At 54.0% G+C, this 56,162-nt stretch carries 57 protein-coding genes (2 of these 57 only partly in view); 40 read left to right on the forward strand and 17 right to left on the reverse strand.

The annotated features are described in order from the left end of the window. The 14 genes from P0D43_RS03840 to P0D43_RS03905 all read left to right on the forward strand — a co-directional run. On the forward strand, positions 1-402 hold the 3' portion of the coding sequence (locus tag P0D43_RS03840; RefSeq protein WP_159567929.1) for an Asp/Glu racemase. Its footprint begins 351 nt before the window's first position; only the last 402 of its 753 coding nucleotides appear in the window; its start codon lies off the left edge, out of view; its stop codon occupies positions 400-402. Positions 403-500: 98 nt separating this feature from the next. Then, the gene (dctP, locus tag P0D43_RS03845) at positions 501-1,520 is read left to right on the forward strand and encodes a TRAP transporter substrate-binding protein DctP (RefSeq protein ID WP_159567930.1); all 1,020 of its coding nucleotides are present in this window, start codon (positions 501-503) and stop codon (positions 1,518-1,520) included. An 81-nt stretch (positions 1,521-1,601) separates the two neighbouring features. After that, positions 1,602-2,150: a TRAP transporter small permease gene (locus tag P0D43_RS03850; protein WP_159567931.1), complete on the forward strand. Its 549-nt coding sequence runs from the start codon at positions 1,602-1,604 to the stop codon at positions 2,148-2,150. 1 nt (position 2,151) lies between these two features. Beyond that, positions 2,152-3,495 carry a TRAP transporter large permease gene (locus P0D43_RS03855; RefSeq protein WP_159567932.1) on the forward strand — a complete coding sequence of 448 codons (1,344 nt, stop codon included), beginning with the start codon at positions 2,152-2,154 and terminating at the stop codon, positions 3,493-3,495. A gap of 14 nt (positions 3,496-3,509) precedes the next feature. Continuing rightward, the gene (mdcA, locus tag P0D43_RS03860; protein WP_394673279.1) at positions 3,510-5,174 is read left to right on the forward strand and encodes a malonate decarboxylase subunit alpha; all 1,665 of its coding nucleotides are present in this window, start codon (positions 3,510-3,512) and stop codon (positions 5,172-5,174) included. Between the two features lie 12 nt (positions 5,175-5,186). Beyond that, positions 5,187-5,510 (forward strand): malonate decarboxylase acyl carrier protein, encoded by a 324-nt coding sequence (gene mdcC / locus P0D43_RS03865; protein ID WP_394673280.1) that lies wholly within the window; start codon positions 5,187-5,189, stop codon positions 5,508-5,510. Then, positions 5,500-6,399: a biotin-independent malonate decarboxylase subunit beta gene (locus P0D43_RS03870; RefSeq protein WP_394673281.1), complete on the forward strand. Its 900-nt coding sequence runs from the start codon at positions 5,500-5,502 to the stop codon at positions 6,397-6,399. The genes mdcC and P0D43_RS03870 overlap by 11 nt, the downstream gene beginning before the upstream one ends. Next, positions 6,396-7,121 (forward strand): biotin-independent malonate decarboxylase subunit gamma, encoded by a 726-nt coding sequence (gene mdcE / locus P0D43_RS03875; protein ID WP_394673282.1) that lies wholly within the window; start codon positions 6,396-6,398, stop codon positions 7,119-7,121. The genes P0D43_RS03870 and mdcE overlap by 4 nt, the downstream gene beginning before the upstream one ends. 10 nt (positions 7,122-7,131) lie before the next feature. Further along, positions 7,132-7,830 carry a malonate decarboxylase holo-[acyl-carrier-protein] synthase gene (mdcG, locus tag P0D43_RS03880; protein ID WP_394673283.1) on the forward strand — a complete coding sequence of 233 codons (699 nt, stop codon included), beginning with the start codon at positions 7,132-7,134 and terminating at the stop codon, positions 7,828-7,830. Further along, on the forward strand, positions 7,827-8,705 hold the full coding sequence (locus P0D43_RS03885) for a triphosphoribosyl-dephospho-CoA synthase (RefSeq protein WP_159567937.1): 879 nt from the start codon (positions 7,827-7,829) through the stop codon (positions 8,703-8,705). The genes mdcG and P0D43_RS03885 overlap by 4 nt, the downstream gene beginning before the upstream one ends. After that, positions 8,702-9,619 (forward strand): acyltransferase domain-containing protein, encoded by a 918-nt coding sequence (locus tag P0D43_RS03890; RefSeq protein WP_341236955.1) that lies wholly within the window; start codon positions 8,702-8,704, stop codon positions 9,617-9,619. Before P0D43_RS03885 ends, P0D43_RS03890 begins: the two co-directional genes overlap by 4 nt. Before the next feature lie 15 nt (positions 9,620-9,634). Then, the gene (locus P0D43_RS03895) at positions 9,635-10,462 is read left to right on the forward strand and encodes a sulfite exporter TauE/SafE family protein (protein ID WP_236550764.1); all 828 of its coding nucleotides are present in this window, start codon (positions 9,635-9,637) and stop codon (positions 10,460-10,462) included. Positions 10,463-10,558: 96 nt separating this feature from the next. Next, on the forward strand, positions 10,559-11,092 hold the full coding sequence (locus tag P0D43_RS03900) for a DUF3455 domain-containing protein (RefSeq protein WP_341236956.1): 534 nt from the start codon (positions 10,559-10,561) through the stop codon (positions 11,090-11,092). Positions 11,093-11,283: 191 nt separating this feature from the next. Then, positions 11,284-12,240, forward strand: coding sequence for a sulfite exporter TauE/SafE family protein (locus tag P0D43_RS03905; RefSeq protein WP_394673284.1), 957 nt, complete (start codon positions 11,284-11,286; stop codon positions 12,238-12,240). Positions 12,241-12,314: 74 nt separating this feature from the next. Here the strand turns inward: P0D43_RS03905 and P0D43_RS03910 are convergent, their stop codons facing one another. Then, the gene (locus P0D43_RS03910) at positions 12,315-13,403 is read right to left on the reverse strand and encodes a Fic family protein (RefSeq protein ID WP_394673285.1); all 1,089 of its coding nucleotides are present in this window, start codon (positions 13,401-13,403) and stop codon (positions 12,315-12,317) included. Between the two features lie 206 nt (positions 13,404-13,609). On the opposite strand from P0D43_RS03910, the gene P0D43_RS03915 reads away from it, so the two are divergent. The 3 genes from P0D43_RS03915 (at position 13,610) to P0D43_RS03925 (ending at position 15,934) form a co-directional block, all read left to right on the forward strand. Beyond that, positions 13,610-14,140 carry a DUF6795 domain-containing protein gene (locus tag P0D43_RS03915; RefSeq protein WP_159567942.1) on the forward strand — a complete coding sequence of 177 codons (531 nt, stop codon included), beginning with the start codon at positions 13,610-13,612 and terminating at the stop codon, positions 14,138-14,140. Positions 14,141-14,274: 134 nt separating this feature from the next. Continuing rightward, the gene (locus tag P0D43_RS03920; RefSeq protein ID WP_159567943.1) at positions 14,275-14,712 is read left to right on the forward strand and encodes a DUF6795 domain-containing protein; all 438 of its coding nucleotides are present in this window, start codon (positions 14,275-14,277) and stop codon (positions 14,710-14,712) included. Beyond that, on the forward strand, positions 14,705-15,934 hold the full coding sequence (locus P0D43_RS03925) for a lipase family protein (protein ID WP_341236959.1): 1,230 nt from the start codon (positions 14,705-14,707) through the stop codon (positions 15,932-15,934). The genes P0D43_RS03920 and P0D43_RS03925 overlap by 8 nt, the downstream gene beginning before the upstream one ends. A gap of 19 nt (positions 15,935-15,953) precedes the next feature. Here the strand turns inward: P0D43_RS03925 and P0D43_RS03930 are convergent, their stop codons facing one another. Next, positions 15,954-16,976, reverse strand: a complete 1,023-nt coding sequence (locus P0D43_RS03930) for an acyltransferase family protein (protein WP_394673286.1) — start codon at positions 16,974-16,976, stop codon at positions 15,954-15,956. 162 nt (positions 16,977-17,138) lie between these two features. Between P0D43_RS03930 and P0D43_RS03935 the strand changes: the two genes are divergently transcribed. Then, complete coding sequence (locus P0D43_RS03935; RefSeq protein ID WP_394673287.1) at positions 17,139-18,122, forward strand: HPP family protein; 984 nt, start codon at positions 17,139-17,141, stop codon at positions 18,120-18,122. Here P0D43_RS03935 and P0D43_RS03940 read toward each other — a convergent pair. Together P0D43_RS03940 and P0D43_RS03945 are read right to left on the reverse strand one after the other, a co-directional pair. Next, a complete protein-coding gene (locus P0D43_RS03940) occupies positions 18,119-20,047 on the reverse strand; it encodes an esterase/lipase family protein (protein WP_394673288.1) in 1,929 nt (642 codons plus the stop codon). The genes P0D43_RS03935 and P0D43_RS03940 overlap by 4 nt on opposite strands. 63 nt (positions 20,048-20,110) lie before the next feature. Continuing rightward, positions 20,111-22,171 (reverse strand): TonB-dependent receptor family protein, encoded by a 2,061-nt coding sequence (locus P0D43_RS03945; RefSeq protein ID WP_394673289.1) that lies wholly within the window; start codon positions 22,169-22,171, stop codon positions 20,111-20,113. A 140-nt stretch (positions 22,172-22,311) separates the two neighbouring features. On the opposite strand from P0D43_RS03945, the gene P0D43_RS03950 reads away from it, so the two are divergent. The 3 genes from P0D43_RS03950 to P0D43_RS03960 all read left to right on the forward strand — a co-directional run bounded on the left by P0D43_RS03950 (position 22,312) and on the right by P0D43_RS03960 (position 25,608). Continuing rightward, complete coding sequence (locus tag P0D43_RS03950) at positions 22,312-23,631, forward strand: ATP-binding protein (RefSeq protein ID WP_394673290.1); 1,320 nt, start codon at positions 22,312-22,314, stop codon at positions 23,629-23,631. Beyond that, positions 23,628-24,170: a response regulator transcription factor gene (locus P0D43_RS03955; protein WP_394673291.1), complete on the forward strand. Its 543-nt coding sequence runs from the start codon at positions 23,628-23,630 to the stop codon at positions 24,168-24,170. Before P0D43_RS03950 ends, P0D43_RS03955 begins: the two co-directional genes overlap by 4 nt. Before the next feature lie 163 nt (positions 24,171-24,333). Further along, complete coding sequence (locus P0D43_RS03960; RefSeq protein WP_394673292.1) at positions 24,334-25,608, forward strand: putative Na+/H+ antiporter; 1,275 nt, start codon at positions 24,334-24,336, stop codon at positions 25,606-25,608. Positions 25,609-25,613: 5 nt separating this feature from the next. Here P0D43_RS03960 and P0D43_RS03965 read toward each other — a convergent pair whose 3' ends face one another. From P0D43_RS03965 to P0D43_RS03980, 4 genes are all read right to left on the reverse strand, one after another. Continuing rightward, a complete protein-coding gene (locus P0D43_RS03965) occupies positions 25,614-26,201 on the reverse strand; it encodes an NnrU family protein (protein ID WP_341236967.1) in 588 nt (195 codons plus the stop codon). 40 nt (positions 26,202-26,241) lie between these two features. Next, complete coding sequence (locus P0D43_RS03970) at positions 26,242-26,823, reverse strand: hypothetical protein (protein WP_159567954.1); 582 nt, start codon at positions 26,821-26,823, stop codon at positions 26,242-26,244. 15 nt (positions 26,824-26,838) lie between these two features. Then, entirely contained in the window at positions 26,839-27,546 is a 708-nt protein-coding gene (locus tag P0D43_RS03975; protein WP_394673293.1) for a FadR/GntR family transcriptional regulator, read from the reverse strand. A gap of 92 nt (positions 27,547-27,638) precedes the next feature. Further along, positions 27,639-28,574 carry a hydrogen peroxide-inducible genes activator gene (locus P0D43_RS03980; protein WP_394673294.1) on the reverse strand — a complete coding sequence of 312 codons (936 nt, stop codon included), beginning with the start codon at positions 28,572-28,574 and terminating at the stop codon, positions 27,639-27,641. An 84-nt stretch (positions 28,575-28,658) separates the two neighbouring features. Between P0D43_RS03980 and senA the strand changes: the two genes are divergently transcribed. The 3 genes from senA to P0D43_RS03995 all read left to right on the forward strand — a co-directional run bounded on the left by senA (position 28,659) and on the right by P0D43_RS03995 (position 31,516). Then, positions 28,659-29,849 (forward strand): selenoneine synthase SenA, encoded by a 1,191-nt coding sequence (gene senA / locus P0D43_RS03985; protein ID WP_394673295.1) that lies wholly within the window; start codon positions 28,659-28,661, stop codon positions 29,847-29,849. A 96-nt stretch (positions 29,850-29,945) separates the two neighbouring features. Then, entirely contained in the window at positions 29,946-30,869 is a 924-nt protein-coding gene (locus P0D43_RS03990; protein WP_159567957.1) for a ZIP family metal transporter, read from the forward strand. A 65-nt stretch (positions 30,870-30,934) separates the two neighbouring features. Next, positions 30,935-31,516, forward strand: a complete 582-nt coding sequence (locus P0D43_RS03995; RefSeq protein WP_394673296.1) for an NUDIX domain-containing protein — start codon at positions 30,935-30,937, stop codon at positions 31,514-31,516. A gap of 16 nt (positions 31,517-31,532) precedes the next feature. On the opposite strand, the gene P0D43_RS04000 is transcribed toward P0D43_RS03995, so the two are convergent. After that, positions 31,533-32,348 carry a DODA-type extradiol aromatic ring-opening family dioxygenase gene (locus P0D43_RS04000; RefSeq protein ID WP_394673297.1) on the reverse strand — a complete coding sequence of 272 codons (816 nt, stop codon included), beginning with the start codon at positions 32,346-32,348 and terminating at the stop codon, positions 31,533-31,535. 157 nt (positions 32,349-32,505) lie between these two features. Between P0D43_RS04000 and P0D43_RS04005 the strand changes: the two genes are divergently transcribed. From P0D43_RS04005 to P0D43_RS04075, 15 genes are all read left to right on the forward strand, one after another. Further along, positions 32,506-34,653 (forward strand): FAD-dependent oxidoreductase, encoded by a 2,148-nt coding sequence (locus tag P0D43_RS04005; protein WP_394673298.1) that lies wholly within the window; start codon positions 32,506-32,508, stop codon positions 34,651-34,653. Positions 34,654-34,806: 153 nt separating this feature from the next. After that, complete coding sequence (locus P0D43_RS04010) at positions 34,807-34,938, forward strand: hypothetical protein (protein ID WP_394673299.1); 132 nt, start codon at positions 34,807-34,809, stop codon at positions 34,936-34,938. Positions 34,939-35,284: 346 nt separating this feature from the next. Then, positions 35,285-36,646: a glutathione-disulfide reductase gene (gorA, locus tag P0D43_RS04015; protein WP_159567961.1), complete on the forward strand. Its 1,362-nt coding sequence runs from the start codon at positions 35,285-35,287 to the stop codon at positions 36,644-36,646. Positions 36,647-36,730: 84 nt separating this feature from the next. Further along, a complete protein-coding gene (locus P0D43_RS04020) occupies positions 36,731-37,822 on the forward strand; it encodes an ImpA family type VI secretion system protein (RefSeq protein ID WP_394673300.1) in 1,092 nt (363 codons plus the stop codon). Positions 37,823-37,867: 45 nt separating this feature from the next. Then, a complete protein-coding gene (tssB, locus tag P0D43_RS04025) occupies positions 37,868-38,356 on the forward strand; it encodes a type VI secretion system contractile sheath small subunit (RefSeq protein ID WP_159567963.1) in 489 nt (162 codons plus the stop codon). Positions 38,357-38,358: 2 nt separating this feature from the next. Further along, positions 38,359-39,849, forward strand: a complete 1,491-nt coding sequence (tssC, locus tag P0D43_RS04030; RefSeq protein ID WP_394673301.1) for a type VI secretion system contractile sheath large subunit — start codon at positions 38,359-38,361, stop codon at positions 39,847-39,849. Positions 39,850-39,889: 40 nt separating this feature from the next. Continuing rightward, on the forward strand, positions 39,890-40,372 hold the full coding sequence (locus P0D43_RS04035; RefSeq protein ID WP_394673302.1) for an Hcp family type VI secretion system effector: 483 nt from the start codon (positions 39,890-39,892) through the stop codon (positions 40,370-40,372). A 20-nt stretch (positions 40,373-40,392) separates the two neighbouring features. Further along, positions 40,393-40,875: an Hcp family type VI secretion system effector gene (locus tag P0D43_RS04040; protein WP_394673303.1), complete on the forward strand. Its 483-nt coding sequence runs from the start codon at positions 40,393-40,395 to the stop codon at positions 40,873-40,875. Further along, the gene (gene tssE / locus P0D43_RS04045; protein ID WP_201301380.1) at positions 40,868-41,371 is read left to right on the forward strand and encodes a type VI secretion system baseplate subunit TssE; all 504 of its coding nucleotides are present in this window, start codon (positions 40,868-40,870) and stop codon (positions 41,369-41,371) included. Before P0D43_RS04040 ends, tssE begins: the two co-directional genes overlap by 8 nt. A gap of 20 nt (positions 41,372-41,391) precedes the next feature. Next, positions 41,392-43,245: a type VI secretion system baseplate subunit TssF gene (tssF, locus tag P0D43_RS04050; RefSeq protein WP_394673304.1), complete on the forward strand. Its 1,854-nt coding sequence runs from the start codon at positions 41,392-41,394 to the stop codon at positions 43,243-43,245. Positions 43,246-43,259: 14 nt separating this feature from the next. Next, a complete protein-coding gene (tssG, locus tag P0D43_RS04055) occupies positions 43,260-44,264 on the forward strand; it encodes a type VI secretion system baseplate subunit TssG (protein ID WP_341237139.1) in 1,005 nt (334 codons plus the stop codon). Next, positions 44,261-46,921 (forward strand): type VI secretion system ATPase TssH, encoded by a 2,661-nt coding sequence (tssH, locus tag P0D43_RS04060; RefSeq protein WP_394673305.1) that lies wholly within the window; start codon positions 44,261-44,263, stop codon positions 46,919-46,921. Before tssG ends, tssH begins: the two co-directional genes overlap by 4 nt. Position 46,922: 1 nt before the next feature. Continuing rightward, positions 46,923-48,317, forward strand: coding sequence for a caspase domain-containing protein (locus P0D43_RS04065; protein ID WP_394673306.1), 1,395 nt, complete (start codon positions 46,923-46,925; stop codon positions 48,315-48,317). Between the two features lie 81 nt (positions 48,318-48,398). Next, entirely contained in the window at positions 48,399-49,043 is a 645-nt protein-coding gene (locus tag P0D43_RS04070; protein ID WP_394673307.1) for a hypothetical protein, read from the forward strand. A gap of 54 nt (positions 49,044-49,097) precedes the next feature. Further along, positions 49,098-49,553 (forward strand): RNA-binding S4 domain-containing protein, encoded by a 456-nt coding sequence (locus P0D43_RS04075; protein ID WP_159567972.1) that lies wholly within the window; start codon positions 49,098-49,100, stop codon positions 49,551-49,553. Positions 49,554-49,562: 9 nt separating this feature from the next. Here the strand turns inward: P0D43_RS04075 and P0D43_RS04080 are convergent, their stop codons facing one another. The 4 genes from P0D43_RS04080 to P0D43_RS04095 form a co-directional block, all read right to left on the reverse strand. Then, positions 49,563-50,054: a peroxiredoxin gene (locus P0D43_RS04080; RefSeq protein WP_159567973.1), complete on the reverse strand. Its 492-nt coding sequence runs from the start codon at positions 50,052-50,054 to the stop codon at positions 49,563-49,565. A gap of 24 nt (positions 50,055-50,078) precedes the next feature. After that, positions 50,079-50,753 carry a BON domain-containing protein gene (locus P0D43_RS04085; protein WP_341237136.1) on the reverse strand — a complete coding sequence of 225 codons (675 nt, stop codon included), beginning with the start codon at positions 50,751-50,753 and terminating at the stop codon, positions 50,079-50,081. Further along, complete coding sequence (locus tag P0D43_RS04090; RefSeq protein WP_394673308.1) at positions 50,743-51,345, reverse strand: phosphoheptose isomerase; 603 nt, start codon at positions 51,343-51,345, stop codon at positions 50,743-50,745. The genes P0D43_RS04085 and P0D43_RS04090 overlap by 11 nt, the downstream gene beginning before the upstream one ends. A 91-nt stretch (positions 51,346-51,436) precedes the next feature. Next, the gene (locus P0D43_RS04095; RefSeq protein ID WP_394673309.1) at positions 51,437-51,940 is read right to left on the reverse strand and encodes a YraN family protein; all 504 of its coding nucleotides are present in this window, start codon (positions 51,938-51,940) and stop codon (positions 51,437-51,439) included. Between P0D43_RS04095 and rsmI the strand changes: the two genes are divergently transcribed. Further along, the gene (gene rsmI, locus P0D43_RS04100) at positions 51,939-52,865 is read left to right on the forward strand and encodes a 16S rRNA (cytidine(1402)-2'-O)-methyltransferase (protein WP_394673701.1); all 927 of its coding nucleotides are present in this window, start codon (positions 51,939-51,941) and stop codon (positions 52,863-52,865) included. The two genes, P0D43_RS04095 and rsmI, sit on opposite strands and share 2 nt — an antisense overlap. Before the next feature lie 34 nt (positions 52,866-52,899). On the opposite strand, the gene P0D43_RS04105 is transcribed toward rsmI, so the two are convergent. The 4 genes from P0D43_RS04105 to P0D43_RS04120 form a co-directional block, all read right to left on the reverse strand. After that, positions 52,900-53,664, reverse strand: a complete 765-nt coding sequence (locus P0D43_RS04105) for a hypothetical protein (RefSeq protein ID WP_394673310.1) — start codon at positions 53,662-53,664, stop codon at positions 52,900-52,902. Positions 53,665-54,314: 650 nt separating this feature from the next. After that, a complete protein-coding gene (dksA, locus tag P0D43_RS04110) occupies positions 54,315-54,740 on the reverse strand; it encodes an RNA polymerase-binding protein DksA (RefSeq protein WP_341237132.1) in 426 nt (141 codons plus the stop codon). Between the two features lie 52 nt (positions 54,741-54,792). Beyond that, positions 54,793-55,782, reverse strand: coding sequence for a GTP-binding protein (locus P0D43_RS04115; protein WP_341237131.1), 990 nt, complete (start codon positions 55,780-55,782; stop codon positions 54,793-54,795). Between the two features lie 76 nt (positions 55,783-55,858). Then, positions 55,859-56,162: the end of an MBL fold metallo-hydrolase gene (locus tag P0D43_RS04120; protein ID WP_341237130.1), read on the reverse strand. Its footprint extends 719 nt past the window's final position; the window shows 304 of its 1,023 coding nt (coding positions 720-1,023); the start codon falls outside the window, past its right edge — the gene reads right to left on this strand; it ends in the stop codon at positions 55,859-55,861.

The following is a 56,162-nucleotide window of genomic DNA, read 5'->3' on the forward strand; positions in this document are numbered from 1 at the left end:
GCCCTGGTGGATGGTTTGAAAGCGATTGGTGCCAAGAAGGTGGCCATTCTGACGCCGTACATGAAACCACTGACCCAGTTGGTGGTGGACTACATTGAGCATGAGGGCATCGAGGTGCTCGACAGCATTTCACTGGAAGTATCCAATAATTTGGAAGTGGGTTTGTTGAACCCGCTGGCCCCGGTTGAGCACACCAAAAAACTGAACACAGCCAATGTAGACGCCATTGTGGCCTCGGCCTGTGTGCAAATGCCATCGCTGGCCTCCATTCAGCAAATCGAAGACCGTGCGGGTATGCCCGTATTGTCTTCTTCGGTTGCAACCACTTACATGATGTTAAAGAAATTGGGTCTGAAGACCTATGCCCCGGGCTTCGGCTCACTGTTGTCCGGGAATTATTGAACGAACCCAGAAATTTCGTTCGGATGTGGAAAGCGTTGGCGAATCACTCACCTGGTTCAATAGCGTCCAATTATTAGAAGCAGAGAGGAGACTTACTCATGAAGTTCATGATCAAACCCCTGGTGGCCGGTATGGCCGCAGCAGCAATCACATTTGGTTTCGTCAACACAGTGTCGGCACAAACCACCACCATCAAGGTATCGCACCAGTTCCCGGGCGGTACGGAAGAAAAAGGCGATTTCCGCGATCGCCTGGTGCGCAAGTTTGCACGTGAAGTATCCGAGAAAACCAATGGCAGTCTGAAGTTTGAAATTTTCCCCGGCAGCTCGCTGGTTAAAACCTTTGCGCAGTTTGGTGCCTTGCAGAATGGTTCTGTGGACATGACCCTGTACCCACTGGCCTACGAAGGCGGAAAAATTCCACAGGTGAACATCACCTTGATGCCCGGCATGATCACCAGCTACGAACAAGGCCACCGCTGGAAAGGCCAGCCTATCGGCAATGAGCTGGAAAAATTGCTGGAAAGCAAAGGCGTGAAAGTGGTCACCTGGATTTGGCAAGCCGGTGGTATTGCTTCCAAGAAAAAAGTATTGGCCCCCGATGATGTGAAGGGTGTGAAAATTCGCGGTGCTTCCAAGCACATGGATTTGATGTTGAAAGGTGCTGGTGGTTCAATCACCAACGTGCCTTCCAACGAAGTTTACAGCGCCATGCAAACCGGCGTGTTGGACGCAGCTGTCACATCCAGCACGTCCATCATTTCTTTCCGTCTGGAAGAAGTGGGCGACCACTTGACCGACGCCAGCCAGAATTCTTTCTGGTTCATGTTTGAACCCCTCTTGATGGCCAAGTCAACCTTTGACCGCCTGACACCTGCCCAACAGAAAGCGGTGATGGAAGTGGGTGCAAGCCTGGAAAAGTTCTCTATCGAAGAGTCCAAGAAAGACGACCAGATGGCTGCTGAAGTGTGGAAGAAAGCAGGCAAGAAAGCCTACGCCATGGACGATGCAACTTTCGCCAAGTGGCGTGCTGTTGCCGAGAAATCCGCCTGGAAAGATTTCGCTGAAGAAGTGAAAGATGGCCAGAAGTGGTTGGACATGGCCACTGCCGTTAAATAAAGCAGTTAAGCAAAGCAAAGCGCACCAAACCTATTTCGACAAGATTTGGGTTTGGTGTTCAAGTTCCACTCGGAGAAAACTATGAACAACCCATTGTGGCGACTGTTCAGCGGCACGGTGCGCGGCTTCAACCAAGCCATGGCCTACTTGTCCGCACTTCTGATTTTGATTTGTTCACTCGTACTGGTGTACGAAGTCGTAACACGATACATCCTGAATATTTCAAATGACTGGGTCATCGAACTCAGCATTTTCATGTTGATTGCTGCCACTTTCCTGGCCGCTGCGCACACACAGCGCGAGCGTGGGCACGTGGGCATTGAAATTCTTGACGAAATCATGTCAAAGCGAGCAAGTCGAATTCGCCTGTTGTTGGGCGATATTTTGTCGATGCTTTTTTGTGGCCTGGTGGCTTACTTGTCTGCAGTGTATTGCCATGAGGCCTGGGATCAGGGCTGGGCGACCAGCTCGACCTGGGGCCCCAAGTTGTGGATTCCCTACTTTTTTATGGCGTTTGGCATGCTGTTGCTGACACTGCAATTCATTGTGCAAATCGTGGAAGGCTTGATGGGCAAGGCCCCTGAATTGCCAAAGCACGGGCACGCAACCACAAGCGGACAAGGGGGCTAATATGGGCGTCGTCGAAATTGGCCTGATTTACACGGCCCTGACATTGGTGTTGCTGTTCTCGGGCATGCCCATTGCGTTTGCGCTGGGTTCATCGGCCGTGATCATCATGTATTTTTTCATGCCTGCGACCAATATTCATTTGATTGCAGAAACAATTTTCGGTGAACTTGAAAACTTCACCTTGTTGACCATTCCGCTGTTTATTCTCATGGGGGCTGCCATTGGCAAAACCCGTGCGGCGGTGGATTTGTATGAATCGGCCTACCGCTGGTTGTACCGCATGCCAGGCAGCCTGGGTGTGGCCAACGTAATGGGTTGTACCATTTTCGCAGCGCTGTGTGGTTCAAGTCCTGCAACCTGCGCAGCCATTGGCGGCATGGGAATTCCTGAAATGCGCAAGCGTGGTTACAGTGGTGCCTTGGCATCTGGCTTGATCGCTGCGGGCGGTACTTTGGGTATTTTGATTCCACCCAGCATTACCTTGATTATTTATGGGGTCATGGCCGAGCAGTCCATCGGCAAGTTGTTTGTCGCGGGTATTGTTCCCGGCTTCTTGCTGGCCGTGCTGTTTTCGCTGTGGGTGGTCATTAAATACATTCGCGACCGCCACGAATGGATGAGAACTGCAAGCCCCGAAGAAATTGCGAAAGTGGCCCAGAAAGAGCACTTCACCTGGAAAGAAAAGATGGAGTCGCTGCCGCGTCTGCTGCCTTTTCTGCTGTTGATTGCGCTGATCATGGGTGCCATGTACGGCGGTTTCGGTACACCTTCGGAAGTGGCCGGTGTGGGTGCAGTTGCCGCGCTTATCTTGGTGATTGCACTGTACAAGTGCTACCAGTGGACCGACCTTCGCGCCATTTTTACAGGCACAGCGAAAGAAAGCTGCATGGTCATGATGATCATCGCCATGTCCTTCCTGTTCACCTACGTGATGAGCTATCTGCGTATTAGCCAAAGTATGGCTGAATGGCTGGTGGCACTGGAAATGTCGAAGTGGGCTTTGCTGTTCTGGGTCAACATGTTGTTGCTGGTGTTGGGTTTCTTCCTGCCACCTGTGGCCATTATCCTGATGATCACGCCGGTGATTTTGCCGCCCATTCTGGCTGCTGGTTTTGATCCAATCTGGTTCGGCATTATTTTGACCATCAACATGGAACTGGGCTTGATTACTCCGCCTGTGGGCTTGAACCTGTTCGTGATCAACGGCATTGCGCCCGACATCAAGTTCGGTGAAATTTTCCAGGGCATTATTCCGTTCATCCTGATTATTGCGGGTTACATCGCCTTGCTGGCCGTGTTCCCCGACATCGTGATGTTCCTGCCCGACATGTTGTACGACTACTAAGCAGGACAAATACAATGAGCATAACCAACACTGCATGGCGCCAAGGGCAACAATCCAAGGCGGCCCGGTTGGGCCGCGCTGCCCACCTTGCCGGTGGAAGTTCAGGCAAGGTGGTGAAGGCCGATCAAACTGTGACCTTGCTTGAAAGTGTGATTGAGCCCGGCGACCGAGTTTGCCTGGAAGGCAACAACCAAAAGCAGGCCGACTTTTTGGCGCAATGTTTGGCCAAAGTGAACCCGCAACAAGTGCATGATTTGCACCTGTTGCAGTCGGTGGTGGCTTTGCCCGAACACACCGCGTTGTTCGACAAAGGCATCGCAAAGGAAATTGATTTTTCATTTTCCGGGCCACAAGGCGCACGCCTGGCCAACCTGGTCAGCGCCGGGAAAATCAAGATCAATGCCATTCACACCTACCTGGAATTGTTTGGTCGCTACTTTGTGGATTTAACGCCCAATGTGGCCTTGATTGCAGCCGAGGCTGCAGATGCCCAAGGCAATTTGTACACAGGGCCTAATACCGAGGACACACCTGCCATTGTGGAAGCCGCGGCTTTCAAAAACGGCATTGTGATTGTGCAGGTGAACGAAATACGCGACACACTGCCGCGTGTAGATGTACCCGGCGATTGGGTTGATTTTGTAATTCATGCACCGCGCCCGAATTACATTGAGCCTTTGTTTACACGCGACCCGGCACAAATTTCTGAAATACAAGTGTTGATGGCCATGATGGTGATCAAGGGCATTTACGCGGAGTATGGCGTAAAGCGTTTGAACCACGGAATTGGTTTTGACACCGCAGCCATTGAATTGCTGTTGCCCACTTACGGTGAGCAATTGGGTTTGAAGGGAAAAATTTGTACCAACTGGGCACTGAACCCGCACCCCGCATTGATCCCCGCGATTGAAGCAGGCTTTGTACAAAGTGTGCACAGTTTTGGCAGTGAATTGGGCATGGAAAAATACATTGCTGCAAGGCCCGATGTGTTCTTCACTGGCAACGACGGCAGCATGCGCAGCAACCGCGCGTTTTGTCAGGCGGCAGGGCATTACGCCTGCGACCTGTTCATTGGTTCAACCTTGCAAATTGACACCTACGGCAACAGCAGCACAGCCACCAAGGGCCGAATCGCCGGCTTTGGCGGTGCACCCAATATGGGTGCCGACGCGCGTGGCCGCAGGCATGAAAGCGAAGCCTGGGTAAAGGCTGGGCGTGAAGCGCAGGCCAACCCCAAACACATGCCACGTGGGCGCAAGCTGGTGGTGCAAATGGTAGAAACTTTCCGCGAACACATGGCCCCTGCGTTTGTTGAGCGGCTAGACGCCTGGGACCTGGCCGACAGCATGGGTTTGAACAACCCGCCGGTGATGATTTTTGGTGACGATGTAACCCACATTGTGACCGAAGAAGGCATTGCCAATTTGCTGCTGTGTCGTGGTGAAGAAGAGCGCGAGCAAGCCATTCGTGGCGTGGCCGGCTACACCGAAGTGGGCATGGCCCGCGACAAGAAAAAGGTGGAAGAATTGCGCGCACGTGGTGTGATCAAGCGTGCAGAAGACTTGGGCATTGCCCGGCGCGATGCCACCCGCGATTTGCTGGCTGCAAAAACCGTTAAAGATTTGGTGCGTGCTTCAGGTGGTTTGTACAACCCGCCCAGCCGTTTCCGCAACTGGTAAGGGGTTTTCATCATGAGTATGGAACAACTGAAATACAACTTGCCCAGCAAGGTTCAACAAGCACAACGTGATGCAGTGCTGGTGGGTGTTACCGCAAGCGGCAACTGTGAAGTGTTGCTGGAGAAAGGCAGCGATGGCGCACATTGTTCAGTGGACATTCAAACCTCGGCACGCGGCTTCGGCCAAATTTGGCAAGCTGTGTTGACCGATTTTGTTGAACGCAAAAACGCAGGTGGTTTGAAAATTGAAATTCACGATGTGGGCGCAACACCGGCTGTGGTCAGCCTGCGCCTGGACCAAGCCATCGAGGCATGGGAGAACAAACATGGCCAATAGTTTTCTGGAAGCCAGCGCACGCGACCGTGTGCAGGCTGTGTGCGACGCGGGCAGTTTTCAGGAAATCCTGAAGCCGTCTGATCGCATCAGCAGTCCCCACATGGCGTTGCTTGAACAACCTGTTGCATTCGATGATGGCGTGGTCATTGGACGCGCCACTTTGGGTGGCGTACCTGTGTTGGTGGCAGCCCAGGAAGGTGAGTTTTTGGGCGGTGCCATTGGCGAAGTGCATGGTGCAAAAATTACTGCGCTGATCGCCAAGGCCGTGCAAGAAAAACCACGTGCCGTGTTGCTGATTTTCGAAAGCGGTGGCGTGCGCCTGCACGAGGCCAATGCCGGTTTGATCGCGGTGTCCGAAATTATGCGGGCTGTGTGTTCGGCGCGTGCACAGGGCGTGCAATTCATTGGCCTGATTGGTGGTTCGGCGGGTTGCTTCGGCGGTACGGGTTTGATTGCACGTTGCTGCGATGTGCTGATCATGTCGGAAGAAGGGCGCTTGGCCATGTCGGGCCCGGAGGTCATTGAAACCGTGTATGGCGTGGAAGAATTCGACTCACGCGACCGTGCCTTGGTGTGGCGGGTCAGCGGTGGCAAACACCGTTACGTGATGGGCGACATTCAAGCCTTGGTGGCCGATGACACCGACGCTTTTCGCAACGCGGCTTTGACCGCGCTCGATTCTGACAAAGTGAATTTTGATCTGGAAAACCTGGAGGCTGAACACGCCATGTTGACCCAGCGCTTGCAGCAGTTTGGCGATTGCAGGGATGCCAAAGAAATTTGGCAACGTTTGGGCTTGCCCACAGCAGAGGAATTGGCCCTGATGCCTGCAGATGAATTTGTAAACGCCACGGCCAATGCCCGCAATGTGGCAAGGGGTGCGCGATGAATCAAGACCAGGTTTTGAATGCCTTGTTCGGTGAAGGCTGGAAAGCAGCGTGCCTTGAGGCCGATCATTTTTATGGCCGTGCAACGGCCGGTAACCAGGAAGTGACGGTGATTGGCACTGCCGAGAAAGCCGAGGTGGGTGCAGACATGGCCCTGACCATGGCGCGCGTGGTGATTGAAACCATCAAACAGCGCCCTGGCGAACCCATTGTGTTTTTGCTTGATACGCAAGGCCAACGCCTTCGCCGTCGCGATGAATTGATGGGCCTGAATGGTTACATGGCGCACCTGGCCAAGGCCGTTGAACTGGCACGCCAGCGTGGCCATGTGATCGTCAGCGTGGTGTACGGCGAGGCGGTCAGCGGCGGCTACATCAGCACCGGCATGATGGCCGATGCCTGCTATGCCCTGGCCGATGCAGAAATCAAAGTCATGAACCTGCCAGCCATGTCGCGCATCACGAAAATTCCTTTGGATCATTTGCAAGAACTGGCCAAGCAGTCGCCTGTGTTTTCGCCAGGTGTGGAAAATTATTTCCGCATGGGGCACCTGGATGCAGTGTGGCAAGGTGACTATGCAGCAAAACTGGTCGAATCGATTGCGCATTTGCAGGGCAAGTCGCGTAGCGAGATCGCGAAAGACTCCCGCATTGCACGTGGTGTAGAACGGGGTGGCCGACAGGCGGCGGGTGTTGTGATAAAACGTGTGCTGGGCTCGCAATGAGGGGTCAGCAATGAGTCTGTTCAATCGCCACGATTTTGTGTGGTTGAACCTGAATGCCGTGAAGCAGGCCGACTATATCGGACCTGCTCCCATGGAGCCCGTCAGTGCATTGTCTTTGTTGCACCGTTGGGTGCTGGGCGGTTATCCGTTGATCGTGGCCCGCCAGGAAGAAATTCAGTCAACTGGCCTTCGGGTGGGTTTGGCTGAACCTGCCTCTTGGGGCAAGCGGCGATTGTCATTTGTCGTGAACCGGGCCGACATTCAAAAACACCAGCAGGGCCCTGGCCTAAGCAATGTGGTGCCGCAATTGCCACTGCACTGGCAGGCGGGTGCCCTTGCCCTGAATTCCTTTTTAGGTGAACAGGGTATTTCTGCCCATGTGTACGGCTCAAGTGCTGTGCAACACCTCACCGGTTTGCCCTGTGTCACAGAGAATTCAGATCTGGATGTGTTGTTCAAACCGTTGACCTGGTCGCATGCTGAAAATTTGTGCGTGTACTTGAATTCTTTGCAAACCCGGCACCCCGCATTTCACGTTGACGGTGAAGTGCTCAGCCCCAGTGGGCATGCAGTGCCGTGGCGCGAATTGTGTCGGGCCTTGCCTGAACACAATGCGCAGCTGTTGAGCAAAACCAGTCGTGAAGTCAAGCTGGTGTCACTGACTGATTATCGGTCGGGATTCACCTGCCCGGTTGGGAGTGCGGTATGAAAGAACTCGTAGCGCGAATTGATGCTGCGGCATGTGATGCCCTTTTGCAGGAAGTGGCGCTGGAATACAAGCCTGGCCTGGTTTGCCCCAGCCGAAACGGCAGCCATGCCGACATGAATTGCAGCACCTTCAAGCGCAGCATTCAGGCTTTGCAGGGCTACTTTGGCGAGTGCTTCGCCGCGGGTGTTCAAGGCGCCGAGTTTCGAACACTTCAACGCCTGGGCTTGTCTGCGGAGCAGGCCATGCTGAAGGCGACAGCGGGTGTCAACACCCACAAAGGCGCCATATTCCTGATGGGTTTGCTGGCGGGTGCTGCCGGGGTGCAGTTCCGTGAATACGGTTGCTTCGAGCCGATTGGCTTGGGCCGTTTGGTGGCCGCCAAGTGGGGTGTGAATATTCTACTGGCAGGTGTACAGGATCAGGTTCTGTGTGCTGACACACCCACCCACGGGCGGCGCGTTAGGGACGCTTTCGGTTTGCCGGGTGCCCGCGAGCAGGCAGCTGAAGGTTTTCCGGTGCTGTTTTGGACCACGGTGCCGCAACTGCGTTGGGCCTTGTCCGAGGGGCTTTCGCAAGAGCAGGCGCAGTTGCATGCCCTGGTGTGCACCATTGGCAAATTGCCCGACACCAACCTGGCGCATCGGGGCGGCCTGAAAGGCCTGCAGTGGGCACAAGGCAAAGTGGATCAGTTCCTGGCTGAAGGCGGTGTGTTTGCACCCGGCTGGCGCCTGCGCGCTGAACACTTGTGCGAACAATTCGAGGCCCAGTGGTTAAGCCCCGGCGGCAGTGCCGATCTGCTCTCGGCGGCCCTGTTTGTGCAGGCCTTGGTTCAGGTGAATTCAGAGTTGCCACGTTTCATGACCGCCCGGCAATGAGTCTTTGTATCCTGTGCCCCGGGCAGGGCAGCCAAACACTGGACATGCTGCCGCGTTTGTTGGCAGAGCCCCTGATCGAGCCGCAGCTTGCACCGTTGCTTCATGCCATGCCTTTCGATGCAATGGCCGTGTCGCAAAATCCAGCGGAATGTTTTGCCAATGCCCATGCGCAACCTTTGATCGTGGCGGTGGGTGCCGCCGTGTCGCAAGCGTTAAAAGCACAGGGCATTCGTGTGAATTTAAGTGCGGGCTACAGCATTGGTGAACTGACTGCACATGCGGTGGCTGGCAGTGTGCAGGCATTGGAAAGTGTTGGTTTGGCCGTGAAGCGTGCGCGCTGTATGGACCAGGCCGCACCACCCGCCCACGGCATGATGGCGGTGAAAGGAATTCGCCTTGAGAAATTACATGCCATTGCACAAGAACATGGCCTGGCGGTTGCCATTGTGAACGATGAACAGCATGGCGTGTTGGCGGGCCCCACTGCGGTGATGAAAGCCATTTGCAAGGGCATGGAACGCGAGCTTGGTGCGCATGTGGTGCACTTGAATGTGCAAGTGCCTTCACACACGCCTTGGTTAATTGATGCCACCGTGGCTTATCGCCGCACACTGGAATCTGCAGGTTGGGCGCCGTTCGATTGTCCTGTGCTTAGTGCACTGGATGGCAGCCCGGTCGAGTCGAGTGCAGGCGCAATTGATTGCCTGGCACGCCAGATTTCCGAGCCCTTGCAGTGGGCACGCACCCTGGACCTTGCTCAGGAAATGGGGGCCACGGTGTACTTTGAAACTGGGCCTGGTAACAGCTTGACTCGCATGGTGCGCGAGCGATTCTCCAATGTTCAAGCACGTTCATTGTCCGAATTTCAAAGTTTTGATGGCGCTTTGAGCTGGTTGCGCTCACAGACTTCCTAACCTCACGAGGCCGAATTGGGCGCAGAACTGTTTGCTGAAATTTTTACTGTGCAGGCCGTTCTGGCTTACATTGCAATTGGAATTATTGCCGGCTTTCTGGCGGGTTTGCTGGGTGTGGGGGGCGGCAGCGTGCTGGTGCCTGCACTGGTGTGGGCCTTCAAGCTGGCGGCACTGCCTGGGCAATGGAATTTTCGTTTGGCGCTGGGTACTTCCATGGCGACCATTTTGTTCACATCGGTTTCAAGTGTGCGCTCGCATCACCAACACCGCGCGGTGCGTTGGGATGTCGTTAAAAACTTCATTCCCGGTATATTGTTGGGCACCCTGTTTGGCACATTCCTGGCGCGCCATGTGTCCACCACTTTCCTGATTGTATTTTTCGCCCTGTTCATGGGGTTGGCCTCCTTTCAAATGTTTTTTGAATACAAGCCAAAACCGGGTCGCGTGTTGCCGGGGCGCAATGGGCAAATGGGCGTGGCCACATTCATTGGCACTGCGTCTTCGTTGGTGGCGGTGGGCGGTGGTGCACTCACCGTACCGTTTTTGGTGTGGTGCAACGTCTCGATTAAAAATGCAATTGGCACTGCATCGGCCATGGGTTTTCCCATTGCCCTGGGTGGAACCATTGGTTTCATTTTCAATGGTTGGACCGCACCCGGCCTGCCCACGGGCAGCCTTGGTTTTGTGTACACACCTGCTTTGCTGTTCACGGTCGTAGCCAGCGTGTTGTTGGCACCTTCAGGCGCCAGGGCCGCCCATGTTTTGCCAGCGCCATTGCTGCGAAAAGTGTTTGCTGTGGTGGTGTTTGGTATCGCGGTGAACATGATGCGTGGTGTGTTTTAGGAAACTTTGTCTGCCTTGTCATTCGCTCATTCGTTAGAACTTTCATGAACTGGTGGAGTCCCTTTAAGCCATGAATGAAAAAGCGGAGTGAATTACATGATCCCCCAAAAATGGTTGAGTATCGTCGTGGCTTTTGCGCCCGGCTTGCTGTTTGCGCAAACCGGCGCATCACAAAAAGATTTGCCAGCACTGATCCAGGTGGCCACCGGCAACAGCCTTGTGCTGGAAACCAAAGCCAGCGGGACCATTGAATACCGATGCAGCAAGGCACAAGACCCCCTCACCACTTACAAGTGGGTCATGGTTGGTCCACGGGCCGACCTGAGCGACCAAGGCGGTGAAAAGATTGGCGATTACTCTGGCCCGCCTGCGCGATGGACCCACAAAGACGGATCGTTTGTAACAGGCTCGCAAGTGGCCGTGTCACCCAACAGCAGCAAAAACATTCCCTTGCAACTGGTGAAGACCGATGTGTCTGGCGGGCTTGGCGCGCTGACCGCGATCAGCTACGTTCAGCGTGTGAACACCAAGGGCGGTGTTGCACCTTCCAAAAAATGCTCAGTCGACAATGTGGGTGAAAAAGCGGAAGTGAAATACAGTGCGGAGTATCGGTTCTGGAAGACGAATTAAGTTGGGAGTTATCTAGTTCATGTCTCCCCTTGGGGCGACGAGTGCAGCAGTCATGTTGTGGATACATTCGTTAAATTGTTTTACATGACTAACAGTAATAAGCAACGAACTAATTAATACTTTTTTATTTTTAGCTTCTTCGATACTGTTTGACACCGGCAGCACCTCACGCTGTGTCAAATGGAAAAAACATGAAGCTTTATCGCAACCTGCCCGCCAAAGGCACACCCGTTGTGCCCCCGCTCTCGGCACAGCCTGCCGGCATTGCACAACCGATGGCCATTCGCCTGGCCGTCGGCTTCACCTCCTTGGTACTGCTAACATTAACTGTCTTTGTGATAAGCCGGTTTGCGCTGACCAACGATTACGCCAGCGGACTTTCCCTGATTGAAGAAACCTTGTCAGACAAAATGTTCTGGAGTGCAGTTGCAGTCGGCTTTCTGGCGCAGGCCATCGACGGTGCACTGGGCATGGCCTACGGCATTACCTCAACCACCTTCTTGTTAAGTGCCGGGGCAACGCCCGCCATGGCCAGCGCCAGTGTTCATATCGCAGAAATTTTCACCACGGGCGTATCAGGTGTTTCGCATGCCAAGTTGGGCAACGTCAACAAGAAGCTGTTTTTACGCTTGCTGGTAACCGGCATGATCGGCGCAGTGTTGGGTGCGGTACTGGTTACTCAAATCGACGCAACGGTCATGAAACCCTTTATTTCAGCCTATCTGTTGATCATGGGTATTTACATTCTGAGCAAGGCATGGCGAACCATCAAATCGAATCAGGGCGAACCCAGGCACGTGGGAAAACTGGCCTTGTTCGGTGGTTTCGTTGATTCCGCCGGTGGCGGAGGCTGGGGGCCTGTGGTGACCACATCGCTGGTTGGTTCGGGCAACGATCCCCGAACGACGATTGGTTCTGTCAACTTTGCCGAGTTTTTCCTCGCGCTTGCTGGCGCAGCTTCTTTCACGTTGCTGGCAGGAACGGGTGTTTGGGTACTGGTGTTGGGTTTGGTGATTGGTGGCTTGTTTGCCGCACCTTTCGCTGCGATGGTAACCAAACGATTGAACACGCGCACCTTGCTGATTCTGGTGGGCGTGTTGATCAGCGTCGTGAGTTTTTTCAACCTGTATAAGGCCTTGCTGGTTTAGGGTCGAGAAAACTCATTGATTCGATACGATCGCGGGCATTCTTGGCGATCGTATTTGCTTGTTCTCAGTGCTTTCTAAAGAATTTCATCCTGGCTTAGTAAATTCACAAGCGGCTGATTAATGAAGTAAATATGTTTGCCTTGCGCATGTTCCAGCACAATGCCTTTGCCGACAAGTTCTCGCAAATACTTTGCTGCTGTCTGACGTGAAACTCCCAAGTCGTTTTGAACAAATTCGATTCGGGTGTATGGGTGTCTGAAAAGGTTGTTGAGCAAGTCTTGGGAATAAAGTTTTGGAAGCTCTCTTCTTATTCTTTGTTTGGTACTGGCCATCAATACGCGCATACCTTCTACAAGGTCTACTGTACTTCTTGCTGTAACTGCTACAGCTTGCAGCATGAACAAGACCCATTCATGCCATTGACCGTGGTCCCTTACAATTTGAAGAAGTCGGTAGTAATCGGATTTGTTCTGGTTGATGTATCTGGAAAGGTAAAGAATCGGAATATCCAGCAAGCTGGTTTGCGTCAGATACAGCACGCACAATATTCTGCCGATGCGTCCGTTGCCATCGCTAAAAGGATGAATGCTCTCGAATTGATGGTGAATAAGCGCCATTTTAACCAGTGGATCAAGATCGTCTGGTGTATTAATAAAATGCCCCAGGTTGTCCATGTGTTGCTGAATTTCACTGGCGCTTTGCGGGGGAACAAAAACCGTGGCACCGGTTCGGTCATTTTTCAAAACGGTGCCTGGCATGTGACGAAACCCGTCGGTACTGTTTTTCAATAATTGAAACAGTGCAATCAATGTGCTGTTGGTGAGAAGCCCTTGGTCGAATTGCATTTTCGAAAAACCGTATTTCAAGGCCTCTCTGTAGCGTGAAACCTCTTTGCTGGCCGGCGATACCCAATCCGCAAGCTGTAAATCAGCCTGAAAAAGCTCATCTTGCGTGGTCACGTAACTTTCAATTTCCGAGCTTGCCTTGGCTTCCTGAAGAGTTAACGTGTCGATCAATATGGCTTGATTGGGAATACTTTTGGCGCACCCCTTTAGCTCTGCCAAGTGTCTGTGTGCAACAGCCAAGGCCTTCAAAATAGCGGGATCTTCCCCATTAAAACCGGTGGGAGGCAGTGATGGAATTTGGTAGCTTGCTTTTAACATGACACCCATTACGTATTAAGAATATTGGATTTTTTTAACATGATAGTTGTTTCATGTTGAAAAAACATGGTTTCTTAGGCATAAGAAGTGAATTTCGGATTGAAACATTGGCTCTACCCCCTGTGAGTGACTTGAGTCAGCGGCTTTTTTGAGCCTCAATTTGGCTCTGCTACTGTGTTGCCTTTCCCTTTGAAGGCAACTCATCCATGCGTTTACGTTACTTTTTACTTTTGGGATTTCTCTCTGTTCCCTACTTAATTCTGACAACTTGGGATTTGAGCCTGTTTCAAACTGTTCGACAGGACAACCTGATTTTGTCCCCGGCGGTTAGTGGTCAATTGTTTGATCAAGGGAAGCCCGTAGTCGGGGCAAAAGTGGTTCGGGTGCTCTCTTGGAATATGGACGCCGAACCACGCACTGAAATTACCTTTACGAGTGAGCGCGGTCATTTTCAGTTTCCCGAAGTAAGGGGCGCTGCTGAATTTGGATTTTTGGCCAAATTGTTTCACGTTCCAGTTGTGCTGATTGATGTCAACCTGATTGAGGGGCAGTCTTCAACCTCGCTGTTCTCGAGTGGAAGACATTCATATGACCAAGCAGTTGAGGCGGGTTCTCAGAAAACTAATTTGAGTTGCGATCTGAAAGATCGCCTACTGTTTGAGGGCGTTTTGCCGATCATCGACTGCAAGGTTGAATGGTCTAATCAATTAGAGCTATCCGAATTAGTGATTTTTTGAGCGCTCATGCAGGTCTGATAGTGTGTTTGCTTTCCGTCACAACGCATCACAACCCTATGCGACCAAACCTCGGTAGATGGCTGTTCCCTGCCTGCGCCACTTTTCTTCTCTCTTTCCCCCAAGGATCTCATGCCATGTGGCAAGACAACCTCGTTCTGTCCTCTACGGTAGAGGGTCAATTACTAGATCACGGTAAACCTTTGGCAGGAGTGAAAGTGAAAAGAATTCTTCATTGGAATATGGAGTCTGAGCCACGTACAGCAATTACCTCTACGGATAAGGATGGTCGTTTTCAATTTCCCGAAGTACGCGGTGCGGCAGAGTTCGGTTTTTTAGCAAAGCTGTTTCACGTACCCAATATAAGTCTTCGAATCTATATTCCAATCGACGGTAAAGACTACATGGCCTACGCCACATCGAAAAACTCGTATCAGGACAACGTTGAGACGGGACTTCCCTACATACGTATGAAATGCGATCTGAAAAACAAGGAGTTATTCAACGGTAGGTTGCCAATTATTAACTGTGAAGTAGAAGAATCCGAAGAAAGGAAAAGCCTTAAATATGACTAATCTACTTTTACAACCAAACTACGTTCATGCACTTTCGGGTTTTGCATACGAAGCCGATTCCGTTTTTCGCAATCTAAAAGGGGCGAATCCCGGCAAGTCAGTAGCGCATGTATCTACCCTAAGTTCAGACGAACTAATTCAAGTGGCCAAGTCTCGACAACTTCCAATTCAATCAGATGGATTTGGTACACTCGCCGGCCGATCCGGCCTTTTCAACATCGACCTGCTTAGCGGTTTCGGTTTCGTCGCACACGGCACGGGCAGTCGCAGTAACGAGCTGGTGCTGGTCACGCGCGGCACGAATTTCCAGCACAACAAATTCGATCTCGCAACCAACGCAAACATCGGTTATGGCATCGGCCCACGGGGCAATGTGTTTCACCGGGGGTTTTTGAAAACCTTCAAAAGCTATCAAAACCAGTTGGTGAACTTTGTATCGCAAAGTGGTGCAACGCGACCAAATACTATTCACTGCATGGGCCACAGCCTGGGCGGTGCTTTGGCCAACCTCAATGCGTGCATGTTGCGCGATGCCGGTTTCAATGTGTGCCTGTACACCATTGGTGCGCCGCGCGTGGGTATCGTCAGCTATGCGCAAGACATGACCAAGCAAATTGCACCCAATCAAATTCGGCGCATCGCCAACTCCTGTGATCCGGTTCCCATGGTGCCTTTGTTTCCCTACATGCATGCCTCTCGGGGGTCTTCTGAACTTTTAATACAGCATGGCGAGAAGGTGAGTGTTGATGCGCACCTGCTGCACAGTGGTTATTCCAAAATGGCTCATAGCAGCAGTTGGAGCGACTTTTTACCGATGCCGCATGGCTTGTCGCAGTATGCAAATTTATCGAGAGAATTTGCAAAACTGGGTGGCGGTGGCATGTTCAATGCCAAGCTACTCGACCTTGTTGGCAAACTGACTGAACAGGTGTTGCGTTCAATGGGGTATGCCTACCTGGTCACAGTGCAGGGCGGCTTAAGTCTTGCCGTTACTGCGGCAGATCTGCTTTCAGAAGTGCTGGTAAAGGCCGCCAATGCCAGCAAGCTGCTGGCTGACGATGTGTTCACCATCGTGAATTCAATGCTTGATTTTCTGGGGCGTGCGCCGATCAGCGGTAGTGCTGTCACTGTTCAGACCCTTCACTGGATTCTGGGGCAGTTCAGCACGGAAATGGCTGGGCGGGCGGGGCAGGCCATGTTGAAGGCGCAGAAACCAAGTTAATTCGAAGGGGGTCGGTGTCTTAAATCTTTTGCTCAACCCCCCGATACAACACCCACCCCGCAGCCACACTCACCACCCAAGTCATCACAAACGCCGCCAACATTTCCGCAAAGCTACTCAAGCCCAAGGCAATCACCACCGAACTTGCAAACACGGCGATGCCGTAGTGAATCAGGAAAACGGAATAGGAAATATCGCCCAGCCAGCGAACAGGACCTTGAATAAGCACAGCCACAAAGCGCTCAATACGCGTACTGTTGATCAACAGCAAGGCAGTTAAACCCGTCAGCAACAATCGCTCGCGCCACTCAACCCACAGGGCAATACCCAGCAGGCTGATGATCAGCAAGCTGACCAAACCTACTTTGTTCTCGCGCTGCGCCCAATGGGCAGCAATCCCCAAGCCATAAGCGCCAAAAAAGTACCAGGCCCATTCGTCGTACTCGGCATTTCTGTTCCACACCAACAGCGAAGCAATCGTTACCGCGACCGCCAGCAGCAAAAGGGCACTTGTTGGTTGAAGCACTTTGAAGCCGCCGGTTTTCTGGCTGATCCACGCAATCAACGCCAACAGCAAATACAGTTGTAGGTCGATGGCCACGTACCAAACACCAGCCGACAAGGCTTCTACTTCCACAATGTCGTGCAACAAAAACGCATGGGCCAGCAGTTGTGTAAAACTGGGCAGATCAGACACCTCTGCGTGCATTGCAATTCGACCGCCCAACCAGCTCAGCAACACAGCCACCGCAATGGCCACCCAGAATGGTTTGGCCAGGCGCAGAAAGCGCTTTTTAAACAGCGGCCACACAGCCACATCGCGTGCCTTGCTCAGCAAACCGAACATCGACTGCGCAGCCAAAAACCCGCCAATCACCAGAAAAATTTGAACGACATAGTGACCCTCGTCGGCGATGAATCCGAGTAATTCGGGCCATTTGGCTTGCAACACGGGCGACATGGGCGTGTACAGCAACAAGTGGTGAATCACAATAATTTGTGATGCCAGCGCTTTCAGCAGATCAATGGTGGAGTTGCGCACAAGGAAGGCCGCAGAAGTAAGTCAGTGCGCAGTATAAAGCGAGTTCCCACAGCAAATGCTGCTTGAATTGGATCGGCTTGAATTGCACCAACTTGGTGCTCATTTCCGGCTGGCCGGCGTATCATCATGGGCTTGTTTCATACAAACCTGTTGATTCCAAACATGAAACTCTCCATCCGGGCCCTGCGTGCCCTGTCGGTGTCGAGGTCTATCCTTGGCTTTGAGTCCAATTCAACCAGCCCTCGCGAAAAAGCCATTTCCGGCTTGGGTGCCTTTTTGGGCATTTTGTTGGTGTGTTGGGTGTCCAGTTTCGTGGTGCAGGGCACCGATGCCATTCTGGTGGTGGCGTCGATGGGCGCCACAGCGGTGTTGTTGTTCGCCGTGCCACATGGCACCTTGTCGCAGCCTTGGGCCTTGATGGGTGGGCATTTTGTATCCGCACTGATCGGCGTTACCTGCGCACGTTATATTCCCCACACTTATTTGGCGGCGGCTTTGGCGGTGGGTGTGGCTGTGGGGGTCATGTATTGGGCCAATTGTATTCACCCACCTGGCGGGGCCACTGCGCTTACCGCCGTGCTGGGCGGCGAGTCCATTTCAAACCTGGGTTACTGGTACATGATCAACCCGGTGCTGCTGAACACCTTGGCTATTTTGGTGGTGGCGGTCAGTTTCAATGCGCTGTTTTCTTGGCGACGATACCCCAACCACTTCGCGCGCAAGCAGAAAAAACCTGTTGAGTCGCTTTCAGAAACGGGGGCCAGCCTGACGCACGAGGATTTCGCTGCTGCTATTGCCCGCATGGATTCCTATGTGGATGTGAGTGCAGACGTGTTGGCTGAACTGTTTGAATACGCCACCAAGCACGCCGACGAGCAAAGCACCCACCCTCAAACACTGACCGTGGGTGCGTTTTACAGCAATGGGCAAGTGGGTTACCGCTGGTGTGTGCGGGAATTGTTGGACATGTCGCTGACCACACCTTACAAAAGCGAATCAGGGCAGCAAGTGATTTTCAAGAACGTGGCTGGCGCTGATTTGTACGAAACAGGCTTGAGCAATGTAGAGGCCTTCAAGCGCTGGGCGCGCTATGAAGTGGTGCTGCAAGACGGGCGCTGGTTGCCTGTCAAGGCAGCCACCCACTAACGTTGGTCTGTTCTCAATTGGTTCAAGTGTTCGTGCAGAATTCGGCGAATCTCGACAATGGCTTCGGGGGTTTCCTGCACGCTGTGCCAGGAATTCACAACCAGTTCCGAGGCAGATCCCTCAAGTTTTGCGCTGGCGTAGGGCACCACCCCGTCACTGCTGGCTTCCAGAATAACTTCAGGAGTCACGTTGCCCATGATCGAGTGGTAAGTCACTTTGCTCGAGATCGGTAACTTGGACGACTCCCGTACAAAGGGGTCTTGGTCACTCAGGTTCTTGATGCTGTTAATCGATCCGACCAAGGGCTCATTCGAGGCCTCATCCGGATTAACCAACAACTGGCCTATTTCGGTCACACGGCTCAATACCGTTGCGGGCAAGCGGATCAGCCCTGATACAAAACGGGCAAACCGGTTTTCTGCATAGGGTGTGCCACGGTGCGGCGCGGCAATGAAAATGGCACGCGTGGGTTGTGGCATGGCATCGAAGATCACATAGGGCTCAATTTTCTGCCGAAGTTTTGTTTCGCGTTTTTGCGAAATGTTGTAACGCTCCAGCACCGCTTCCCACAACGTGTCACCTGAATTCGACACCATCAATCGCGCAAGAACACCGCCCATGCTGTGACCAATCAAGACCATGTCGTTGGATGCCCTGCGCTTGCCTTGCGGGTCGAAGTTTTTTAGCGTGGCATTCACTGCCTCGCGAATTTCACGGTTGTTGAAAGGCAGTGGCAAATTGGTGGGGTAATACACCTGCCAAATTTGATAATTCTGTCGAAGTTCCTCGTCACCCAACAACTCGTTGGCCACATTCACCCAGGCTTCCGGGCTGCTGGCCAAGCCATGCAACATGAGAATGACGCGGCGGTTCGGGTCGAAAGGCTGCATCAAATAAATGCGGGGTTTGTCCAGGGTCTCGCTTCGGCCAATCAGCGACAATAAACTTTCTTGCGCAAAGCCCGAGCGGGCGAGCCACAAGCCATAGCCCGATGTGAAGTTGGCCGCGAGAGGAACACGAATGCCGCGCACATCAACACTCACATTGCGATGGGGGTCGAAACCCTGAAGTTCAACCCGGTTGCCAGCCAGCACCGTGTCGATGCTGTTGCCGGGAAAACGCAGCATCACAGTGATGGACGGAAATGGTGTTTCACTCCAGGGTTTGTTCTCATCTTCCTGCTTCACCACGCTATCTGCAAAAACCGCCACCAGTTCGGCACCCAGTCCGTCGCGGCGATACTGGTTGCGAAGACCCTTGAAAGTCAGTGAAGAAGCGGCAACCAGTTCTTTGGGTAGTTGACCTTTGTGGCTCAGGCTAATGCCGGCCGTGCTGCCACTGACTTGCCATGGATCAAAATCGAGCAGGTAGGTTTTGTCTTGCGAAACCGATCGCTCCAGCTGATCGCGGTAGCGATTGAACAAACCCACCACAGCTTGCTGGGTTGAAAAATTGTAGTAGTCGCGCACTTGGGCCTGTCGATCTTCCATGGCGCGAAGGTCGGGTGTGCGGCTGGTAAAAAACAGATAGGCATACGCATGTTTGGCACTTTCCAGAAAGGCCGACAAGGTGGCTGCTTTCAGGGCATCGTTGGCGGGCTCAAGTATCTGCGCCTCTTCATGCCGCAAGGCTTCTTGCAGCCACAATTCCGACAGTGTTGAAAGTCGCTGCTCATCGCTCAAACCAATGTTGGCGATCAGCGTTTTGCGACAATTGGCAAGGTCACGGTTGCAGCCTTCCTCATCTGTACCAACCACTTGCAGCGCTGTGCGTGAAGAAGCGCTAAGTTTGCCCGTGGTCAACACATCGCCGCGGCGGGCAGACAAGTAATCTTCCGAGCTGACCGAACCCACGCTCACAATGGCGCAGCCCGATACCGTGAGTGCAATCAGTGTGGCGGTGGCCAGGCGGGTAATGTTGAACATGTGCTGCGGTGCGTTTGATTGAAGACACTGATTCTACGCATGTTTTGGCGCAACGCTCAAACCTCACCACTTCACTTCCACGCCTGCGTAAACGCCTCGCCCTTCACCCGGTGCAAATTGGGCAGAATCAGCCCCGTTCGCATTCACAATCACCCCAGTGGTGGCGGCATACACTTTGTCGGTCAAGTTGCGGGCGTCTACAAACACACGCAAGGTTTCACTGAACCTGTAACTGGCATTCACGCCGAGTAACAGGTAGGGGTCTGTGGAAAGTGTGTTCGCCAAATCCACAAAGTAGCCTTGTGGCACATACTCAATATTGGGCGTTACGGTCCAACCCGCCGGGTGTGAGTAATCCAGTTTTGCCCGCACATACTGTTCGGGAATGCCGGGAATTGCAGCGTTGCCATACACTGGGTCTTGGTTAAAACGGAAACGCCCGAAGGTGTAGGCAAGTTGCCAATGCAAGGTATCTGCTGTCGCCACCACACTGCGCGCCAAAGGTCCGGCCAAGCCAATTTCAACACCTTGGTGTACCGTGTCGTCTGCATTCAATATTGCACTCAAACCAGGCACCAACGGGTCCAGTTGATAACTTACAAATTCATTGTTCAAACGGCTTGTGTAGGCGCTGATGTCCCACTTGATTTGATTGATCTCACCGCGAGTACCCAACTCAAGCGTGGTCGATTCCTGCGCTTGCAGTGAGCGTGTCGGGCTTGTTTCTGAAAAGGTGGGTGGCTCGAACGCGCGGCTCAAATTGCCGTACACCTGAACGACATGGGTGGCTTGCCACAACAAGCCGGTTTTCGGGCTGAACTGCGCATAGCGGCGTTGGTAACTGCCATCGCCATCGCTTAAAAACTGATCGTCAGCCGTGCGTTTGGCGTGGGTCCATTGCAAACCATTGATCCACTGCAAGCGGTCGGTTACATGCAAACGACTCTCGCCGTACAGCTCCATGTTGTGGGCTTTTTGGTCCTCGTAGCTTCGCAGGCTGGTTCGATCACCGCGCACATGGTTGAATATTCTTGCTTCAGTGACGCCGTGCACCAGGTTGTAACCCAGCGTGGTGTCATGTCGCAGACCCCACAATTCACCTTGTGCATTGCGGTTTCCGAATGTGCCCACATCGCGTGTTTGTTGATCGATCAAGCCAAAGCTCAAGGGGTGGTACAGGTTCTTGTCCACGGCATACACCCCCGCGTTGTACTCCACCCCGCCCGGTGAAATCCAGGTGGTTTTGTTGGCCACACGGGTAATCAAAAAATCGCGCTGTGAATTGCTGCCAGCTGAAGCAGCGTTGGCCTGCGTGGTGTCAGTTTGTAACTGCGCCTTGCTCAAGTTGCCGGGCAGTTCCTGATTCATGTCGCCATGAATCACATAAAACCGGGTTTCAAGTTGTGGCGAAATTTTTAATCCTGCGTTGGCATTCAGGCGGGTGTTTTTCTGCCCGCTGAACTCTCGAAAGCCGTCGGATCGCAATTGCGACATCGATGCAAAATAATCCCAGTTGCCCACCACATGGCCCGTTTTGAATTGCGCGCGTGCAAATGCATGGCTGCCCGCGTCCAGGCGCACCACACTGTTGGGCGTGGTGTAGCCAGTGGGTGTTACAAAGTTGATTGCGCCGCCCAGGCTGGCTGCGCCGTACTGCAGGGCATTGGCGCCTTTGTACACTTCAACGTGTTGCAAGGCCAAGGGGTCGATGTCTTGAAAGTCTGATCCACCATCGGCGAGATTAATCGGTATGCCGTCCTGCAACAAACGAATGCCGCGCATGTGAAAAGTGCGCGACAAGCCCGAGCCTCGAATACTCAGCCGGGCTTCCTCGTTCACGCGGCTTTGCGCAAACACACCCGGGGTGAAGTCCAGCATGTCCTTGATGGTCACCGCTTTGCCAGCCTCAAAACTTTCAGCGCGTACCACTGCGGTGCCGCCTGCCGTTTGGCCTAGTTTTTCTTCAGCCACCCGAACGCTGGCTGCGCTCAGTGCTTCGCGTTGGGCCTGCACCTCTACATTACTCAGTGCCGGGTTTGCAAAAGCAGGTTCTGGAAGCAGGCCAAAGGCCAGCAGCACACCCAATGAAAGGGCTTGCAGCGTAAAGGGGGTGTGCATGTGCATGGTGGGTATTCCGGGCAAGGTAGGCCAGTCCGGTTTATACGCCAAGCCCAAGCCGGCGAGAATGCGTCATATTGTCGCAGCCGCCTGGCAACCCTCACAATTTCACGGCAGCAAATCCAGAAGCCACTTAGAATGTGAGCATGAAAACAAGCACCTTATCTGAACCTCAACTGCTGATGCGCCTTTGGACCGAAGGCCTGGTGGATCAAAGCGATCTCTCGGTGCGCCGTCAGCAGATGGTCACTGTCATGTGGATGCGAACATTGGCACTTGGCGCTCAAGTGCTGCTGCTTGCCGTGGTTGGTTTGTTGTTAAAGGTCAGCCTGCCTTGGTCTGTGTTGATCATTATTTTGAGCGCGCTGGTTTTACTCAATGTCATTACCTTTGTCCGATTGCGGCAGGGGCAAGCCGTGGGCAGTTTTGAAGTGGCCGCCCAGCTGTTTGCCGACGTGGCTGCTTTCAGTTTCGTGCTTTATTTCACAGGCGGGGTCACCAATCCTTTTGTGTCGCTTTACTTGCCCCTGCTGGGCTTGGCGGCCGCCTTGCTGCCTTGGGCGCAAGTTGCAGTGTTGGCCTTGTTCAGCGTGGTGGCTTACACGGTGTTGATGGGCAATTACATACCTTTGGTGTTGGCCAATCCTGATGATGGTGTGCACTTTCACCTGGTGGGCATGTGGCTGAATTTTCTGGTCAGCGTGTTGATTCTGGTGGGTTTTGTGGCGCGTTTGAGTTCGTCCATTCGTAACCGGGACCTGGCACTGGGGCGAGCCCAACAAAGGTTAGCCAGTGAATCCCGATTGGCGGCGCTGGGCAATCAGGCCGCATCCATCGCGCACCAGCTGGGTACGCCCGTGTCCACCATTGCCACCATTGTTTCGGACTGGAAAAATGACCCCGTCATGCAGGCGCACGCACGGGAAATGACAATCCTCAGTGCGCAGGTTCAGTCCATTACTGAAACATTGAGCCAGCTTCGAGCCCAAATCGAAGTGAGCCCGCGCCACAACGCCGATGCACAAACCATACGGCCAAGCGATTGGTTGCAATCCGCGCTGACCATTTGGCGAACCCGCAATCCGCAACACGAGGTGCGGTTGATGCCAAGCATCGCCTCCATTGCGGGCGAATTCAAAGTACGCAAAGAATTACTCGAATTGGGTTTGATCACCTTGCTGGACAATGCCGCCCAAAGTCAGCAGCGCGTGTCTGTGGCCGAGCCACTTCAAGTGGGCATGCAATGTGATCAAGAAAGTTTGACCCTTTTTGTCAATGATGCCGGGGGCGGAGTCGATGCCGAACTGTTGCCAAAAATCGGGCAGCAATTGTTTCAGGCCAACGGACAGGGCATGGGCCTGTTTTTGCTGGCCAACCTGCTTGAGCGCGAGGGCGGAAAACTCAGCTTGCGAAATCTGAACCCAGGGGTGTGTGCCAGTTTAAGTTTGCCGGTGTTGCCCGAATGACGCGCTCGATCCTGATTGTCGATGACGATGCCGTGTTTGCCAGCACGCTGGCTTTGTCATTTCAACGCAAGGGGATTCAAGCCTGTGTGGCCTTGAACACAGAGCAAGCGTTGGCTGCGGTTGGCCAGCAACAGTTCACCGACATTACGCTCGATTTGAATCTGGGTGAACAGTCGGGCTTGCAACTGATCACACAGCTTCGCAGTTTTCAAGCCCAAGCCAACTTGTTGGTGCTCACAGGCTACGCCAGCATTGCGACCACAGTTCAAGCCATTAAACTGGGGGCTGACAATTATCTGGCCAAGCCTGCAGACAGCGCAGCGGTGTTGCGGGCCTTGGATGACGATGCAACTGCTGTTACGTCGAATGAAGAAGAACCTTCCGACTTCCAGCCGATGTCGGTTTCGCGCCTGGAGTGGGAGCACATTCAACGCGTGTTGAATGAACACGATGGCAACGTGTCGGCCACTGCGCGTGCCTTGAACATGCACCGGCGTACCTTGCAGCGCAAGCTGGCGAAAAAGCCTGTTGGGCGGTAAGCGCCGTGCCTGGCTCTGGGGTAGGGGTTCCCAGCCCAAGCCTTTTTTATGGTGTAGCGGGGGAACTTTAAAGCTGTGATAGGCTCTCTCTATGAGCTTTGCGATTGGCCCACCTCTTGATTGGCTCAATCGGCAACCTTTCAACTTCAAATAAGACACCGACATGACAGCAACAACCATTCAATGGATTGCCGCCTTTCTTTTTGCCGGCGCACTCATTCACACATTTTCGGCCAGCTACTTTGAACGCCTGGCTCACCACAGCAAACACCACAGCGGTTTGTTTCACCTGCTGGGTGAAGTCGAGGCTGTATTCGGTATCTGGGCTTTGTTCCTGGTGATCGCCATGGCGTTTTCCGTCAATCTGGATTCGGCGGTTGAATACGTCGACACCCGCCATTACACCGAACCCCTGTTTGTGTTCGTGATCATGGTGGTCGCGGCCAGCCGACCTGTGCTCGATGCATCCCGACTGCTGGTGGAAGGTTTGGCGAAACTCATGCCTGTGAACAAAGGCGTTGCTTTCACTTGGCTGGGCCTGTTCATGGTGCCGCTGCTTGGCAGCTTCATCACCGACCCCGCCGCCATGACTTTGGCCGCATTGTTGCTTCGCGACGTGCTGTTCTCAAAGGCCGTGCCCAATTTCGTTCGTTATTGGGGCTTGGGCGTGTTGTTCGTGAACATCTCGATCGGTGGCGTGCTTACCTCGTTTGCTGCACCACCTGTGTTGATGGTGGCAGGCACATGGGGTTGGGATACCCCCTTCATGATGGTTAATTTTGGCTGGAAAGCGGCAATTGGCGTGTTTATCAACGCAACCATATTTATCTTCTTTGCAGCCAAACATTTGGGTGCTGAAGTCAAAACACCCGAGGCCTTGGGTGAAGACGGCAAACCACTGGCCCCGGTGCCTTGGTGGGCCATGGTTGTTCACCTTGCCTTTCTGGGTGGAGTCGTGTTTTTTGCGCACCATCCAGCCGTGTTTATGGGTATTTTCCTGTTTTTCCTGGGTTTTACAGCGGCTTACAGCACCTTCCAGTCGCGACTTCTCCTGAAAGAGGGGCTGCTGGTTGCATTCTTCCTCGCCGGTTTGGTGGTGTTGGGTGGCATGCAACAATGGTGGTTGCAGCCTGCAGTAAGCGACCTCGACGATGGCGTATTATTCGTGGCCGCCATGGCGCTGACCGCCATTACCGACAATGCGGCGCTGACTTATCTGGGCTCATTGATTGAGGGCACTTCAGAAAGTTTCCGTTACGCCTTGGTGGCGGGTGCGGTTGCAGGTGGTGGCCTCACCGTGATTGCCAATGCACCGAACCCGGCCGGTTTGTCGCTGCTCAAGCGCCAGTTTCCTGGCGAAGCGGTGTCAGCAGGTGGTTTGCTCGCCGGGGCTTTGGGGCCCACGGCGGTGGCCGCCTTGTGTTTCTGGTACCTGTAACCAAGTTACCGGCTAAACGGGCTAATGCCGATCAAATGAACGTGCAGCCAGGCTGCGAAAACCAGCCAGGCCAGCACACCCACCACCACAGTCATCAGCGTCCCCACCTTGGTGGGGCCGTCGCCTGCAAAACCCATGGGAATGGCACGTCGGCGCGCTGTTTTAAACAGCAACACCGCCCACACCAAAAATGAACCGAACAAAATGATGTCGGCCAGTGTGCCGTTGGCCAGCAAATGGGCCAGTGCCCACACTTTGACCGCCAAGGTCATGGGGTGTTGAAGCTTTGCCTTGATGTGATTGCTGGGCACGTAGCAGGCCGCCAACATCACAAATGAAACCAGCATCAGCAGTGCCGCAATGTGGCGCATGGCCGCAGGCGGGTTCCATACAAAAATTGGGTCCAGGCGCGCTTGCCCGTAACCCACCACAATCAGCACCAACCCAACAATAGACACCGCGGTGTAAATGCCCCGGTATTTGCCTTTGCCAAGCCGCGCGATCATCCCTGATCTGCGTTGGTCATCTGGAATTCGAGTCGCATGCATGGCCAGAAAAAGCACCAACCCAGCGACCAATATCAACAAGCCCATTCAGTTCTCCTTTTTGTAGTGAACCGATTATGTCACAGGCTTAAGCCGCGCGCCGTGCTGCCTGTTTTGGTGCGAAAGTGCCCAGTGATTCGGGTTTGGGCAGCAGTCGGTTAATCCTGGCAGGAATCCGTTTCAGCCCAAGCACGTTGTCCTCGCGCATGCCATCTTCTGTAAACACACGGGTGCCCATAATGTAATCAAACCAGGGCCGGGTTACACACCAGTTTGCGCTTGGGTTGTTGCCCATGTGGTGGTCATAATGCCAAGGCACGCGTTGTTCACCCCAGGCCGGGTTCATGTGGCTTTTTTTGTGAACCCGGTAATAATTCAGGCTGCTGTACCACAAGGTGCCTACAAAAAATGGCGCCACCGGAAACAGCGGGGCCACTGCCACGGCGCTGGCAATCAAGGCCCAGGCTTCCTTGCCCTGTGCATGCATGCCCAGCGGAAAGCGCTCGTAGTTCGGATCGTAATAACCGTGCTCACGCACTTCCTTGTGGTGCTCATGAAAATGAAAGGCCCAGAACGTGCCACGCTTTTTGCCCATGCCATGCAGCACATATTTGTGCATGCCCCATTCCACAGCATTGGCGGTCAACAGGCCCAAGGGAATTCCCAACATGTTTGTCTCCGTTTGTCAGTGTTGACCCAGTGCGGCATTCAGGGCGCGGCTGCCCAGTTCCACGTGTTGGCGCGCCAGTACTTCACAACGCCTGTGCTCCCCGGTTTCAATGGCCTGCGCAAGCTGGGCAAGGGTCTCTACATCACGAAATTCGTCCTGCATCACCAGCGTTAGCGTATTCCAGGCCGCCAAGTAGGTTTGATTCATTGAGTTAAAGGCCAGTTTGAACACCACATTGCTGCTGCCTTGCACCACCCGTGCCCAAAAATCAAAGGCGAGCTGCTGAAGTTTTGGCAGTTCTTGGGTGTTCTGCATTTCGGCAATCAACGGTTTCAGTTGTTCAGCCAGTATTTTTCCGCCCTGCAAGGCAGCCTGCCCAGCCACAACCGGTGCCAGTGCCTTGCGCAAGGCCACAATGCCGCGGGCCACCTCCAGGTTCACCTGGCCGTGGGTATTTACCATCAGGCTGGGTAGCAGTTCCAGGCCACCTTCAGCCTCGAAGTTTTCAACTTGGGTGGCACCACCATGGCGTACCCGAACCAAGCGTGCCTGTTGCAGTCGTTTAATCGCCTCCCGAACAGCGCCCCGATTCACGCCCAGGGTTTCAGACAGCTCTCGCTCTGAGGGAAGCTCTGCACCAACTGGTAATACCTTTTTAAGAATTCGATCGCGAAGTTGTGTGTAAACCTGTTCAGATATCGAGATATTCTGAATATTTTCCATGACTTGCCTGTTCAAAAAGCAACAAATTATTTAACTGGTCAACTGATCATACCAGTTAAAAAGAAGCATGGAAATGGTTGAATCTCCTTCGTTTAGTTGGCGTGGTCGCCTTTGAAAATTGGGCACAGAACCCTGTCGATGAAATTCAGTTTGGGGTGGCTGCGGCGCGTGACCAACGCAATTTGCCGGCTGGGTACAGGCGAGCGCAGCTCGACTATCTGAACCCCCGTGTTGTTTAACAGCCCAGCCTTAATTGCCATGTCGGGTAACAGTGCGCAGCCCAAGCCCGAATTCACCAATTGCACCATGGTGTTCAGGCTGCTCGCTTCCACCAGGCTGTTTTCACCGCTTTCAGTGTTCCGTTGGCTGGTACTACAGGCCGACACGGTGTGGTCACGCAGGCAGTGTCCTTTTTCCAGAAGCAGCATTCGGCGTGTGTCTACCTCGCGCAGTGCCACAGGTCCGCCCTTGCACATTGGGTCATTTTTGTGAGCCACCAGCCGCAGTTTTTCCTCATACAAGGTGAAGGCTTGCAGTTTGCCCAGCTCAACGGGCAGGGCGATGATTGCCGCATCCAGTGCCCCTTGTTCCAGTTCCTGCAACAAAGCAGCGGTCTGGCTTTCTCGCACTCGCAGTACAAGGTCAGGCAGCTGGTTTTTAACGCAGCCCAACAGGTCGCCCAAGATGAATGGCGCAATGGTCGGAATGACACCCAGGCGAAACTCGCCACTGGCGGGGTCAGCAGCCATTTGCGCGCGGGTCACCAGGTCGCGGCCGGCAGACAAAATACTCTGCGCGCGCTGTGCCACTTCAACACCCACTGGTGTAAGCGCCACGCGCTGGCGGTCCCGTTCCACCAATTGCACACCCAGCGTGCGTTCCCGTTCGGCAATGCCGCCCGACAAGGTTGATTGCGTGACAAAACACAACTCGGCCGCCCGGGTAAAGTTCAGGGTTTCAGCAACAGCCAGCAAATAGCCAAGCTGCTTCAATGAAAGGGCGGTGGCTTGAGTGTTCAGAGTGTTCATTCCTTACTGATCGACATTTCCGATTGCTTTCATTGTATCCATTTGTCGTACACTTATCGTATCCCAATCAACGCAGTGTCCCTTGTGAACAGCCGCACCAATCCAGCCCAGTTGGCCCGAACAGCAAATGCCGCGTTTCTTCGCGATGCCTTGTTGCGCACGCGCGAACGCACCCTGGGTTTGCTTGAAGACTACGTGGCAGCACTGGGTTCTGACTGCAAAGTGCCCCGCCGCCCAGAATTGAACCCACCGCTATGGGAGTTGTGCCACGTGGCCTGGTTTCAGGACTGGTGGCTGGCTCGCAACCCCGATTGGGCCTTGGGGGTGCAGTGCAATCCCGATGCACCCAAGCTTGATTCGCGCCTGTTCAATGCCGATGCGCGTCTGAATTCAAGCACCATCGCGCACGATACCCGCTGGGAAATTGGTTTGCCCGATTTGCAAGGCACGCGCAACTACCTGGCGGCGTGTTTGAAAGACACCTTGGAATTGCTTGAGCAAGCCGACGCTTTGTGTGCGGCTAACCCCAGCAAAGCCGATCGGTACCTGTATTTTTTCCGCCTGTGTGTGTTGCATGAACAAATGCACAACGAAGCAGCAGTTTTCATGGCCAAGTTGCTGAATATCCCGCTGCGCCAGAACAACGCGTGCCGCCCCGGTGTGCAGCAATGCGGCGAATCGGGTCAACTGCATGTGCCTGCAAGCCAGTGGACCCTTGGCTGGCAAGGTGGGGGTTTTGCATTCGACAATGAGGTGCCAGCCTGTGTCGTTCAGTTGCAAGCATTCACCATCGATTCCCGCCCGGTCAGCTGGGCGCAGTACCTGGCATTTGTTGAAGCAGAAAACTACCCGGTGCCAGCCTTTGTTGCACTTGAAAAAGGTGGCTGGATCGACCTTGGCTATGGTCGGCAAACGCCGTTAAACCTGAATGCGTCAGCCGAGAACATCAGTTGGCTGGATGCCCAGGCCTACTGCCAGTGGGCAGGCCGCAGGTTGCCCACGGAAGCTGAATGGGAATACGCGGCGCACACCCAACCCAATTTGCAATGGGGGCAGGTGTGGGAATGGACTTCCTGCACGTTTTTGCCATTCGACGGGTTTGAAATGCATCCCTATGTTGACTACTCCAAGCCCTGGTTTCACGACCGAAAGGTCTTGAAAGGTGCCAGCTGGGCCACTTCGGCTGAAATGGTTCACCCCAAATACCGCAATTACTTTCAACCCGATCGCCAAGACGTGCTGTCTGGCTTTCGCACCTGCGCCACTAATCGGTAAATCCGATCAACTTCAAAGAAATTATCCGTTAGACGAATAAAACCCTGTCGGGCAAACTCAATGTGTATTCAAGCCTTTGAAGCACAGGAGCCCGCCATGAGTTTTCATCAAATGACCAAAATTGTGGGTCTGAACATCGCCGATCAACAGCAACTCGACGTTTTTCGCGCAGTGCGCGGTGCGGTCGGCCTTTTGATCGCAGCTTTGGGCTTGTACATCACGCTTACCCAGGGTGCCCCGGCTGTGTGGGCGGCCATCCAATACATTGCGGCCAGCCCCGCCAAGTTGCAGGCAGTTGAATTGTCGACCATTGCTGGTGCAGCCACTGGCTTGGGCGGTATGGCCTTGTTGGTCATGAAAAAAATTGATGACAAAGGCCTGGGTCTGTTTATTGCGATCGCAGGTGGCATGATGGCCGCCGCCGCAGTGATGTCTTTGTTTATCCCTGCCATTCAAACCGAAGGTGCCCTGATGGTTGTGCTGGTGGCCACTGCCGCAGGCTACGGGGTCATGACGGTGCTGGATCAAACCTTGCCACATGAACACCCCGTGGCGGGGCCTGAAATGGCGGGCCGTGAACGCCTGCGCATGGCCATGTTGATGACCATTGCCATTGCTTTGCACAATGTGCCTGAAGGGTTCGCCGTGGGCGCCAGTGCGGGCAACTTGAATGGTGCCTCGGGCACCGCATTCTCAATTGGTTTACAGAACATTCCTGAAGGTTTGATTGTGGCCACTGCCTTGTGGAGCATCGGTGTGCACAAAGCGCTTGCCGCCCTTGCCGCACTGGCCACTGGTTTGGTCGAGCCAATCGGCGCTGGTTTGGGTGTAATTACCGCCGATTCCTGGGCATTGGGAACCCCCGCTTCCATGGCTTTTGCAGCGGGTGCTATGGCCTTTGTGGTGTGCAATGAAATGATTCCGGAGAGCATCAAAATGACTGGAAAACTTAAAACCATTTATGCGGCAGGTGTATCAACTGTGCTGACTGCAATCGCATTGGGCTGGATGGGTGCCTGACCGCGCAAGGTGTCATCCAGGCAAGCGATAATGAGGCCTTAATATTCATCAAGACCACCTCAACAATGCGTTTGCCTTTCGTTTTGCCTGCACTGTTTGTAATTGCTGCGTGTTCCCCTGCCAATGCGCCGCCAGCCGGCTTGATCGCCTACAGTTGTGTGGCAGGCGAGGCGCTGCATTTGATGGCGTTTGATCCGCACCCGGCGCGCCGCAGTTGGGCCACATTGGGTGGCAGCGCCCAGCAGGGAGAAACGCCTGCGCAAACGGCCCTGCGTGAATTCACCGAAGAATCCAATTGCGCATATACGGGTACCGAGATAGACATCAGCCAGCTCAAAGGCCCTTCAATTTCACCCGGCGTGCCGTTTCACCTATATGCCGCGCAAGTGCAGTTCAAATCAGTCGACGAAATTGCCCAAACCCGCCAGTGCGTCGACATTGAACGCAGCCAGTGGGTGTGGGTGCGGCACTTTGATTTGATGCGCACACTGAACCAGGCCGCAGAAGGCACATTGACTGTGCCCACCGTGCAGGGTGAGCCTGCACAGGTGCCGCTGTGGGATCGCGGTGTGGAGTCACTGAAAAAAGCGCTTCAAGATGGCGTGCTGCCTGAAACCATCAATTGCAGTGTCACGCAGCTTTCCTAAAAACAAGCCAAGTTAATTATCCGGTGAACGCAAAGCTTTGCATCGACAAGGCTTTGTAACGCACGTCCTCGGGCAACACATCCACCTTGAAGTTCTTGGGTGCGGCACCCATGGCAAATGGCAGCGGCAGGTAATGGTCATCGTCTGGGTGGGCACGTGCAAAATGCGGGGCATCAAATTCTGCGCGCGCAATCGCCTTGCCGTCGCCTGCTTGAAGGCGTTCCTGAATCCAGGCATTGAACTCGCTCACATAGGCCAGGCTTAGCGACTGCATAGCATCGCCCACTTTGGCGGCGTGTATGTCCATGTCGTCAAAGTTGTGGGTCAGGCTGCCACTGCCCACCACCACGGCATTGTGTTCGCGCGCAAACTCGCCCACCACAGCACCCACATTCAAGGCAGTTTCGCCGGTCCAGTCCACTGGCATGCTCAGTTGAGTCATGGGTGGGCCACCGTTTGGAAACAAGTGCATGTAAGGCACCCAGGCACCGTGATCAAAACCCTGTTGGGGGCGTAGTTCTGTCACCAGATTTTTTTCAGTCAACGTGGTGGCCAACATCGCGGCCACTTCAGGTGCGCCACAAATTTCAGGTTTCAGTTCATACAACGCTTTGGGAAAACCGTAAAAGTCGTGAACAATCACCGGTGCCTCGTGGCTGGTCACCGCCAGTTTGGCACTTCGCCAATGTGGGCTAAGCACAATCAGCGCACGAGTACCCTGGGCAATCAGTTGCTGGCCCAATGCTTCAAGTGCTTGCCCAGGCAAGCCCGGTTCCAGTGCGTAATTGGGGGCACCGTGACTAATAAAAATTGAATGTATGGTTTGGCTCATGGTCAAAACGCGTTTGTCATGCAATTGCCCTAGATTAACGCGACTATCTTTCAATATCGAGGTAACTTTTTTGTACGACTCGCCGAAACTATCTGTACAAGTTGCCCAGACCATGCATGATTGGCAGCACACTGCATAGAAAAACCAAGGAATTGAAATGAAAAAAATTGTTCTGCTGCTAATCGTTGCAGCTGTCGTGGCCGTGTTTGCTTTCGACTTGCACAGCCTCTTAACCCTCGACAGCCTGAAAGGTCGCCTGGAACAGTTCCGCGAATTTCAGACCGAATCGCCCTGGCTGGTTGCAGGCGTGTTTTTCGCAGCGTATGTCATTGTTACTGCCTTTTCAATTCCGGGTGCTGCGGTCATGACATTGGCGGCAGGCGCTTTGTTTGGTTTGCTGCAGGGTTTGATACTGGTTTCTTTCGCCTCCACCATTGGTGCAACGCTGGCCTTCGTCGGTGCGCGTTACCTGCTGCGTGATTCAGTGCAGGCCAAGTTTGGCAACCGCCTGAAAGCGATTAATCAGGGCGTTGAGCGAGAAGGCGCGTTTTATCTTTTCACCTTGCGCCTGGTGCCCGTGTTCCCGTTTTTCCTGATCAATTTGCTCATGGGGCTGACCAGCATGAAGGCCTTCACCTTCTTCTGGGTCAGCCAGCTTGGCATGTTGGCTGGTACCGTGGTGTACGTAAATGCAGGCACTGAGCTTGCAAAAATTGACAGCCTCGCAGGCATTCTTTCGCCGGGCCTCATTCTTTCATTCGTGTTGTTGGGCATATTCCCGCTAATCGCGAAAAAGATCACCGACAAAATCAAGGCCCGCAAGGTGTACGCCAAGTGGACAAAGCCTGCCAGGTTCGACCGCAACATGGTGGTGATTGGTGCAGGTGCTGCTGGCTTGGTCAGCTCGTATATTGCCGCCGCAGTGAAGGCCAAAGTCACGCTGGTAGAGGCCCACAAAATGGGCGGCGACTGCCTGAACTTTGGTTGCGTGCCTTCCAAAGCCATTATTAAAAGCGCCAAACTGGCTCACCAAATGCGCCATGCCGACAAATACGGTTTGCATGCAGCAACGCCCAGCTTCAGCTTCAAGGCGGTTATGGCTCGCGTGCACGACATTATCAAAGCCATTGAACCGCACGACAGCGTTGAACGCTACACCGGCTTGGGCGTGGATGTGGTGCAAGGCTATGCAACCCTGGTTGATCCCTGGACCGTAGAAATCAAACACAACAGCGGTGAGACCAGCCGTTTGACCGCCCGCAGCATTGTGATTGCCGCAGGCGCCCAACCCGTGGTGCCACCTTTGCCCGGAATTGAAACCAGCGGTTACCTGACCAGCGACACCTTGTGGGACGAATTCGCCAAACGCGATGAACTACCCAAGCGCTTGGTGGTACTGGGCGGTGGCCCAATCGGCAGCGAACTGGCCCAGGCCTTTGCCCGCTTGGGCTCGCAGGTTACCCAGGTTGAACTGGCTGATCGAATCATGATGCGCGAAGACCCTGAAATTTCTGAAATGGCCGCAAACAGCATGCGTGCCGACGGTGTAAACATTCTGACCCAACACAAAGCGGTTCGATTCGAGCGTCGTGGCGAGCAAAAAGTATTGGTGACTGAACACAACGGCAACACCGTTGAAATCGAGTTCGATGATGTGATTTGTGCCGTGGGCCGCAAAGCGCGCCTGACTGGTTATGGCCTTGAAAAACTGGGTATTGAAACCAACCGAACCGTGGTCACCAACGAATACCTTGAAACCCTGTACCCCAATATTTTCGCAGCAGGCGATGTGGCAGGTCCTTACCAGTTCACGCATGTGGCTGCGCACCAAGCCTGGTACGCATCAGTGAATGCCTTGTTTGGTCACCTTAAAAAATTCAAGGCCGATTACTCTGTGATTCCATGGAGCACTTTTACTGATCCTGAAGTAGCCCGTGTGGGTTTGAATGAACAGGATGCCAAAGAGCAGGGCGTTGCTTTTGAGGTGACACGTTATGGCATTGATGATCTCGACCGCGCCATTGCCGACAGCGAAGCGCACGGCGTGGTGAAGGTTCTGACCGTGCCCGGCAAAGACAAAATTCTGGGCGTGACCATTGCAGGTGTACATGCTGGCGATTTGCTCGCCGAGTTTGTGCTGGCCATGAAACATGGTTTGGGCTTGAACAAAATTCTGGGCACCATACACACCTACCCCACACTGGCGGAAGCCAACAAGTACGCGGCCGGCGAGTGGAAGCGTGCGCATGCACCGGAGAAAGTGCTGCTGTGGCTGGGTAAGTACCATGCGTGGCGGTTGGGCTAATTTAAGCTTACTCAGCGGCTGGTTTTTTAGCCCAACCAGCTTGGGTTCCGATCTCTCGCCTGAAAACCTGTATATCCCTTTTTGAGATTCACCCTGACTCACCTCGCTCGGCAAAAGGGCGGGCCGAGTCTCGGTGCCGGCCGATGGCCGACCGTGGCGGGTGAATTCAAACGGGCAGGTTTTCTTGAAGGCGAGGCGATCGAAACACCGCCGCCGATTGGGCCAGAACACAGCCGTGAGTTGCACGGTGGTGGAGAGACGCTGGCGCAGGTGACGCTGAGCTGAACTTGCAAGTGGTCGCACGATGACCAGTCAGAAAACTTGCCGGCTTGGCGCGCCGAGACAAACAATCGCGCCCGGCGCGAAAGCCAAGACCCGACCGTTACTTTTGGAGGGCTTGGCTTAGTGCAGGCTCAAGCTGACAAGCCGATATGCCAAGTTTTCGGGCAGCGGTGACCCTTCAAGTTCAGATCAAAAGTCACCAGTGACATGCAGAGCAAGCAACCCACGCCGAGTAGGCAAGAAACCGAAGCAGTGACCCTTCAAGTTCTGCTCAACATTCATCCGCGAAGATCGTCTCAATCTCCTCGCGGTACAATAAACCTCCAACGCAGCACCCAAGGAGAGTTCAATGAGTACACCCAACACACCTTACGATCTTGTCGTCATCGGCGGTGGTTCAGGCGGAGTCGCCAGCGCCCGCCGTGCCGCCAGTTATGGTGCCAAAGTGGCGCTCATTGAATCCAGCCGCCTGGGTGGTACGTGTGTCATTCGTGGTTGTGTGCCTAAAAAACTCATGATGTATGCCGCGCAATTTGGACAAACCCTGCGCGAAGGTTTGCAGCCGGGTTGGCAAGTGACTCAAGCCGAATTTTCCATGGCCCAGTGGCAAGAAGCCAAGGGCAAGGAAATTGACCGGCTTGAGGGCATTTATGCCCGCATGCTTGAAAACAGTGGAGTGGAAACCATTCGCGGACACGGTGTCATCAAGTCCACCACCGAAGTACAGGTGGGCGACCGAACTTTGAACACGCAACGTATTTTGATTGCCAGTGGCGCAGCACCCAACCGCAGCGCTTTTCCCGGTCTTGAGCTGGCGGCAACCTCCAACGAATTGCTGGATCTTTCAACCTTACCCAAACGCGTCGGCGTAATTGGTGCGGGTTATATTGCGCTCGAATTCGCCTGTATCTTGCGTGGTCTCGGTTCTGAAGTGTCCGTGTTTTATCGCGGCGATTTGCCCTTGCGTGGGTTCGATGAAGGCATTCGCAGTCGTTTGGTCACAGCGATGAAACTGCAGGGCATTGCGCTTTATCCCGACACCGATTTCAAATCATTGAATCAACAAGGCAGCACCTTCGAACTTCAAACTGCGGCAAATACCCATGCGTTTGATTTCGTTTTGAACGCCACTGGCCGCAGCCCCAACACACAAGGTATGGGGCTTGAGAATATTGGCCTGCGCACCGGCCCTGCCAGTGAAATCGAAGTCAACAAGTACAGTCAAACCGGTATCAAGGGTGTGTATGCGGTGGGCGATGTCACCAACCGCGTTAACCTTACACCGGTCGCAATTGCTGAGGGGCGCGCCTTGGCAGAAAATGAATTCAACGGGAAAAATCTCACTGTTGACCACACCAGTGTGCCCACAGCCACCTTCACCTCGCCACCCATTGGCAGCGTGGGTTTAACCGAAGAACAGGCCGCCAAGCGAGCACCAACCCGTGTCTATGAAACTGAATTCACGCCCATGAAAACCAAGTTCTCGGGCGGTGAACAGAAAACCTACATGAAGCTGCTTGTTGACGATGCAAGCGATCGCGTGGTCGGTATTCACATGCTGGGCGATGACTCGCCCGAGATGATTCAACTGCTCGGTGTGCTTTACACCATGGGTGCCACCAAAGCCGATTTTGATCGGACCATCGCAGTTCATCCCAGTTCTGCCGAAGAATGGGTGTTGCTGCGCGAGCTAAGTCGCAAGGTGGGTTAACACCCATCCCTCTCTAACCCGATGTGGTGATTGCTGTCAGGTTAGACCAATCGCCAACTTCAACTTCCGTTGCTAGAGTCCCGCATGGTTTTACCATTAGGGCCTCAGCGCAACGTGTCAGCTTTTCATTTCTCATCACTCTCGACAGCATCCACCGAACCAGAAGCGTTGCAGCTGCCGTCGTGGGCCTCACCTTTTTCACAAGGCGATTGCGGCCCCAATCTTGAATACGACAATGCTTTTCTTGAACTGCAACAAGTGGCTCGTGGCAAGCCTGAAACCCAATTTGAACCTGCCACGCCACCCGACTGGAGCGCCGTAGAAAGCGGCGCACAACAATTGCTCGAACGCAGTCGAGATCTGCGTTTGGTGGTGTTGTGGGCAGAGTCGCGCTTGAACCTCCACGGTTTGCAAACTTTGCCTGTCGGTTTAAATGCACTGGCCCACCTGCTTGACAGCGCATGGCTTGCAGTCAACCCGCCGCTTGAGGAAGGTGATCCCTATGCACGAATCAATGTCATCGAGAGCTTGGGGTTTGGCGGTTCATTCTTTCAATCGTTGCGCAACAGCGTGGTGGTGCGAAATCCGCGAATCGGCGATGTTCGCCTGAAAGATTTCGAAGCGCTGACAGGCAACTCACCGGGTACTGAGGTGTCTGTCTCGCGAGAACAAATCGAGCAATTTTTTCGTTCACCGGAAAGTAATTCAGAGGCGCTGCGTGCCGTGTTGCTTGGCAGTCAGGCCGCCTTGAAAAAAATTCTGGCTGCTTTGGCTTTGTATGTGGATTCCGACCGCTTGCCTCAACTTCAAGAGTTCAAGCGCCTGCTGACCCATGTGTTGTCCTGCCTGCCTGACCCTGCGCCTGAGCCTGAAATGGAACAAAACTCCGAGCCCACACCACTCAGTGCTTTGTGCGAGTCAAGTGAGCCGGGTCGCCAGGTGGCGCAGGCGGGTATTCAATCCCGTGCGCAGGCTTTGGCAGCCATTGATCAGGTGTGTACTTACCTTGAGCAGGCCGAGCCCACCAACCCGGCACAGCTCCTTTTAAAAAGGGCGCGCCGCCTGATCGATAAAAACTTCATGCAGTTGATGAAAGACCTTGCACCGGAAGCCCTGGCCGAGGTGGCAAAAATCATGGGAGTCAATCCCGATTCTCTCGAGCAGGAAGATGCTTAAAGTCGCCCTGCATTTAACCATTCTTCTTACTTGCGAGATAAACCAATGAGCGGACAAAAATTTGTAGGGCGCAATCGTGCACCCCGCGTGCAAATCGAATATGACGTTGAAGTGTACGGTTCACAAAAAAAAGTCCAGTTGCCCTTTGTCATGGGGGTCATGTCCGACCTGTCCGGCAAATCCGAAGTGCCACTGGCGCCCGTCGCCGAGCGTGACTTCCTCGAAGTGGACGTGGACAACTTCGATGCCCGCATGAAAAGCATCAAGCCGCGCGTCGCCTTTCACGCGGCCAACCACTTAACCGGTGAAGGCAATGTGGCAGTCGACATCACATTCGAGTCCATGGACGACTTCAGTCCAGCTGCCATTGCCCGCAAGGTAGAGCCCCTTCGCAAATTGCTCGAGGCGCGTCAGCAACTGTCCAATCTCCTGACCTACATGGACGGCAAAAACGGCGCTGAAGAACTGTTGGCCAAGCTGCTTGCTGACCCGGCCTTGCTGAAAAGCCTGTCAACCCCTACCCAAGGTGAGTAATCATGTCTGAACAATTGCAAAACCGTGCGCTCGATGTGATCGAACTCGAGGGCAGCGAACTCTCGTTTCTCCTGCAAAAGGAATTCAAACCGAAAACCGACGAAGCCAAGTCAGAAGTGGAGTCAGCGGTGCTTACCCTGGCGCAGCAAGCGCTCGAGGGCGTCGAGTTGGTGGGCAACGATGTGGTCGATTCCATCGAACGAATGATTGCCGCCATTGATCAAAAGCTCTCCGTTCAAATCAATGAAATCATTCATCACGCAGACTTTCAGCAAATGGAAAGTGCCTGGCGTGGCCTGAATTACCTGGTTAACAACACCGAAACCGACGAGTTTCTGAAAATCCGTTTCATGAACGTGTCTAAAACCGAGTTGGCCAAAACCTTGAAACGTTACAAGGGGGTGGCTTGGGATCAAAGTCCGGTGTTCAAGAAAATCTACGAACATGAATACGGTCAGTTTGGCGGCGAGCCTTACGGTTGCCTGATTGGCGACTACTACTTTGACCATTCGCCACCCGATGTTGAAATGTTGGGCGAGTTGTCAAAAATCAGCGCGTCCGCACACGCACCCTTTTTGTCTGCGGTATCGCCTGCCACTTTGCAAATGGATTCCTGGCAAGAACTGGCCAACCCGCGCGACCTCACCAAGATTTTCTCAACGCCCGACTACGCAGCATGGCGCAGCCTGCGCGATGCCGACGATTCAAAATACCTGGGCCTTCGCATGCCACGCTTTTTGGCCCGTCAACCCTACGGTGCAAAAACCAATCCGGTTGAAGAATTCGCTTTCGAGGAAGACACCGGCCTGGCCGATCACAGCCGCTACACCTGGGCGAACTCTGCCTATGCAATGGCAGTGAACATCAACCGTTCATTCAAGGAATATGGCTGGTGCTCTCGTATTCGTGGCATTGAATCGGGTGGCGCAGTGCCCAATCTACCAACACACACATTCCCCACTGACGATGGCGGTGTGGACATGAAGTGTCCAACTGAAATTGCAATCTCGGACCGCCGCGAAGCCGAACTCAGCAAAAGCGGTTTCTTGCCCCTGATTCACAAAAAGAACAGCGATCTGGCCGCCTTTATTGGTGCGCAGTCTTTGCACAAACCAGCCGAGTACGAAGACCCGGACGCAACAGCCAATGCCAAGCTGGCTGCGCGCCTGCCCTACCTGTTTGCCACCTGTCGCTTCGCGCACTACCTGAAATGCATCGTGCGCGACAAGGTGGGCTCGTTCAAGGAACGTGCAGACATGCAGCGCTGGTTGCAAGACTGGATCATGCAGTACGTCGATGGCGATCCCGCCAATTCGTCCGAGGCGGTCAAGGCGTCTCGCCCGCTTGCTGCAGCCGAAGTGGTTGTTGAAGAAATCGAAGGCAACCCCGGCATGTATGCCTCCCGATTCTATTTGCGCCCGCACTACCAGCTAGAGGGCCTCACCGTGTCTTTGCGTTTGGTCAGCAAGTTGCCATCCGCCAAAGCGTCTTAAAAACTTGAATTATTAATCAACCAATTACAGAGGGAATCAAATGTCAGTAGACATGTTTTTGAAAATCAAGGGTGTAGATGGCGAATCCGTAGACAGCGTGCACGCCAAGGAAATTGACATTGCTGCCTGGAGCTGGGGCATGTCCCAATCAGGTACAACGCATGTGGGTCGTGGCGGTGGCGCGGGCAAAGTCAGCGTACAAGACATCAGCATCACCAAGTACATCGACAAGTCCACGCCAAACCTGATCAAGGCATGTTGCAATGGCAAGCACTTTGACGAAGCGGTGTTGACCGTGCGCAAGGCGAGTGAAAAGCCATTGGAATATGTGGTCTTGACCATGAAAGACGTCATTATCTCCAACGTCAGTCAAGGTGGCTCTGGCGGAGAAGACCGTTTGACAGAAACCGTGACCCTGAACTTTGCCGAGTTCAGTTACGTGTATGTGCCCCAGAAAAAAGACGGTGGCCCAGAAGGCAAGGTTGAAGCCACATTCAATATCGCAACCAACTCCGAGAAGTAATCGGAAAGCCAGGAAACACAATGTCGAAAGTCGATATGTTCCTGGCCCTGGACGGTTCCCGCCAAGGGGCTGTCCAGGGGGAAAGCCAGGTCAGTGGTCATGTGGGTGAAATAGAAATTTCAGCTTGGTCTTGGGGCATGTCCCAACAAGTCCATTCGTCGTCGCAACTGGCATCCAAAGCCTCGGTGCGAACATTGAACATACAAAAGTCGATTGACAGTTCCACCACGGCAATCATGAGCGCTTTGAAGTCCGCAGAATTGCTAAGCAAAGTGGTGCTCACTTGTCGCGATCCCGGTGGTCTTGCAACCATTGACTACTTGCGCATTACCTTGCGCAAAGCACGTATTTGCGATTATGAAATTGCAGGCAGTTCAAGCGATGGTCGCCAGGTCAGCGAGTCATTCTCGATCGCCTTCAAGGAAATCGAGGTGTTGTATACCCCCAAGTCCGCAGCCAATTTAAAAGCAGGTGCCTGCACTTACATTGACGTGTATGAGTAAGTCCCGAGACGCATTGCAGCCCGCTTTGCTGGATCGTCTTCAGGACGACGAACCCACAAGTGAAACGGAGTCCGCCAACAGTCGATTCATTACCAAAGAAGCACTGCGCCAGCTTGTGCTGCGGGATCTTGAGCAGTTATTGAATGCCACTCGTGTACTCGACAGTGAAAGCCTTGCACACCATTCGCGATTGAATGAATCGGTGCTGGCCTATGGCATGCCCCCGGTTGCCGGGAAAATCGCGTCCATGATCGACGTGAGAGATTTCGAACACACCGTGGCCAATCTCATCCGGCGATTCGAACCTCGAATTGACGGTCATTCCTTAAAAGTCACCGCAGAAACCCAACAAGGTTTAATGCATTTGCACAATGTCATTGGTTTGCGAATTTCAGGTTTGTTGTGGGCTCAGCCTTATCCCATTGAGTTAATGCTTCGCACCGAGGTTGACCTTGAAACCGGCAAGGTTTTGTTATTGCCGCTGTCCGGTTTTTGAACAGCGAGTATCAACGCACTATGGATCCGCGCTTACTTCAGTTTTATACCCAGGAACTTGCCCATGTGCGCGACACAGGGGCCGAGTTTGCTGCGCGCTTTCCAAAAATCGCCTCGCGCCTTGCGATGGATTCGACCGAGGTTCAAGACCCGTATGTAGAAAGGCTGCTTGAGGGGTTTGCATTCCTGACCGCCCGAGTACAACTTCGGTTGAACGAAGAATTTCCGCGCTTCACCGAGCAATTGTTAAACCGCATCAGCCCCAATTTTCTCGCGCCGGTGCCTGCCATGGGTGTGGTTCAGCTCACACCAAACCACGGTGATATTGCCTTGAAGAAAGGCATTGAACTTAAAGCGGGTACGGTGTTGCAAAGCCAGGTGGCCAAAGGCATTCAAACACCCTGCAAATTCAGGGTTGGCCATACGGTCACCTTGTGGCCTTTGGTGGTCAAGGCAATTGAACATGGCCCTTTGAAAGGGCCCGCGCCGAAAATGGCAGGCGGCGTGCATACACGGTCGGCATTGCAGGTCACCCTGACGCATTGCACACAATCCGCACTTTCCGGTTTGCCTTTGGACGAACTCGACTTTCATGTCAGTTGTGGCGATGAATATGCGTACACCTTGTTTGAAAGGCTGTGCTATCAAACCGTGTCGGTTGGTCTACGCACGCCTGCGCAAAGTAATTGGCAGTGGCTGCCTGCCACCTGTATCAAAGCAATGGGCTTTGATGAGTCTCAAGCCTTGTTGCCTGCAGATTCAAACCAGTTCAGCGGCATGCGTTTGCTGCAGGAGTTTTTTGCTTTTCCAGCCCGTTTCCTGTTTTTTCGGGTTCAGGGTTTAAGCCGTTTTTTGGCCACGTGCGAACAGTCAACCTTCGAGCTGACCTTCTGCTTTAACAATGTGAATACCGAGCTTGACCGGGCAGTCGATGTCGATTCACTGGCCTTGAACTGCACGCCTGTGGTCAATCTGTTCGAGCAAAGTTGTGACAGGGTGCTGCTCGACGAACGTGTGCATGAAGTGCATGTACAGCCCAATCGAAGCAAACCTCACGACTTTGAAGTGCACTCGGTATTGAGTGTGCAAGGGTACGGACACAACAAGGTGCAGGAAGTGCCGCCCCTGTACGCCAATTTGTGCAGTGCCGCGCTTGCTCACCGCGATTCACCCCGATATATGCATCGGCGTGCGCCTACCTTGCTGTCTGAGAAACAGGTGCGGGAGGGCGGTCGTTCCTCTTACTCAGGCAGCGATGTGTACCTGGGCCTCACCTTGCCCACCGGAGAACTGGTCCAAACACATGGCCTTGACCAGCTTGCCGTACAGGCTTTGTGCACCAATCGTGATTTACCACTGTTGATGCCGGTTGGGCAAGGCCCAACTGATCTGGTTTGGCCTGGCAATTTGCCGGTGCAGTCCATTCGATTTTCACGTGGCCCCAGTCGACCGAAAACAGCCATGTACGGCGGGCAAAGTTGCTGGCAATTAATTGAGCACCTGTCTTTGAATTACCTTGGCCTGGTTGATCAGGAGGCACTGGCGTTGACCCAGTTGCTGGCCTTGCATGCTGACCCAGCGCAGCAAGCTCACCAGCACATCGCCCGCGCCATTGTGGCGGTTGAATCGCAGCCAACGGTATCGCGTGTTGTCCGTCAGGGAAGGCCGGCAGTGGTGCGTGGCCTGCAAGTCACGCTGACACTCGATGAACTCGCCCTGCAGGGCAGTGGGGTCTTGGTATTGGGCAGCGTGCTGGCCTTCTACCTTGCAGCCCATGTGTCGGTGAATTCATTTGTACAAACCCGGGTGCGTTTACAAAGCACAGGGGCAATGTTTGATTTTCCTGCCAGGTCGGGCAACCGGCCTTTGCTGTAGTCTGGCTTCAGCGCATGAACACGCCCATTCCTCCAGCGCCCAATTTCTTTGCCTTGTTGCGGCAAATTGAGCATGCCAATTGTGGCAAACCGCTGCTGGGAAAATCATTGCGCCTGCGCGACGACCCCGTGCGTCTGGGCCAGCGCCCTTTCCTTGATTTTGCCACGCAAGACTTCAAGCGAGAGGAAACCATTCAGGCCGGGCGCTTGGGGGCAGTGCGGAAGCTGTTTGTTCAAAACTTTGGTTTACTGGGCCCCAACGGCGCTTTGCCCCTGCATTTCACAGAGCATGCGTACACACGTATTCATCAGTGCAATGACCCCACGTTCTCCGAGTTTCTGGATATTTTTCACCACCGGGCCTATCTGCTTTTTTACAGGGCGTGGGCTGAGTCGCAGCCGCACATTGCGTATCACCGAAGTATTTTCAATCCTTTTGCGCAGCACCTCAACTGTTTACTTGGGCATGGCGTGTCAAGCAGCTGGGGCCGGGAGGCTTTGCCCACCCATTTCCGTGCAGGGTTGGCGGGGCATTTTACCCGGCGCACCAAAACCCAGGAAGGTTTGGCCCGCAGCTTGTATGCCTTGACTGGTTTGCCTGTGCGCATTGTTCCGTTTCAAGCGCAGTGGCTGCAACTGCCTGTGCAGGCGGGTGCCTTGGCGCTTGGGCGCGGGGCCATGTTGGGCAGCAAGGTAAGGTGTGCCCAAAGCAAGATCAAAATTGATATAGGCCCGATGGCGTATAGCGCTTACACGCAATGGCTGCCAGCCACCGAAGGCCGCATGCGCCTTATACAGGCAAGCCATGCTTACCTGGGGCTGGAGTTCGATTGTGAGTTCGAGCTTCAAGTGAATCCAGACCAAATTCCACGCGCTCGCCTGAACGGCGGGGCACAACTAGGCCGCACCGCATGGCTTGGTCAAATGCAGATCCACCTGCGCAAACAGCAACCGGCAACCGTTCGCGTGAAGTGCCCTGCAGTTCCCTCTCATTCTTCCTTGTTCCGGAGTTCTACATGAGCAACATCAGCCGTGTGTCGCTGTTTGCCAAACTAAATCCCATCGCCTTCAAATCGGTTGAAGGTGCAACAGTGCTTTGCAAACTTCGCGGCAATCCGTACGTTCAACTGACGCATTGGGTGGCTCAAATTCTTCATCAGGATGACAGCGACTGGCACCACATTCTTCGTCATTTTGAGTTGGACGTTGGCATGGTACTGGCCGATGTTCAGCGTGCCCTCGAGCGCCAGCCCGGCGGTGCACAAGGTATTTCCGATCTCTCGGAATCAATTACCAATGCAGTGGAACGGGCCTGGGTGTACGCATCGCTTCTGTATGGGGCACAGAAGGTGCGCACCGGCCATGTGCTGCTTGCTTTGTTGAAAACCGATTTTTTGTTGCCGGAATTGCTGAGAATTTCACCCCGCTTCAAAGAAATTCCAGAGGCTGCACTCAGCGAAAACTTTGCACACCTTGTTGAGCATTCTGCCGAGCAGGCACTGTTGAATGTCGACTTGCCGCAGGGTGCAGTACCCGGCGAAGCCAGCGGGGCCATGCATGCCGCCCAGCTTGGCGGCGAAGAGGCCTTGGCCCGTTACACCGTTGACCTCACCGGGAAGGCGCGCAATGGTGAAATTGACCCGGTGTGTGGGCGCGAACTCGAAGTGCGGCAAATCATTGACATTCTTCTTCGCCGACGGCAAAACAATCCGCTGATTACCGGGGAAGCTGGTGTGGGTAAAACAGCGGTGGTGGAAGGGTTTGCCCTGCAAGTGGTGGCCGGTGAGGTTCCACCTGCCTTGCAAGGGGTGCGCGTGTTGACCCTCGACTTGGGTTTGTTGCAGGCAGGCGCATCCATGAAAGGCGAGTTTGAGCAGCGACTTCGCCAAGTGATTGACGAAATACAGGCCAGCGAGCAAAGCACCATTTTGTTTATTGATGAAGTGCACACACTGGTGGGGGCGGGCGGTAATCAGGGAACAGGCGACGCTGCCAATTTGCTCAAACCCGCGTTGGCGCGCGGCACATTAAGAACCATTGGTGCGACCACCTGGGCGGAGTACAAAAAGTACATCGAGAAAGACCCGGCGCTCACTCGTCGTTTTCAGGTGGTGCAAGTCGAAGAACCCTCCGAGGCCAAGGGCATTGACATGCTGCGCGGGCTGGCTCAAGCCATGCAGGCTCACCACGGCGTTTTTCTGCTGGATGAAGCAGTGCAGGCCGCCGTCAGGTTGTCGCATCGCTACATTCCTGCAAGGCAATTGCCGGACAAGGCGATCAGTCTTCTTGACACCGCCTGCGCACGGGTGGCTGTTTCGCAGCATGCCATACCTGCACCCATTGAGTTGATTCAGAATAAATTACAGGCCTTGCAGATTGAACGCGCAGCCATCAACAAGGAATCGGTTTTTGGACAAGAGCATTCCATTCGGCTGGCTGAAATTGAGGCGAACCAGACAACGCTGGCCATTGAACTTGAGCAATTGAAGGCGCAATGGGCCAATGAAAAACAGATTTTGACTGCGCTCCAAAACTTGCGCCTTGAAATGGAAAAGGCCAGTGACTTAAACGCCGAGCCCACGCAGGCCACGCTTGCGAAGTTGAAATTGCTCGAATACGAAATCAAAACCTTGCAGGGCGAGAAGCCGATGATTCACCCGCAGGTGGATGCGCAGTGTGTGGCCGGTGTGGTGGCAGACTGGACTGGTATTCCCGTGGGCCGCATGGTGCGCAACGAAATTGAAAATGTATTGAACCTGGCCCACGGTTTGGGCGCACGAATTGTAGGTCAGCCCCATGCGCTGGACACCATTGCACGCCGTATTCAAACGAATCGCGCCGGCCTCGATGATCCCAACAAACCAGTGGGCGTGTTCATGTTGGCGGGCACATCGGGTGTGGGAAAAACTGAAACCGCATTGGCACTGGCCGAGAATTTGTATGGTGGGGAGCACAACGTAATCACCATCAACATGAGCGAATATCAGGAAGCACACACTGTGTCTTCACTGAAAGGTGCACCACCCGGTTATGTGGGGTATGGGGAAGGCGGCGTGTTGACCGAGGCTGTGCGCCGCAAACCTTATAGCGTGGTGTTGCTGGATGAAGTCGAGAAAGCCCACCCCGATGTCCATGAACAGTTTTTTCAGGTGTTTGACAAAGGCTGGATGGAAGACGGAGAAGGGCGTCGAATTGATTTTCGCAATACGCTGATCTTGCTGACCACCAATGTGGGAACCCGGGAATTAATGGCACTTTGCAAAGCGGGTCTGAGCACCGAAAAAATGCCCGCGCCTGAGGAACTCGTTCAGGCTTTGCGGGCACCCATGTTGCAAGTGTTTCCACCGGCTTTGCTAGGGCGACTCGACGTGGTGCCGTATTACCCGCTTTCCAGCGCGATACTCGCCGACATTGTTCGCTTGCAGTTGAACCGAATCCAGCAACGCATTGCCAGTACGCACCGAATGGCTGTTCATATTGATGACTCGGTCATCGATCGCATTGTGATGCGCTGTAACGAGGCTGATTCGGGCGGGCGCATGGTGGGCACTATTTTAAGCAACACCTTGCTGCCCACGGTGAGCCGCCAGTTGTTGCAGGCCACTTTGCAGGGCAAACCGGTGACCACATTGAGTATCAGTACAGATGGCCAGGAATTCATTTATCACTACGAATAATTTGAAACATTCACCGGGGCGGCGAAGCGCACTGCAAACCTTGTTGGGTTTGGCGGGTGTGTTGTCGGCTGCGCCATTTGTTGTTCGGTGGCAATCAGCACAGGCTGCAACCCCCGCTGCGCCTTACACACACCGGCTTGCTTTGTTGATCGGCAATGGTGACTACCCGGTTCCGCATGATTTGCCACCCATTCACAAAAATGTGATGGACCTTGGCGAGGCTTTGGCTTATCGGGGGTTTGATGTCACTCAGGCCATGAACCTGGATGAAAACAGCCTGCAAATTACAGTGAACGAGTTTGTGAAACGGGTGGCGCAAGCGCCTGCGGACGCGGTTACTTTGTTTTATTACGCAGGCCACGGTTTGCAGGTGGATTCCAACAATTTGCTGCTGGGTTCAGGGGCCAACCCCACCGCACCGCGCCGTGATTTGCTGGCGCGCTCATTGGTGTTGCAACAAAAATTGCTGGCCGCTTTGCCACCCAAGCCCGAGGCATTGAACATCACTGTGATCGATGCTTGCAGAACTGATCTGCGCAACGCACTGGGCGATGGCGAGGGTTTGAATCAGGTTGAGGCCTCTGTAGGCAGCCTGGTGTGTTTTTCAACAGGCGCAGGCAAGCCTGCGGTGTCGCCGGCCAGTGCGGACCAGAACACGTTTTACACGGCAGCTTTGGTGAAGTTGCTTCGCGAGTCGGCAGGGCATATTACATTCAATGACTTGTTTCGAATGGTGAAAGAGGAAGTAGAAACCACCATGCTGAAGCATCCGCTTGCCGCAATTCGGCGTTTGGCTCAAAAACCGTTTATTGCCGACAATGCCCGCGTGCAAGTTCCATTAATGGTGGCTTCTGCGGTATCCGGTGAGCCAGTGGCACCGCGCATGTTGCCCGAAGAGGCCGCCGCTTGGCAGGCCATTCAATCCACACAGTGGCCTGTCGATCTGCTGCGGCTGTGCAAGTCTTTTCTGGAAACTTACCCGGACAGTATTCAGGCCCGATCTGTCCTGGTTTATCAGGTGGGTGCGTTGCAGGCGCTCACCGTGTTGCGCCACAAAGAGGTGAAACTGTTCAAAACCAGTTTTGTGTTGCCTGAGCCTTTGCCCACCTCGCAACAAGCGGACAGCAATGCAGATTTGAACCGGGCTGCGCGTGGCGACAAAGACGCGGCTGCCCGAATTGCCCGCTTGTACCGCGGGTTGGGTAGCGGGCAGGCGCAATTGCGTTACCTGGGTTGGTTACAGTACGCCGGTGGGTTGGGCAATGGCATTGCCAGCTACGAGTTGGCCCTGTATTACCGTGAAGTGGCGCAGCCCCTGTTGGCTGCTCAGGCCGAGGCGCGGGCGCGGCAACTGGGTTATTCCCCGCCCCGTGCTTTGGGGCATGCGCGCAAATAGGTGGGCCTTTCCCGCTTTTTTTGAGGTTTCACCTGCGGCACAAAAGTTCACAATGGTAGCAAGTGAAAAAGGAACCTTAAAATGATCCGCCCTGTTTTTAACTGGATTACCCTGGCCTTGCTGGCGGGTTTGTTGGTGGCTTGTAACCCGCGTACCAATTTGAATGAAGACAATTTGCTCAAGGGTGCAAGGGCTGAAACCTTTATATTGAGCCATGGTGCCTTGTGCGCCCGTTTGCCCAGTCCGGAAGCGATTGAGCAGTATGCACGTGACCAGGTGCCAGCCAACAGTGCGGTGGCCCGTGAGGTGAAGGCTTGGGATTTGTCGGGTTTGCTGGATATTTTTCAAACCCGCGATGGCCGTTGGGTGATCATGCCCTCAAGTGGCCTGAAGAAGCTGGAAGGCGTGCACTTCAGGCAAGGGCCGCAAGGTGACAACGAGGCTTTGTGCTTTGGCCGGCTCTGGGTTGAAAAGACAGTGGATTACATTCAGAACAAACCGTTTGGGCAGGAAGATGCCGTGTCTGCCCGGTTCGAGGCCAGCCTGAAAGACGCCCACATGTTGAATCACTTCAAAAATCTGAAAGTGGAGTCGTTTGATCCAACTGTGTTCACCTTGAGTACCGGTACGGCGGTGGGGGGTACCTTGCAGCCCAGCTTTGTTATCGAAATGGCACTTCGCCCCACTCACACTGGCTGGTATTTGGCCAAGAACGGGGCGAATTAAGGGCATAATTTCTTGACCAATGACGTCGCCGGGCATAATTTCGATGGAGTTACTTTGAGTCGCAGTAAAAACAGAAGCCCTGAACCCGCAAAAACGCCCAATGGCAAAACCGACTTTTCAGCGCCGGGTGCCAAGGTGCGAATCGACAAATGGTTGTGGGCTGCCCGTTTTTTCAAAACCCGTTCGCTGGCCACCGAGGTGGTGGAGGGTGGCAAGGTGAAATGCAACGATGAGCGTGTAAAGCCGGCTTATGGCGTGCAGGTGGGTGACGTGCTCACCGTGCCGGTGGGTTGGGACGACATGGTGCTGGTGGTGAAAGGCTTGGGCGACAAGCGGGGCAGTGCCACCATTGCCCAAGGTCTTTACGAGGAAACCATGGACAGTGCCAAAAAGCGCGCTGAGCGCGCGGCGAACCGCAAGTTGATAAAAGACCCTGCACTGGAAATCAAGGCGCGGCCCACGAAAAGAGACCGCCGCGTGATGGATGACTTTAAATGGGGTGAGGAATAGGTGGGCCGGTTAAACTTTTTCGGCCAGTGATTTTTCAATTAATGCATGCAAGGCCGCGAAATCAGGTTCGCCCACATAGGTCTTGATAATTTGGCCCTTGCGGTTGATCACATAGGTGGTGGGCGTAATTTTTACGTCGTGAAAAGCCTTGGCAATCTTGCCGTTCACGTCGAGTGCAACATCAAATGGCAACTTGCGCGTTTCTGCGAAATTCACCACATAGTCGGGGCGGTCATAGCTCATCGCCACGGCAATTGTTTTGAAGCCTTGGTCTTTGTATTTGTTGTAGGTGTCAACAATGTCCGGCATTTCTTTCACACAAGTGGTGCAGCTGGTCGCCCAAAAATTCACCAGCATGACCTGGCCCTGGTAATCAGCAGGGGCAATGGTTTTGCCTTCGATGGTCACGTAACTGACCTGCGGCGCGTTGTCGCCCCCACAGGCGGCCAGCACGCTGACCACTGCAAGGGTTGATAGCAGAGAAAGAATTTTCTTGAACATTGCTCGTTTTTTCAGGGTTGCTGATTAACGCGGACCGTTTTCCACGGGTGCATTTCCGTTGTTTGGAGTGGCAGACAAGCGAGAAAGTTCAGCCTCGGAAATCAATTCGAGCACTTTGACCACTTTCACCACGCCGGGAACACCAGCGGCGATGGATGCGGCGCGATTGGCCTCACGCTCGGTGACCAGACCCATCAGGTACACCACGCCTGCTTCAGTGGTGACTTTGAAGGAGTTGGCGAAGATGTCTTGGGCGTCGAGCAAAGACGCCTTGACCTTGCCAGTAATGAACACATCGTTGGAGCGCGCGGACAATGAGCTTTTGAAGCCAACCCGGATGTCGTTTACGATCAAGCGAATGTTGGGCAAGGTGGCAACGCGGGCTTCTATGTTGCGCACTGTGGTTTCATCGGGGGCTTCACCAGTCAGCAGAATTTGGCGGTTGTACACTGTCGCATTCACATGCACATTTTCACCAAAACTTTCACGGATGGCGCTTTCAGCTTTTACCTGAAGGGTGCGATCCTCGACCTGTGTGCCCACGGTGCGGCGGTCTGCTGCTGCCAGCGAGCCAGCGGTAATGCCTGCGACGGCGCCCGCGAAGCAACCGCCCAACAGGGGTGCTGCCAGTGAGGCCACCAATACGGCGCTAATGGCGGAAGAACGTGTGCGGGTAAAAAACCGGGTGTTACGACTCATTTTCTTCTTCTCCAAGTAGACTCAGGTCGATGCCATCGCAAATCCAATGGATCGCCAACAAATGTATTTCCTGAATTCGGGCGGTGCGGTTGTGTGGCACGCACACATGCACATCGCCTTGCTTCAACTGCTGCACCATTTGACCGCCGCCTTTGCCGGTGAGTGCAACAATGGTCATGTCGCGGGCGTGGGCGGCCTCAATGGCCAACTGAACGTTTTTCGAATTGCCGCTGGTCGAAATGGCCAGCAACACATCACCAGGCTGGCCAATGGCAGCAACCTGTTTCGAGAAAATTTCATTGAAACTGTAATCGTTGCCGATTGCAGTCAGTGCCGAGGAGTCGGTGGTCAGGGCAATCGCTGCCAAACCTGGGCGTTCACGCTCAAAACGGCCCACCAGTTCGGCCGCGAAGTGCTGACAGTCGCCCGCGGAACCACCATTGCCACAGGCCAGTACCTTGCCGCCGTTGGTGAGTGCATTCACCATCAGCTCGACTGCCTCGGAAATTGGCCCGACCAGTTCTTCGGTGGCGGCTTGTTTTGCGGCAATGCTTTCGTCAAATTGTTGGGTAATGCGTGTGATCAAGTCCATGGCGGCAGGCCTTCTGGCAGTTATCTCGAGCCTTCTATTATAGGTGACCCCGTTGCAGGCGATTTGCATGGCATACCGGTTTGCTTCGGGTTTAGTTGCTGATTTGCCACGCATTTTGAACCCATTTGGGTTCGTCGCCGTTTTCCAGTGCGACCACATCAAAACGCAGGTGCGTGAACTTGCGTTGACCCTGCTGAACCCACCACAACTTTGCGCAGCGGGAGATTCGCGCCTGTTTGTGGGTGGAAATACTCTCTAGAGCGCTGCCATGGCTGTTGTTGCTGCGAAGGCGAACCTCGACAATGACAGCGGTGTGGTCTTGCGCCATGATCAAATCGATTTCGCCGCATCGGCATCGGTGGTTTCTGCTTACCAGCGTTAATCCGCTTTGTTCCAGCATGCGGAGTGCCTGGGTTTCCGCCAGTTGCCCTGCCTCGAGCAAGGCAAGTTTGCGCGTGGGCGGTGCGGTTTTGATCGCTTCAGGTTTTTCTTTGACTGCAAGCCATGGAATTTTGGCTTTTGGTGATCGGCATTTGCGCCCAGCCCATGGAATGCCGGACAATTCAGGAACTTTGGATTTGGATTTGAACGCCATGCAGAATGCCGGTGAAGAAAATGGGGTGAAGGATGCTGTGAATTCTGACGCGAGTTCAGGAACGGGGCGTGAACCTTCCCTCTATGTGGTGGCAACCCCCATCGGCAATATGGGTGATTTAAGCCTTCGGGCCCGCGCCGTATTGGAGCAGGTGGATCGCATTGCAGCTGAAGACACCCGCAACACGGCTCGCATGCTGGATTCCCTGGGGATCCGCAAGCCGCTGATGGCTCACCACGCCCACAATGAACGCGAGAGCGCACAGGGCGTTTTGGCCTGTTTGCAGCGGGGCGAATCGGTGGCTTTGGTGAGCGATGCAGGCACCCCGGCTGTGTCGGATCCCGGTGCGGTGGTGGTTCGCTGTGTGGCCGAGGCCGGTTTTACGGTGGTGCCGGTGCCGGGCGCTAGCAGCGTGTTGGCAGTAATTGCTGCCAGCGGGCTTGTGGATGGCCACTTTACCTTTCGTGGCTTCTTGCCCGCAAAAGGCAAGAGCCGGCTGGATGATTTGAAACAATGGCTGGCTTGCCCCGAACCACAGATTATTTTTGAAGCACCCCACCGCGTGCTCCAATTGGTGGATGATCTTGAAGGCTTGGACATGGGTGGGCGCGATATGTGCGCTGGCCGTGAGTTGACCAAGCAATTTGAAACCTTTTACCGCGGCAGCGGTGAGTCGGTGTTTGAACAGGTGCGGCAAGACTCGAATGCCGAGCGTGGTGAGTGGGCGTGGGTAATCGGGGCAAGCCCGGTTTCTGGTCAGGCGGCTGAAATTGCTCAGGCCAGTGCAGATTTGGACACCTGGCTGAAACTGTTGATGGCCGAATTGCCTTTGAAAACTGCGGTGGCGGTGGTGGTGAAGGCCACGGGATTCGCCAAGAATACTGTGTACAACAGGGCGCTGGAATTAAAAGAAGGACGGCAATAAAAAGCCAGCCCGAAGGCTGGCCAAAACCACTGAATCAGGCGGGCAGGGGCAAACCTGCTTCGGGAACTTCCAAGCCGCTGATGCTGGCGGATGCCGAAATTGGCAGGCCTTCTGGCAGGGCCAATGTCAGTGTGCCATCTTCAAAACTGACCGGGCTGGAAGGTAGGCCACCACCGGTGTCACCACCTGGCAAGCTGGGCAAGCCACCACCGAGCAGGTCGGTCAAGGAGTCCAGGCCAGGCAGGCCGTCGGTTGGAATGGGCAATGCGTCCAGACCAGGAATTGCGTCAAGGCCAGGCAAGGCTGGTGCACCGGGTAGGGAAGGTGCGTCTGGCAAACCGCCAGCCAGCAAATCAGTCAACGTGTCCAGGCTGGGGGCTCCATCGGTTGGTACTGGTAGCGCGTCCAAACCAGGAATGGCATCCAGGCCGGGAGTTGCTGGTGCTTCTGGCAGGCCGCCGGCCAGCAGGTCTGTGATTGCGTCTGGGCTGGCTGGCAGCATATCCACGCCGGGAATGGCGTCCAAACCGGGAATTGAGTCCAGGCCTGGAATTGAGTCCAAGCCGGGGATGCCGGCTGGGGGTGTGGGCAGACCACCGTCAAGCAAGCCTGTCAGTGAGTCCAGGCCAGGCAGGCCGTCGGTTGGAATGGGCAATGCGTCCAAACCGGGAATGGCGTCCATGCCAGGTAGTTCGGGGGCGGCTGGCAATGCGCCAGCAAAGGTGTCCAATGCGCCGGCAAGGATTTCGCCAGCTACCGGTACGGCGCTTACGCCGCTCTTCAATTCGTCTAGGGCCATGCTTTCTCCGTCATTTGAAATGATTAAAAATTGTTATTAGTTTTTGTAGGCAATCTGCGTTGCCTGCGTAATAACAACAGAGATTGATTAATCATCGCAATTCGCACATTACTTACAAAAGATGAGTAAAAGACCCACTAATTGCTAAGTTTTGTTGGGTAAGTTGATGATTTTTAATGAAAAAATAAACAGTGAAATATTTATGGCAGAAAATTGATGACAAAACTGTGATGGCGGGGGATTTATGTCACCTGAATGGTGACATTCGATCTGAACTTGAAGGATCACTGCTTCGGTTTCTTGTCAACTCGGCGTGAGTTACTTGTGCCGCACTGAAAACCGCTGGGTTCAACGCCCAATCGGCTGCGGTGTTTCGATCGCCTCGCCTTCAAGAAAACCTGCCCGTTTGAGTTCACACGCCACGGTCGGCCAGAGGCCGGCACCGAGACTCGGCCCGCTTTTTTGCCGAGCGAGGTGAGTCAGGGTGAATCTCAAAAAGGGAAGTACAGGTTTTCAGGCGAGAGATCGGAACCCAAGCCGATCGGGAAGTTAACGAGCAGTCGAGGCCAACCAGCGGTAGGGAACGTAAAAAAAGCACGCGAACTCAAGTTCAACGTGCTTCTTTGCATCAACAGCGCAATTCGAGGGATTTAATCCCCGTACATACGCTGCTTCAATTCCCGGCGTTGCTGTGCTTCAAGCGACAGCGTGGCTGTTGGGCGTGCCAGCAAACGGGCCACGCCAATGGGGTCGCCTGTTTCTTCACACCAGCCATATTCGCCAGCGTCAATCTTTTGAATCGATTGCTGAATTTTCTTTAGCAGTTTGCGTTCGCGATCACGTGTTCGAAGTTCAAGCGCATGCTCTTCTTCGATCGTTGCACGGTCAGCAGGGTCGGGCACCACCACGGTCTCGCGCAAATGCTCGGTGGTTTCACCTGCATTGGCCAGCAATTCTTTTTCCATTTCCTGCAAACGCTGGCGGAAAAAGGCAAGCTGCACCTCGTTCATGTAATCGTCTTCTTTCATCGCGAGCAATTGTTTCTCGTTGATGACGGGCGTCTTTTCAGTGGTCATAGCACAGCCTCTAGTCCTTTGGTTTTTTATTGACTATATACCAGTATATCCGCTATCGGGCTAGACAAAGCTCTAACCCTTGGGTGATAAATTCCTTGGGGAGTTTACGCCCAATAAATACAATTTTGCTTTCTTTTTTCTCAGCGTTGTCCCATTTTCTGCCCCAGTCGAGTCCCATGAGCATGTGAACGCCCTGAAACAAGGCTCTGCGGTCGCTGGCCTTGATGTTCAAAATGCCTTTGTAACGCAGCATGTCAGGCCCGTATACCTGAGTAACCGAGCCCATGAATTCTTCGAATTTCTGACCATCAAAGGGCTTGGTACTTTTGAACACAAAGCTTTGAATTTCATCGTTGTGGGTGTGTTTGTCTTCGTCGAGAAAGTCGGGTGCAATGTCCAGAATGGAGTTCAGGTTGAAGCCCCGCACATCCAGTAGTTTGTCGATGGGGGCCACGCCAAACTCGGAAATCATCATTTCGGCACGCGCGTTCATTTTAACCAGGCGACGTTTCAAAGCGGTGACTTCGTCTGCCTCGCACAAGTCGGTTTTGGACAAAAGGATCCGATCTGCAAAACCCACTTGTTGCTGAATCTCGCGGTGTTCATCCAGTTGTTGCATGCCGTGTTTGGCATCCACCACGGTAATGACTGCGTCCAGAATAAAACTTTCGGCCACCAGGTCATCGACAAAGAAGGTTTGTGCCACGGGGCCGGGGTCGGCCATGCCCGTGGTTTCAATGACCACGCGGTCGAATTTCAGCTCGCCGGCAAGGCGTTTGGCTGCCATTTCACCCAGAATACGCACCAGGTCGCCGCGCACCGTGCAGCACAGGCAACCGTTGTTCATTTCAACAATGTTTTCCTGCTCGTCTTGCATCAACAGGTCATTGTCGACGCCTTCTTCGCCGAATTCGTTTTCAATCACGGCGATTTTCATGCCGTGGTTTTCTTTCAGAATGCGGTTTAGAAGGGTGGTTTTTCCACTGCCCAGAAAGCCGGTAAGAATGGTGACTGGGATCATGTTGTGGGCTGCTTTGTTCATGGTGCTGTGTGCTGCAAAAATTGGGTCAACAATGGAAATGGGGTTGCTTGTGCAAATTTAAAGGGCTGGCTGTCGATTAAACCGCCTGAAACGTCCACACGCCCTCAACCGCCGAGCGCTTCACCAAACCTTTGTACCACAGGTAATGCAGGTGAGCGATGGCCTCGCCCATGGCAAAGCTCATTTGATGGCCATCCATCTCCCGCCTGAACAATATGCTGATGGCTTGGCGGGCGGTGAGTGGTTTTTCTTTCAAAGCCTCAAGCAGTTCGCTTAAGCGGTGCTCGTGGTGGCGCAGCAGTTGCGCACAACGGTCGTGGACACCCTTAAAAGGCACGCCATGCGAAGGCAGTACGGTGAGGCTGTTGGGCAATTGGGCC

Origin of the sequence: Limnobacter sp., from assembly GCF_043511195.1 — a bacterium.
In the GTDB taxonomy this organism is placed as follows: domain Bacteria; phylum Pseudomonadota; class Gammaproteobacteria; order Burkholderiales; family Burkholderiaceae_B; genus Limnobacter.

What these genes read in the sequence shown, in the direction of transcription:
- P0D43_RS03855 (WP_159567932.1), top strand. Translation starts at nt 2,152, where the DNA reads ATGGGCGTCGTCGAAATTGGCCTGATTTACACGGCCCTGACATTGGTG.
- mdcC (WP_394673280.1), top strand. Translation starts at nt 5,187, where the DNA reads ATGAGTATGGAACAACTGAAATACAACTTGCCCAGCAAGGTTCAACAA.
- P0D43_RS03990 (WP_159567957.1), top strand. Translation starts at nt 29,946, where the DNA reads ATGAGTTTTCATCAAATGACCAAAATTGTGGGTCTGAACATCGCCGAT.
- mdcE (WP_394673282.1), top strand. Translation starts at nt 6,396, where the DNA reads ATGAATCAAGACCAGGTTTTGAATGCCTTGTTCGGTGAAGGCTGGAAA.
- P0D43_RS03935 (WP_394673287.1), top strand. Translation starts at nt 17,139, where the DNA reads ATGAAACTCTCCATCCGGGCCCTGCGTGCCCTGTCGGTGTCGAGGTCT.
- P0D43_RS04000 (WP_394673297.1), bottom strand. Translation starts at nt 32,348, where the DNA reads ATGAGCCAAACCATACATTCAATTTTTATTAGTCACGGTGCCCCCAAT.
- P0D43_RS03910 (WP_394673285.1), bottom strand. Translation starts at nt 13,403, where the DNA reads ATGTTAAAAGCAAGCTACCAAATTCCATCACTGCCTCCCACCGGTTTT.
- P0D43_RS03940 (WP_394673288.1), bottom strand. Translation starts at nt 20,047, where the DNA reads ATGTTCAACATTACCCGCCTGGCCACCGCCACACTGATTGCACTCACG.
- P0D43_RS04105 (WP_394673310.1), bottom strand. Translation starts at nt 53,664, where the DNA reads ATGGCCCTAGACGAATTGAAGAGCGGCGTAAGCGCCGTACCGGTAGCT.
- P0D43_RS03975 (WP_394673293.1), bottom strand. Translation starts at nt 27,546, where the DNA reads ATGGAAAATATTCAGAATATCTCGATATCTGAACAGGTTTACACACAA.
- P0D43_RS04070 (WP_394673307.1), top strand. Translation starts at nt 48,399, where the DNA reads ATGATCCGCCCTGTTTTTAACTGGATTACCCTGGCCTTGCTGGCGGGT.
- gorA (WP_159567961.1), top strand. Translation starts at nt 35,285, where the DNA reads ATGAGTACACCCAACACACCTTACGATCTTGTCGTCATCGGCGGTGGT.
- P0D43_RS03955 (WP_394673291.1), top strand. Translation starts at nt 23,628, where the DNA reads ATGACGCGCTCGATCCTGATTGTCGATGACGATGCCGTGTTTGCCAGC.
- mdcA (WP_394673279.1), top strand. Translation starts at nt 3,510, where the DNA reads ATGAGCATAACCAACACTGCATGGCGCCAAGGGCAACAATCCAAGGCG.
- P0D43_RS03890 (WP_341236955.1), top strand. Translation starts at nt 8,702, where the DNA reads ATGAGTCTTTGTATCCTGTGCCCCGGGCAGGGCAGCCAAACACTGGAC.
- dksA (WP_341237132.1), bottom strand. Translation starts at nt 54,740, where the DNA reads ATGACCACTGAAAAGACGCCCGTCATCAACGAGAAACAATTGCTCGCG.
- P0D43_RS04090 (WP_394673308.1), bottom strand. Translation starts at nt 51,345, where the DNA reads ATGGACTTGATCACACGCATTACCCAACAATTTGACGAAAGCATTGCC.
- tssC (WP_394673301.1), top strand. Translation starts at nt 38,359, where the DNA reads ATGTCTGAACAATTGCAAAACCGTGCGCTCGATGTGATCGAACTCGAG.
- P0D43_RS04005 (WP_394673298.1), top strand. Translation starts at nt 32,506, where the DNA reads ATGAAAAAAATTGTTCTGCTGCTAATCGTTGCAGCTGTCGTGGCCGTG.
- P0D43_RS03950 (WP_394673290.1), top strand. Translation starts at nt 22,312, where the DNA reads ATGAAAACAAGCACCTTATCTGAACCTCAACTGCTGATGCGCCTTTGG.
- tssF (WP_394673304.1), top strand. Translation starts at nt 41,392, where the DNA reads ATGGATCCGCGCTTACTTCAGTTTTATACCCAGGAACTTGCCCATGTG.
- P0D43_RS03980 (WP_394673294.1), bottom strand. Translation starts at nt 28,574, where the DNA reads ATGAACACTCTGAACACTCAAGCCACCGCCCTTTCATTGAAGCAGCTT.
- P0D43_RS03905 (WP_394673284.1), top strand. Translation starts at nt 11,284, where the DNA reads ATGAAGCTTTATCGCAACCTGCCCGCCAAAGGCACACCCGTTGTGCCC.
- P0D43_RS04040 (WP_394673303.1), top strand. Translation starts at nt 40,393, where the DNA reads ATGTCGAAAGTCGATATGTTCCTGGCCCTGGACGGTTCCCGCCAAGGG.
- dctP (WP_159567930.1), top strand. Translation starts at nt 501, where the DNA reads ATGAAGTTCATGATCAAACCCCTGGTGGCCGGTATGGCCGCAGCAGCA.
- tssG (WP_341237139.1), top strand. Translation starts at nt 43,260, where the DNA reads ATGAACACGCCCATTCCTCCAGCGCCCAATTTCTTTGCCTTGTTGCGG.
- P0D43_RS03945 (WP_394673289.1), bottom strand. Translation starts at nt 22,171, where the DNA reads ATGCACATGCACACCCCCTTTACGCTGCAAGCCCTTTCATTGGGTGTG.
- P0D43_RS03995 (WP_394673296.1), top strand. Translation starts at nt 30,935, where the DNA reads ATGCGTTTGCCTTTCGTTTTGCCTGCACTGTTTGTAATTGCTGCGTGT.
- mdcG (WP_394673283.1), top strand. Translation starts at nt 7,132, where the DNA reads ATGAGTCTGTTCAATCGCCACGATTTTGTGTGGTTGAACCTGAATGCC.
- P0D43_RS04080 (WP_159567973.1), bottom strand. Translation starts at nt 50,054, where the DNA reads ATGTTCAAGAAAATTCTTTCTCTGCTATCAACCCTTGCAGTGGTCAGC.
- P0D43_RS03960 (WP_394673292.1), top strand. Translation starts at nt 24,334, where the DNA reads ATGACAGCAACAACCATTCAATGGATTGCCGCCTTTCTTTTTGCCGGC.
- rsmI (WP_394673701.1), top strand. Translation starts at nt 51,939, where the DNA reads ATGCAGAATGCCGGTGAAGAAAATGGGGTGAAGGATGCTGTGAATTCT.
- P0D43_RS03850 (WP_159567931.1), top strand. Translation starts at nt 1,602, where the DNA reads ATGAACAACCCATTGTGGCGACTGTTCAGCGGCACGGTGCGCGGCTTC.
- P0D43_RS03870 (WP_394673281.1), top strand. Translation starts at nt 5,500, where the DNA reads ATGGCCAATAGTTTTCTGGAAGCCAGCGCACGCGACCGTGTGCAGGCT.
- P0D43_RS03900 (WP_341236956.1), top strand. Translation starts at nt 10,559, where the DNA reads ATGATCCCCCAAAAATGGTTGAGTATCGTCGTGGCTTTTGCGCCCGGC.
- tssB (WP_159567963.1), top strand. Translation starts at nt 37,868, where the DNA reads ATGAGCGGACAAAAATTTGTAGGGCGCAATCGTGCACCCCGCGTGCAA.
- P0D43_RS04020 (WP_394673300.1), top strand. Translation starts at nt 36,731, where the DNA reads ATGGTTTTACCATTAGGGCCTCAGCGCAACGTGTCAGCTTTTCATTTC.
- P0D43_RS03925 (WP_341236959.1), top strand. Translation starts at nt 14,705, where the DNA reads ATGACTAATCTACTTTTACAACCAAACTACGTTCATGCACTTTCGGGT.
- P0D43_RS04085 (WP_341237136.1), bottom strand. Translation starts at nt 50,753, where the DNA reads ATGAGTCGTAACACCCGGTTTTTTACCCGCACACGTTCTTCCGCCATT.
- tssE (WP_201301380.1), top strand. Translation starts at nt 40,868, where the DNA reads ATGAGTAAGTCCCGAGACGCATTGCAGCCCGCTTTGCTGGATCGTCTT.
- P0D43_RS04035 (WP_394673302.1), top strand. Translation starts at nt 39,890, where the DNA reads ATGTCAGTAGACATGTTTTTGAAAATCAAGGGTGTAGATGGCGAATCC.
- P0D43_RS03915 (WP_159567942.1), top strand. Translation starts at nt 13,610, where the DNA reads ATGCGTTTACGTTACTTTTTACTTTTGGGATTTCTCTCTGTTCCCTAC.
- P0D43_RS03920 (WP_159567943.1), top strand. Translation starts at nt 14,275, where the DNA reads ATGTGGCAAGACAACCTCGTTCTGTCCTCTACGGTAGAGGGTCAATTA.
- P0D43_RS03885 (WP_159567937.1), top strand. Translation starts at nt 7,827, where the DNA reads ATGAAAGAACTCGTAGCGCGAATTGATGCTGCGGCATGTGATGCCCTT.
- tssH (WP_394673305.1), top strand. Translation starts at nt 44,261, where the DNA reads ATGAGCAACATCAGCCGTGTGTCGCTGTTTGCCAAACTAAATCCCATC.
- P0D43_RS03970 (WP_159567954.1), bottom strand. Translation starts at nt 26,823, where the DNA reads ATGTTGGGAATTCCCTTGGGCCTGTTGACCGCCAATGCTGTGGAATGG.
- P0D43_RS04115 (WP_341237131.1), bottom strand. Translation starts at nt 55,782, where the DNA reads ATGAACAAAGCAGCCCACAACATGATCCCAGTCACCATTCTTACCGGC.
- P0D43_RS04095 (WP_394673309.1), bottom strand. Translation starts at nt 51,940, where the DNA reads ATGGCGTTCAAATCCAAATCCAAAGTTCCTGAATTGTCCGGCATTCCA.
- P0D43_RS03965 (WP_341236967.1), bottom strand. Translation starts at nt 26,201, where the DNA reads ATGGGCTTGTTGATATTGGTCGCTGGGTTGGTGCTTTTTCTGGCCATG.